Raw genomic sequence first — 56038 nt, 5'->3', positions numbered from 1 at the left:
ATGAGCGAGCCGTAGCGATCCAGCAGATGCTCGATTCGGTACGGGTGCACGCCGTAGGCCTCGGCCAGCTGCACGGTCTGGTTGATCAACGCGAAGTATCCGTCGGCGCCGAGCAACGGGACCTTCTCGGTGATCGATGGCGCAACTCGGGCCGGAATATCGTGCGCCGCTTCATCTACCGCGTCGTAGGCCATCACCCGATACGTGGTGTACTTGCCACCCGCGATGCCGACGAGACCGGGCGCGACCCGCGCGACGGCGTGCTCACGCGAGAGCTTCGAGGTCGAATCACTCTCTCCCGCAAGCAAAGGCCGCAAGCCCGCGTACACACCGTCGATGTCGGCGGGTGTCAGCGGGGTGACGAGCACCGCGTTCACCCGGTCGAGCAGATAGTCGATATCGGCCTTGGTCGCCGCGGGATGCGCGAGGTCGAGGTTCCAGTCGGTGTCGGTGGTTCCGACAATCCAGTGCGCGCCCCACGGGATCACGAACAGCACCGAGGTCGGGGTGCGCAGGATGATCGCGGCATCGCTGACGATGCGGTCGCGAGGCACCACAATGTGCACGCCCTTGGAGGCGCGCACGTGGAACCGGCCGCGGTTGCGCGAGAGCGCCTGCACCTCGTCGGTCCACACACCGGTCGCGTTGATGACCACATGGGAGCGGACTTCGCCGGTGCGGCGGTCCTCGCTGTCGCGGATCTTCACCCCGACCACCCGGTCGGCCTCGCGGAGGAAGCCGACGACCTGGGTGGAGGTCCGGATCACCGCGCCGTAGTGCGCCGCGGTGCGTGCGACGGTCATGGTGTGCCTTGCGTCGTCGACGACCGTGTCGTAGTAGCTGACACCGCCGACGAGCGAATCGCGCCGCAGTCCGGGAGCCAGCCGCAGCGCGCCGTGCCGAGATAAATGGCGTTGTCCTGGAACGGATTTGGCGCCACCCATGGTGTCGTAGAGCATCAGACCGGCCGCCACATACGGGCGCTCCCATGCGCGGTGGGTCAGCGGATAGAGGAAGCGCAGCGGTTTCACCAGGTGCGGCGCCAGCGTGGACAGCGCGAGCTCACGCTCCTTCAGCGCCTCGCGCACCAGCCCGAACTCCAGCTGCTCCAGATACCGCAGACCGCCGTGGAACATCTTCGATGACCTACTCGAGGTGCCGGAGGCGAGGTCACGCGCCTCGACAAGCGCGACATTCAGGCCGCGGGTCGCCGCGTCGAGCGCGATGCCCGCGCCGACAACGCCACCGCCGACAACGACAACGTCGAAGTGGTCCTTACCCAATCGCTCCCACGCCGCCGTACGCTGCTCGGGGCCGAGGAACTGCGATTCCGGTTTCTTGGTCATTGCTCGACTCCTCCAGCCGACGCCGGCGTCGGGTGTAGACGACGTTGTGGTCTTCGCGGGCACACGATCGAGCTGCTCTGGTACAGGCTATGCGAGTCGAGGTGCAACCCCCGGCCGTGGCACCGACCGTGTCGCTGGACGCTACCCGCCGGTAACCAAGATTTACAGTAGTCCGGCCATACCGGCCCCGCGATGTGACGGCGGCGCGCGCGATACGCAACGCGTCGCGTCGTTTCATACGCAGCACGCACAGCATTGAGTAGCCTGCACGAATGCGTCGCTATGTGGCCGCCATCGATCAAGGCACGACCTCGAGTCGCTGCATGGTTTTCGACAGACAGGGCCGCGTTGTCGGCGTTGCCCAACGCGAGCACGAGCAGATCTTCCCCCGACCCGGCTGGGTCGAGCACGACCCGGAAACCATCTGGCGCAATACCGCATTCGTGCTCGGTGAAGTATTGCGGACCACCGACCTCGGCGCGGACGACATAGCCGCGGTCGGGGTGACCAACCAGCGCGAGACGACGGTGGTGTGGGAGCGCGCGACGGGCAAACCGATTTACAACGCCATAGTCTGGCAGGACACCCGCACCGACCGGCTGGTGACCGAGTTGGGCGGCGAATACGGCGCGACCCGCTATCAGGATCGCACCGGGTTGCCGCTGTCCACCTACTTCGCCGGGCCGAAATTGCGCTGGATTCTCGATCATGTCGACGGTGCCGTGGAACGCGCCGAGGCGGGCGAGCTGTGTTTCGGCACAATGGACAGCTGGGTGCTGTGGAACCTCACCGGCGAGCACATCACCGACGTGACCAATGCTTCGCGCACCATGCTGATGGATCTGCGCACGTTGCGATGGGATCCGGAGATCTGCGCGGAATTCGGTGTGCCACAGGCGATGCTGCCGGAGATTCGCAGTTCGTCGGAGGTGTACGCGGAGATCACGGCGGGACCGTTGGCGGGTACTCCGGTCGCCGGCATCCTCGGCGACCAGCAGGCGGCGACTTTCGGCCAAGCCTGCCTGGCTCCCGGCGAGGCCAAGAACACCTATGGCACCGGCAATTTCATGCTTTTGAACACCGGTTCGACGCCGGTGCTCAGCAAGCACGGACTGCTCACCACCGTGTGCTATCGGCTCGGCACCGAGCCTGCCGTGTACGCGCTGGAGGGCTCGATCGCGGTCACCGGCTCACTGGTGCAATGGTTGCGCGACAACCTCGGGATCATCTCCACGGCAGCGGAAATCGAGCCGCTGGCGCGCAGCGTCGAGGACAATGGCGGCGCCTACATCGTGCCCGCGTTTTCCGGGCTGTTCGCGCCGCGTTGGCGTCCGGACGCACGCGGCGTGATCGCCGGGCTCACCCGCTTCGTCAATAAGGGCCACCTGGCGCGAGCGGTGCTGGAGTCCACCGCGTTTCAGACCCGCGAGGTGGTGGACGCCATGCGCGCGGATGCCGAATCCGAGCACCTCGACCTGGAGCTGACGACATTGAAGGTGGACGGCGGCATGGTCGGAAACGACCTGCTCATGCAATTCCAATCCGACATTCTCGACGTCCCCGTGGTGCGCCCGGTGGTCAACGAAACCACCGCTCTCGGTGCGGCATACGCCGCAGGTCTCGCGGTCGGCTTCTGGCCGAGTACCGATGACATCCGCGCCAATTGGGCCGCCGATAAGACCTGGCGACCGACCATGTCCGCCGAGGACCGCGACCATCAGCTGACAGAGTGGAACAAGGCTGTGGAACGAACCTACAACTGGGCCTCTTGACTATCCCGAACCCGCCAGTGGCACAACATATTTGCCATTGTGCGAGCGGCAACTGGTCGTGACATCACCGAAGCGCGGAAGCCGTGGGCCGCGATGCGGCCCACGGCTACGCCGCGATGGTCCGGACTAGAACTCGGATTGCGGCAGAGCGACGGCGGGCGGACACCACGTCGTCACTGGCTGACAGGGCGGAGGCGGCGGCGGGCAGTCGGTTGTCACCGGCTGACAAGGACCCGCCTCAGCAATACCCGGCGCAAGAAAGACCAAGCCCCCTGCGATAAGAGCACCCGTAATAAATTTTGCGATCATGAATTGATTCCCCTCCCATGAGATCAAATACGGACGCTACCGCAGCGGCCGCCCCACAGCAATAGGATCGATCAACGCGGTGGACCGAAAGATGGTGCGGCAGTCACTTATTCACACCGGCACGAGCCAAGCGTTCGATGGCCTCGGTCAGTGTCGCGGCATCCGAGGTGGTGAAGCACATGCGGATCGAGTTGCGATAGCCGCCCTCGACCGCGAAGGCCGAGCCGGGGACATAGGCGACGCCTTCGGCCAGTGCGCGCGGGAGCAGCGCCTGGGTATCGGTGCCGTCGGTGAAGTCGGCCCATACGAACATGCCGCCGGCCGCCTCGGTGCAGACGATCCGAGCACCGAAGCGGTCGCGCGCGGCGTGTACCAGGGCCTTGGCCCTGGCGCCATAGGCGGTGCGAACGCTATCGACGTGGGCGGTGAGCCAGGTCTCGTCGGCAAGTAGCTCGGCAGCGATCTGCTGGGTGAGTGCCGAACCGCAGAGGTCCGCTCCCTGTTTCAGCAGTTCCACCCCGCGGCAGACTCTGTCCGGTGCGACCATCCAGCCGACGCGCAGACTGGGTGAGAGGATCTTCGAGGCGCTGGAAAGCCGAATCACGTTGCGCGAGTAGGTGGCAACCGGCTCGGGCGCGGGACTGTCGAACCACAGTTCGCCGTACGGATCGTCCTCGATCACCCAGAAGCCGTGCGCATCGGCCAGTTCCGCCAATTCGCGACGACGCTGTGGGCTCATCGTCACTCCGCCGGGATTGTGGAAGTTGCTGACGGTGTGCACGAAGGCGGGACGTTCGCCGCGCGCGAGTAGCTCCGCGAGCACGTCGACCCGCATGCCGTCGGCGTCCAGCGGCACCGCGACGATCCGCGCCCCGGCCGCCCGGAACACTTGCAACGCACCGACATACGCCGGATCCTCGACGATCACCAGTGCGCCGGGATCCAGCAGCACCTCGGCGAGCAGCGACAGCGCCTGTTGCGAGCCGTGGGTGACGAACACTTCCTCGACCGGGACGACGCGGCCGAGCCGGGCCGACTCGCGCTCGGCGAGTACGGCGCGCAGCGGCGCCCAGCCCGGCGATTCGGTGTATTGCAGGCAGCTCGAATTGCTCAGCGCGGTCTCCGCGGCAGCGGCGATCCGTTCGCGCGGCATCAGCGCGGCATCGGGAAGCCCGCCCGCCAGGCTGATCACGTCGGCTCGGGTGGTGAGCTTCAGCAGATCGCGGATCGCGGAACTCTGCAGACCAGCGAGCTTGGCTGCGAGCGGTGGGTTGGTCGGTGGCATGCGCACCTCCGGGGACGCCATGGATACACGAGACCTCAACTGTCTCAGATCCAATACCAGAATATGAAACTAGTTCCCATATGATGGGAACTAGTCACCGCTGCCTGACCGCGAACAATAACTTCTTGCCGTCCCGGTCGACCGTCAGGACCGTTTGCGGATACACGATGGTCGTGCCGTCGGCACGGTGTTCGGTTAGGTCCACATCGTAGGCGTCCTGGGCGGTCGCGGTGATCCGCACGCAATGCGTCGTGCCCACCGGGATCTCGTCGTTGATGGCTTTCTGGAGGACCTCCGCGGGCGACAGGTACTCCGCATCCGCCGCGAGGTAGCTGCGGGCCCGCTCGCCACTGCGCTCGACGTAGTACGCGTATTGGAAGCCGAGAATCGCGCCCGGTCCGCTATTGGTGTCGCCGGCACCGTTGCCGACAGTCACCTTGCCGTCGTTGCTGGCCGGGCAGCTCAGCGCGGCCGTCGGCGTGGCCGGTGGTGGCGGTAGCGCCGCCGAACCGCCGCCGCTATCGCGATTCACCGCGATAATGGTCGCCACCAACGCGCCGACGACCGCGATCGCCGCGACCGAGCCGAGGACGATCCAGCGGCCTCGTGAACTCTTCTTTCGGTTCGGTGTGAACACCGGAGTCGGGATGGCGCTCGGAGCCAAGCGCTTGGCGATGGGATCGTCCGACCACGACAGGACCGACTCCGGGGTAGGCGGTGGCGTCGGCACACCGCCGGTTTCGGTCGGCTGATTCCACCAGGTGTCGCGCTCGCCGGGTGGCGCCACCTGGTGACGGACGGTGACGTCCTCATCGGTGGCGGCCGGGGGCCGCGGGGCCCCGGGCGCGGGGGTGAAGGGTGGCGGCGTATCGGGAAAGACCGTGGTGTCCGGCGCCCGATACTGCGGGGACGGTGGCGGCACCGTCGGCGGTTCGTCCGCAGGGCGCCAGATCAGCTCGGGGTGTTCGGCAACCGGCTCCGACCACTGCGGGGGCTGCCCGCTCGTCGGCGGACCGAAGTCGTCCATCGGCGGACCGAACTCGTCTACCGGCGGACCGAAATCACCCATCGGCGGACCGAATTCGCCCATCGGCGGACCGAAATCACCTACCGGCGGGCCGAAGTCCGATCTCGACTGGTCGGATTCTTTATCGTCCTCGGAACCCACGCCAAATCCTTTCCCCAGGACACACGTGTGGGGCGGTCGCGAACGACCGCCCCACCCGTCGAATCAGCTCGTGTCAGTACTGGAGCGAGCCACCCCACTGAGTGGTGACACCAGCCACGTTGACCGTCTGCGGAAGCACCTCGCCCGACTGCACGGGAAGTTTAACTTGCGCCGCGGCTTCGAGGGCAGCCGCGCCACCCGGTTGGGCCGCGATCCAGTGCTCGACAGCCGCCTTCGCCTTGTTCAGCTCGGTGGTATCGAGAACTACAGCGTTCTTGTTGTCGGCCAACCCCTCGCCACCGGTGTAGCTGGTGAGCTTGATGGTGTTGGAGTCGACGTACTCGACCGAAACACCGGCCTCGCCCGCACCGGTCGGGGTGCGGTAGCCGACGGTGCCGACATAGCCCGCCGCATTGTTGAAGTGGTGAGTGTTGGCAACGAAGCCGGGCGCCAGCGCACCGCCATCGATGTTCGCACCGATCTCCGCGTGCGGACCGGTCATCTCGACGACCGGAGCGGCGGGCGCTGTCTTCAGCTGCGGCGCCTGCCAGCGCGGCGGCTGCTGCACCAGGGTCTGCGATTCGGGCTGTGTCGCCTCGACATTCGAGTCGGTGCCAGGCGCTGTGCCCGGCGTACCCGGCTTGGTCGCACCCGGCTCGACAGGCTTCGGATTGCCGGGAGCTGGATCCGGCACCACGGCAGGCTGGGCGAGGCCCGGCTGACCAGGAACCGGCAGCGGCGCGATACGCGGAGTGGTGACACCCGGCTGAGTCGGCGCGGCGAGCTTCGGATCCTTCGGCGGATTCGGCATCACCTGGTTCGGGTCCGGAGTCGTGACACCCGGCTGGCTCGGTGTCGGCTTGGACTCCGGCTTGCCTGGTTCAGGCTTGTTCGGCTCCGGCTTGGTGGTTTCCGGCTGCCCCTGGTCTTCCGGCGCGTCGGTCACCCCCGGCTGCGCAGGCGCCGGTGCAGGTGCTGTTGGTGTGGTCGGCTCGTTGGGAACTGCCCCCGCCGGCGCCGCGAAGAGAGTGGCCACTGCGGCCGCGGTGGCAAGCGGCAACGATGTACTCGCCATCGCTCGCTGCGCCCGACTCGGCTTACGATGTTTCACTTTTCGCAAATCCCTTCCCGGGTCCGACCGAACCGGTCGCACTCAGTTATCTCTGGTGAGACGCACGGCCGCCGAACAGCTTCAGGGCCATTCGCCGTATCCCGTTTGGAAAGGATCGATCCCCCCAACACAGAACCACGCGACCGCCCTCCGATCGCATCTCTGCGGGAAGTGAACCACATGTGAGCCGCACTGGCAACGCAATGAAATATGCCCAACACCAGGAACACTCACGCAGGCGTCATCAGTGCTCCCGACCTCGACCGGCAGCGGCACCGATCTCCGTCGATCAGTCCAAGTCGTCGTGGCGCATCAGCAGGCGCGCGGCTTCGGTGACCGAGCCGGTCAGAGACGGATATACCGAGAAGGTTTGGGCAAGATCGTTGACGGTCAGATTGTTCTGTACCGCCAGGGCGATCGGCAGGATCAGCTCCGAGGCGATGGGGGCCACCACGACACCGCCGATCACCACGCCGGTCGCGGGCCTGCAAAAGATCTTCACGAAACCTCGGCGCAAGCCCGACATCTTGGCGCGCGGATTGGTGTTCAACGGCAGCATCACCGTGCGGGCCGGCGTCTCGCCGTTATCGATGGCGGTCTGGCTGACACCGACGGTCGCGATCTCCGGACGGGTGAACACCGCAGAAGCGACGGTCTTCAGCCGGATCGGGCTGACGCCCTCACCCAGCGCGTGATACATCGCGATACGGCCCTGCATCGCGGCCACCGAGGCGAGCGGCAGCAGCCCGGTGCAGTCGCCCGCGGCGTAGATGCCGGGAACCGAGGTGCGCGAGACCCGGTCCACCCGCAGATAGCCGCGGTCGAGCTCGATGCCGACCCGGTCCAGACCGAGATCATCGGTATTGGGAGTGGAACCGACGGTCATCAGTGCGTGGGTACCTGTGACGGTCCTGCCATCGGACAGTTTGACCACGATGCCGTCGGCGGTGCGCTCCACCGCGTCGGCGCGCGCGTGCTTGACCAGCTCGACACCGCGCTCGGCGAGCGCGTCCTCCAGCACGAGCGCGGCGTCCGCGTCCTCGCCGGGCAGCACCCGGTCGCGGCTGGACACCAGCCGCACGTGCACACCCATTTCGGTGTACGCCGATACGAATTCGGCGCCGGTGACACCGGAACCGACCACAACCAGGGTCTCCGGCAGCTCCTCCAGGTCGTAGAGCTGGCGCCAATTCAGGATGCGCTCGCCGTCCGGCTCGGCACCGGGCAACACGCGCGGGCTCGCGCCTGTGGCGATCAACACCACCTCGGCCTCGACAACCCGCTCCTCGCCGCTGTCCAGAATGGCGCGTACCTGATGCGCGGCAAGGCCGGACGCGGCGTCGATCAGCTGTCCGCGCCCCGCGAGCACCGTCACCCCGACGGTCTGCAGCTTCGACCTGATGTCGGAAGACTGCGCGAGCGCAAGCGCTTTCACACGCGCGTTCACCTCTGGCAGCTGGATGGTCGCCTGACTGGGATCGAGGGTGATGCCCAGGTCACGGGCGCGACGCAGGTCGGTGCGCACGCCGGTAGATGCGATGAATGTCTTCGAGGGCACACAGTCCCACAGCACGCACGCGCCGCCGATGCCGTCGGAATCAATCAAAGTCACCGCCGCGCCGTGCTGCGCCGCGACCAGCGCCGCTTCGTAGCCGGCCGGTCCGCCACCGATGATCGCGATGCGGGTCATGGATACCTCCGCTCGAGCAGTTCGACCGGGATCTCCGGTACCTCGGACAACGTTAGCTGGGGCGGTTTGCCGCTGCTTCGCGCGGTTGCGGCAGCAAGGGCGGCGCGCACAAGACGGACATCTGACGGGATGGAGTCGATGTTCGGCAGTTATTGGATACCCTTTGCTGGTGCCGATCTACGCCGCCTACGGGTCGAACATGGACTCGTCCCAGATGCTCGAGCGCTGTCCGCACTCCCCCATGTCCGGTACGGGCTGGTTGGAGGGCTGGCGTCTGACCTTCAGTGGCGACGACATCGGCTGGGAGGGACCGCTGGCCACCGTCGTCGAGGAGCCGGGATCCCGGGTCTTCGTCGTGCTCTACGACGTCTCGCCGGAGGACGAGCAGCGCCTGGACCGTTGGGAGGGCTCCGATTTCGGAATCCACCGCAAGGTCCGACTACGCGTATCACCGAACCCGGGCAGCGGCGCACCGCCGATCCTCGCCTGGCTCTATGTGCTGGACGCCTACGAGGGCGGCCTGCCATCGGCGCGCTACATCGGCGTGATCGCCGACGCGGCCGAGAAGGCGGGCGCGCCCGAGGACTATGTGCATTCCTTGCGCACCCGCAACAGTCGCAACGTGGGGCCGGGCAACTTCGGCTGACCCGACACCCGCCATAGCGAAGCGGCCGAACCCGACAGGCGTACCTCCGCCTTCGCTCCGGCCGTGCGCGGTTCGACGGCTTCGCTCCGGCCGTGCGCGGTTCGACAAGCTTCGCACCGGCCGTGCGCGGTTCGACGGCTTCGCACCGGCCGTGCGCGGTTCGACGGCTTCGCACCGGCCGTGCGCGGTTCGACGGCTTCGCACCGGCCGTGCGCGGTTCGACGGCTTCGCACCAGCCGGGCAGGGTTCGACTGCTTCGCACCGGCCGGGCGCGGTTCGGCCGGTGCGCTATGAGCGTGGTTTGTCGCTCAACCCGCTTGCAGGACGATGTTGCTCAGCACTCGGACACCGACCGCGAGCGCCCGCTCGTCGATGTCGAACGTCGGCTGGTGCAGGTCGAGCTGCTCACCGTGACCGGACCAGACGCCGAGGCGCGCCATCGCGCCCGGCACCTCCTCCAGATACCAGGAGAAGTCCTCGCCGCCGCCGGACTGCATGGTGTCGGCCAGCGCGTCGGGACCGATATCGCGGATCGCGTCCTCGAACATCCGCGTCGACTGCTCGTCGTTGACCACCGGCGGCACGCCACGCTTGTAGTTCAGCTGGTACCGCACACCGGTCGGGGCGAGCAGGCCGTCCACGATCTCGCGCACCATCGGCTCCAGCAGCGACCAGGTCGCGTGATCTCCGGTGCGTACGGTGCCGATGAGCATGCCGGTCTGTGGAATCGCGTTGGGCGCCTTGCCGGCGCTGACCGCGCCCCACACCATCACGGTGCTGGTGCGTGGATCGATACGACGGCTGAGCAGTCCCGGCAGACCGGTGATCACGGTGCCGATCGCGTAGACGAGGTCACTGGTCAGGTGCGGCCGTGAGGTGTGCCCGCCCGGCGAATCGAGCACAAGCTCGATGGTGTCGGCGGCCGAGGTGATCGCACCGACCCGGACGCCGACGCGCCCGACTTCCAGCCGAGGATCACAGTGCAGCGCGAAGATCCGCTCGACGCCCTCCATGGCTCCGGTGGCCACCACATCGATCGCACCGCCCGGCATGACTTCCTCGGCGGGCTGGAATACCAGCCGCACGCCCTGCGGCAGGTCGGCGTCGGCAAGCGCGAGCGCGGTGCCGAGCAGAATCGTGGTGTGCGCGTCGTGCCCACAGGCATGCGACACCCCCGGCACGGTGGAGGCGAAGCTGAGGCCGGTGAACTCTTGCAGCGGGAGGGCGTCCATATCGGCGCGCAGTCCGATCCGCGGTCCGTCCGGCCCGATGTCACAGATGAGCCCGGTGCCGCCGGGAAGCACCTTGAACGAAAGCCCGGCCTTCGTCAGCCACGCCGAGACGAACTCGGTGGTGGCGAACTCGGTGCGGGAAAGCTCCGGGTTCGCGTGGATATGCCTGCGCCAATGGACGAGATCGACCGTGTGCTCGGCCAGCCACGCCTCGACTACTTCCTGCCCGGTTCGCACGGCGGCCGACGATTCGGCGTTACCTGGGCTCTCCGTGGTTACGCAGGCCACCGCCTGCGGGCCCTTCGCTCGCCCCGCCAAACGGCCGGTAGTGCTCACCGAGTTTCCTCCTGTCGTTGAACGAGCCGTTGCAACAACCTGCCTCTGTCTTCTTCATCGCAAACGACGGCGATAGCGGTACGCGCGAGCGCGAGCGCGCCATCGGTTACCGCGCGATCGGCCGAAGCGTTGATACTCGCCGCGGCGAAGCCGGGCTGATGTGTCACCGCCCCACCGGCATCTATGCCGATGACCGGATGGATGCCCGGAATGACGTTGGTGACGTTGCCCATGTCCGTACTCCCGAGCGGTCGCAGCGCTTCGAGCTCCGGTGCGATCGGCACCCGGCCCAATTCGACGATCTGCTCGCGATAGGCAAACAATAATCCTGGATCGGGAGTTAGCTCGGTATATGTCGGCGCAACCGTCCGGATTTCGTGTGTGCAGCCGGTCCCCAGAGCACCCGCCTCGAAACAAGCCGACGCTCGTCGCATCAACGTGTCGAGGGATACGGAGTCGACTGCGCGTAGGTAATACAGCAGTTCCGCACGTCCGGGCACAATGTTGGGGGCTACGCCACCGTTGCTGACTATACCGTGCAGTTGCTGTCCAGGCAGGAGATGCTGCCTCAGCAATCCCAGCGCTACCTGCGCGATCGTCACCGCGTCGCCCGCGTTGCGGCCGAGCTCCGGCGCGGCGCTCGCGTGCGCCTCGCGCCCGTGGAAGGTCACCGACAGGTCCGCGAGGGCCAGTGATCGCGCGTCGACGATGTCGAACGGACCAGGATGCACCATCATCGCCATCGCGATGTCGTCGAAGGCGCCGCGCTCGAGCATCAGCACCTTGCCGCCGCCGCTCTCCTCGGCGGGCGTGCCGAGCACAACGACGGTGATACCGAGGGCGTCGGCAACCTCGGCGAGGCCGATGCCCGCGCCGACCGCCGCAGCGGCAATGATGTTGTGCCCGCAGGCATGTCCGATCTCCGGCAACGCGTCGTATTCCGCGCAGATGCCGACCTTCAGCTCCCCGCTGCCATAACTGGCGCGGAAGGCGGTCGGCAACTCCGCGACACCCATCTCGATCTCGAAGCCGCGCTCGGCGAGCGGCGCGATGGTCTTGGCGACGCTGCGGGTTTCCTCGAATGCCAGCTCCGGCTCGGCATGGATCGCGTGCGAGAGAGCGATCACTTCCGCGGCCGCGGAAGTGATCGCGGCGCCCGCCTTGCCGTAGTGATTGCTTGCCGGTCGCTCGAAACGATCAGCCGCACCCTGGCGCGCAGCGTGGTGGTCGCTGCGCGAATCAGGGAGTCCGCTGCGCGGTGGGGGCATGGAACACAGTGTCGCACTGTGCTGGCGATAGGGCGCAGCCTGCGTCGGTCCGACCGCCCACATCAGGGCGTGAGCAGTGGTTATCCGGCGGCGAACGCCAGGTTCTCCGGGGTGGTCGGGGTAGCGAGGCCCGCCAGCGCCTTGGCATGCAGCGCGCGCTTGATCACCGGCAGGTTCGGCTTGCGGTTGCCGGCGAGTATCGACGCCCGCGCGACGGCGGCACCCAGCAACGCCTCGGCATCGGCCTTGTCGTCGACGATGCCCGCGGCGATCGCCTGATCGGCGCCGTAGCGGTGGGCGGTGGTCATGGCCTCCAGAGCGACCTGGTTGGAGAGCCGCTCGGTCAGCAGTGCGTTCATACCAACGGTGAACGGCATGCCGAGGTGCACCTCGGGCAAGCAGTAGAAGCCGCGGTCTTCGCGCATCACACGGAAGTCGTGCGAGGTGGCGAGCATCGCGCCCGCCCCGAAGGCGTGGCCGTTGATCGCGGCGACCGTCGGCATCGGGAAGGCGAGCAGCCGGGTATAGAGCGAGTGCACTCGGTCCAGGTAGCCGTGCATCTTGTCCAGGTTGGCGAACAGCCAATCGGTGTCGAGACCGTTGCTGTAGAACTTCCCGGTCGCGGTGGTAACCAGGGCCGCGGGCCCCTCCGATGCCTCGACCTCATCGAGCAGGCCGTGGAATTCGTTGATCCAATCCGGATGGAAGCGGTTCTCACTGTCGGTCTGCCCCTCGTTCCCGAGGTAGACGACGAACACATCTCCTTCACGCGACAGATACGCCATGCGTGCAGCGTATCGGGTGCGGAGCACAACCCCTACTCGCGGGTAGCTTGCGCTCGGAGGGCGCGAAACAACGCACAGACACGCCGTCCCGACCATCGCCATCGCCATCGCCATCGCCATCGCCATCGCCATCGCCATCGCCATCGCCATCGACCGCACCGTTCGCGCCCCGACCCCTCCGAGACAACCGAACGCCCTCTCCCGAAATCGCAAGAATCTCCGACCACGCCCCCACCACGGAGCGAGTCTTACGAGCGACGTTCGCGGCCGGCTCGCGTCCGAGCGGCCGAAGCGCATGCGCCGCAGGCGCGAGTCTCGGCCGCTCGGACGCGAGCCTTCGGGGCCGCGAACACGCAGCGCCGCAGGCGCTGCAAAACAAACAGAGCTATCGTGACCTCATGCTTGCCGAACAGGCCGCCGAGGCGATCGCCGAACGTACGGGAGTCGAGCGTCACCGGGTTGCGGTGGTGCTCGGATCTGGGTGGCAGGAGGCCGCGGCGGAGATCGGGGCGCCGACCGCGTCGGTGCCGATGCCGGAGCTGCCCGGGTTCGGGACGCCCAGTGCGCAGGGACATGTCGGCATGGTGCATTCCGTTGCTGTCGATGACACCCCGGTGCTGCTGCTGATGGGCCGCCAGCATCTGTACGAGGGTTACCAACCGGCCGAGGTCGTGCATCCGGTGACCGCTGCCATCGCCGCCGGAGCCGAGACCGTGGTGCTGACGAATGCGGCGGGTGGCATCCGTGACGGGTTGTATGTCGGTGAGCCGGTGTTGATCGGCGATCATCTGAATCTCACCGGCCGTACGCCGCTGACCGGGGCCACCTTCGTCGACCTTGTCGATGCCTGGGATCCCGAGTTGCGCGCGCTGGCAAAGGAAATCGATCCGAGCCTGACCGAGGGCGTGTATGCCGGCCTGACCGGACCGCAGTATGAGACGCCCGCCGAGATCCGGATGCTGCGCACGATCGGCGCCGACCTTGTCGGCATGTCGACGGTGCTCGAGGCCATCGCCTGTCGGGCGCTCGGTGCGCGGGTGCTCGGCATCTCGCTGGTCACCAATCTGGCCGCCGGTGTCACCGGTGCGCACCTTTCACACGCCGAGGTGCTCGCCGAGGGACATGCCGCGGCACCGCGCCTCGGCAAACTGTTGCGCGGCGTGCTGGAACGGCTGTAGATGCTGCGCTTCGGCACTGCTGGGCTGCGCGGGCCCATTCAGGACGGCCCCGACGGCATGAACCTGACCACCGTGAGCAGGACGACGGCCGGTCTCACCGCATGGTTGCGTGACCGCTGTCTCGGCGGTGGCGCGGTGGTTGTCGGTCGCGACGCTCGTCACGGGTCCGCCGAATTCGCCATCGCCACCGCGGAAATCTTTGCCGCCGCGGGCTTTCCGGTGACGCTGCTGCCGCGTCCACTGCCGACGCCGATTGTCGCGTTCGCGGTTCGGGAACTGGGAGCCGTTGCCGGAGTACAGATCACCGCCTCGCATAACCCTGCGACGGACAACGGCTACAAGGTCTATCTCGACGGTGGCGCGCAACTGATCGCGCCTGCCGACACCGAGATCGAGCGCTGCATCGAGGCGGTACCCGAACCGATTGCCCGCGCTACGGTGACCGCAGCCGATGACGATCTGGTGCGACGCTACCTCGACCGTGTGACCCGGCTGCCGGAACTGATCGGCGGCCCCGGCGAACGCTCCGATATCCGTATCGTGCTCACCGCGCTGCACGGCGTCGGCGGCGACACCGCGGTGAAAGCACTCACGGACGCCGGATTCGCGCACTTGCATGTCGTCGGCGAACAATTCGCACCGGACGCCGACTTCCCCACTGTCGCCTTCCCGAATCCCGAAGAACCCGGCGCCACCGACCTTTTGCTCGCCACCGCCGAGCGGATCGGCGCGGATATCGCCATTGCTTTGGATCCGGATGCGGACCGATGCGCTGTCGGCATCCCGACCGCCGATGGCTGGCGCATGCTGCGCGGCGATGAAACCGGTGTGCTGCTCGGTGATTACGTGCTGCGCACTGCGGCACCGAACTCGTTGGTGGCCACCACAATCGTCTCCTCGCGGCTGCTGTCCAAGCTCGCCGCGTCCCGGGGCGCCCGCTACGCCGAAACGCTCACCGGCTTCAAATGGCTGGCCCGAGCAGGCGATGGCCTGGTCTACGCCTACGAGGAAGCGATCGGCCACTGCGTAGACCCGGCAACCGTCCGAGACAAGGACGGCATCTCCGCGGCCGTGCTCGCCGCCGATCTGGTTGCCCGACTGAAGGCCGTCGGCCGCACCCTCGCCGACGAACTCGACGACTACGCAATCGAATTCGGCCTGCATGCGGTCGACCAGGTCGCACTGCGCCTGCCGGACCCGGCCGCGGCGGCGGATGTGGTGGCCCGGTTGCGCACGACACCACCGGCCGAGATCGCGGGCGAGCCGGTGAAATGCACCGACATGCTCCTGGTGCGCGGACGAATGCGTACCGACGCACTAATTTTCGAGGGCGCCACGTCTCGCATCGTAATCCGCCCCTCCGGCACCGAACCAAAACTCAAGTGCTACGTGGAAGTCGTCGAGCCGGCACCGACCCCCGCGACCTTGGCCTCGGCAAAAATGACCGCAGCGCAACACCTCTCCGCCATCCGCACCTTCTGCGAGCAACTCACAAAGTAGCCTCGCAGAGCAATACGATTGCGATCAACGGTAGCCGAGTGGCGTCTCGAACCGCCCTTTCATCGCACATCAACAGTACCGAATCTTATTCGCTCACAACGTCATTCGCCGATCCAGCACCACCCACCACACGACCGGATCCACCGGCCGCTAGCCACCGGCCAAGGCCGATGAGGTGGTGACCGATAGTTGCGGATGAGGTTGGAGTTGTTTGATTCCGTTGTCGTAGAAGCGGTTTCCGGGATCGATCTGCTGGCGGAGTGGCCGAGGACGAGGTTCGCCGCTCAACCGCAATAGCCTTGTCCGGCATTCCCACCGTTGGAGTCGGCCGCTGCGGTGACGATGAGAAAATCTGACCGTGAACGAGCGACTCGCCGCCGAGATGTCCTTCAGCACTTTCGATTACGACGAGCAACTGCCGCGGCTGCCCATCCCGACATTGGAGGAAACGTGCGAGCGATTTCTGGGGCGATGTTCGCCGTTGCTGACCGACGATGACCTGACTGCCACGGCAGCGGCCGTGGAACAGTTCCTCGCGCCGGACAGTCCGGCACGGACGTGGCAGGACGAGATCGAGCGATTCGATCGGACACCCGGCGTCCACAGTTGGCTCGACGCGTTCTGGGCGTCTCGCCATCTCGGCTATCGGGACAGTATCGCGTTCAACGCGAATTCCTTCTTCTTGTTCACCGACTCGGAGCGTGGGCAACTCGAACGTGCCGCCGAACTGATCGTGCGCACCGCCGAGTACAAACTCGAACTCGACGCCGAGATGGTATCGCCCGTGATGCTGCGCGGCCGGCCAGTGTCCATGCATCAGAACAGGCGCTTGTTCTCCACGACCAGGATCCCCGGCATCGAATGCGACGCTGTGCGCTCCGCCTACAGCGCCGCGGAACCCGGCCCGTCAACGGCCAGGCACGTTGTCGTGCATTTCCGTCGTCATGCGTTCCGCATGGACATCCTCGCCGCTGACGGCACCCCGCATCCGATCGAGGACTTGATCGCCGGGCTGGACGCGATCAGGGGAGCCGATCCGGCCGCGGAGCCGTCGCTGGGAGCGCTGACAACACAACCGCGCGCGGCTTGGGCGAAGACCCGCCAGGCCCTCCTCGAAGATTCGGACAATGTCGCCGCGCTCGAGACGATCGAAACGGCGCTTTTTTGCGTCGCGCTCGAGGACTTCGCGCCCGAAGACGAACTCTCGGCCTGTAGCCAACTCCTGCATGGTGACGCCGGGAACCGCTGGTACGACAAAGCGTTGACATTCATCGTGTTCGCCGATGGTCGCGCAGGGGTCAACATCGAGGAGTCCGGCCTGGACGGAACCACCGTGGCCAGCTTCTGCGACGCAATACTGGCGAGTGCGACAACCATCTCAGCCGACAAGCCCGGCCGAGCTCCCGCGGTATCACCGATCGAATTCCGCCTCGACGGGGACCTGCGACAGGAAGTTCGGCAAGCCGCAGCCGACTTCGACAAGCAAACGGGCGAGACCAGCACGGCGATAGTGACATTCGACGACTTCGGCTCGGACACAGCCAAACGTCTCGGAATATCGCCGGATGCGTTGGTGCAAGTGGCTTACCAACTGGCTCATCAACGGTCCAGGGGATTGCTCGGCACCACCTACGAATCCGTTGCCGTGCGGCATTACCGGCACGGCCGCACAGAGGCCCTCCGGGCAGTCACCCCCGAAGTCGTTCACTTCGTGGCGTTGATGAACGACTCGACCGCCACGGCCACCGCTCGGGCCGAAGCGCTCCGTGCCGCGGCGGGGGCGCACGTCGCCAACACCAGAGACTGCCAGGCGGGGCGTGCTCCCGAACGGCACCTCGTGGAGCTACAGCGAATCCAGCGGCACCACGGCGATGAACCGCTCGCGATCTACGAATCGCCTGGCTGGAGGATTCTGCGTGATGACTATCTCAGCACCAGTTCCGTGTCATCGGTCAATGTTCGATTCTTCGGTTTCGGGCCGATATCGCCACAATGCATCGGGATCGGCTACCTAGTGCAGCCTGGCGGCCTCAACATATATCTCAGCACACTCGAGGGCATCGAACAGGACATGCGACAATTCGCGCACGCTATCTCTGTCGCTATTCCAGAGTTGCGCGATCTGCTCGAGAATACATCCATCGCCTAACATTGCTTGTCGACGACTTGTCGAATAGATGTCACCATGAGATGCGCGATGTGTTACGTGAGTGAGCGATCCACACAGCCTGACGCCGATAAATACGACAGTCATATGGCAGTCGAAGAAGTTGTGCGTACAGGCCACGAAGGCATGCTGGCAAACAAGTGAAAGCCTACCGAGAGCTTCTGGCGAATCGGACAGTATGCAATATGATCTTGCTCAGTCTACTGTTCCGGACTATTCTCAACTCCCAATCCCTGTTGTTGGTAATGCATGTGCGGAACACGTTGCATCTGTCCTACGGCGATGTGGGCTTATTAAGTGCTGTGGTCTATCTGTGTATGGCCGGGGGCGAGCTACAGCGCGGCCCGCGGCTCGATAGATTGGGCCTGCGGGCCACCATGACTCCAGCGATCCTGGTAACCGGGATCTGCTGGTTGATCGCACCATTCGCCTCGTTTCCGTTGTTGCTATTTCTCGCGGCGCTGGCGGGCTGGTTCGAAATGCCGGTCATCAACGTCACAAAACAGGCCATTTCGGTCGCCACTACCGAACATGAGCGGCGACCGGCGCTCGCCGCGTACGAGGTAACCGCGGATGTGTCGCTTTTGTTCGGGCCGCCGCTGGGTGTCGCAGCGATGAATATTTGGAACACGGCGGCGGTGCTGTTGGTTGTCCGATTGGTCGCCGTGGGTTGCGGAGTCGCATTATTGAGACAGAACCCACCGCTGCGCACCGATGCGAGCCAAGTGTCACGGCGTGCCCCCCGGCGATTCTGGAAACAGACCGGGTTCATGGCGGCATGTGTCGGATACGCCGCAGCCGTCGCCGTCCTTTCTGCGGAGGAATTGAGTGTCATCACGGTCATGCACAATTTCCACGCAACGCCGGCAATCGGACTGGTGCTAGCCATTGGCGCAGCCGGTGCGGTGGCCGGTGGGTACGGTTACGGCGCAATCTCCACAACCATCTCGCCGTATCCTCTGCTGGTAGGACTCGGATTCGGCGTGTTGCCTTGCGCCTTCGCACCCGGGCCGATTTCGCTGGCCATAGCCGTTTTCACAGCTGGTGCACTGGCCGGTGCTGTTTTCCCAGCCAGTTCCGATCGAATGAATGCCGTTGTATCCGAGGATGAACTCGGTGAGGCCCTTGGCTTTCATTTCAGTCTGATGTGGGTTGGCGTAGCTATGGGAAGTATCGTCGCGAGTAAGGCTATCGACGTCAGCGGTTCGTCAGGAGGATTCTTATTCTCGGCTGCGATCGGTATCGGTGCGGGAATCTGGCTGGGCAGGATCGCGGCGCGTGCCGCCCCCACACCCGGGGCGCCAGATCGAGTAAGCAGAGCACTCATTGTCACCGCGGTAGTTGCGAGTCGAGCAATCATTGCCGCTACCGCAAGAAGGATAACGGACAAGTTCGTGACTTTCGCGAAGACTGCACTTGCCCGCAAAATCGATATTCCACCCGACGCCCGGCCCGTCGAATATGACACCTCCGGGAAAAAATCGAACCCGCCGGTTTTCGGCCATCAAAGCCGAACGGAATCCTCGGCCGCATCATCAGTGGATTATGAAGCCGCCGACTTCGATCAGACCGTAGAGCGACGCGTCCTGACACCTTGGACCGAAACTTCGCCACCGCACAAGCGAAAAGGCCCATCGTGAAGCCGGGCGAACACTTCAACTCTGCGTTTTCACCAACTACTTCGGCTGTCCGACTATCGCCGAGCGAATGTCCGATACGTCAGTACCGCCACACGCACAACTATACAACTACGACCTCGAAGGTATATCAACCGTGACGCCTATTCGCACGCACAGTTCAATTCTTCCCAGTTCGCTCGGGCGCACAACCAGTACCACATATGAGAGACGCAGTCTAGATCGAGCCATAAATCTATCGGATGCCCATTGTCGTCAACCATTGACCTCCTCGCAAACAGAAATTGTCGATCGATTTCCAGAGCTGTTCCGCGAGGCGCGAGAGCAATCTCAGTCCGAGCTGGAGGAAGCGTTTCTCGACGCTTTTCTGCGTCTGGCCGGCGAGCCGATGCATCAGGATGCGTCCAGGTATATGCTGTCGTATTCCGCATCATCCGCAATCACAATGGTGGTGAGTCACTGCGCTCGCGCAGGCAAGCGAGTCGCCTTGATAGAGCCGGTTTTCGACAATATTTCATCGATCCTGCGCCGAGAGAATGTCGAGCTCGTGCCGCTGGCGGAGCAGGATTGCACCGTCGAACACCTGCCCGCGGCGATAGCTCGGCTCGAACCCGCGGTGATCTGGCTGGTCTCGCCGAATAATCCCACCGGATGGACGCTGTCCGAGTCGGAGTTCAGAACGCTGGTTCAGTGTTGCGCCGACCGTCGCTGCGCCTTGGTTCTGGACTCGTCTTTTCGCTTTTTTTCACCCCCGCCGATCGGCTGGTCGCAATACGAGGTTCTGGAGGAATCAGGAATCTCATATATTGTGCTCGAAGACACCGGCAAGACCTGGTCCACCAGTGAGATAAAAGTCGGATTGACGGTGTGCAGTCCGGATATGTACGCAGATATGTACCGACTGCACGACGATCTTTTGCAGAGCGTCTCTCCTTTCCATCTGCGGGTGCTGACGGAATTCATCGAGGACAGTTCGAAAAATGGAGTAGAACGTAGCATCATGCCTTCTGTACTACAGAACCGCTCCATGCTCCGGTCGATATTGTCGGACGCGGAATTTGAATTCGCTACCGAGTTACAATCGCCTGTTTCGGTGGACTGGCTGCTTCTCCGGGACGGACTCGATTGCGAGGACTTCGTGCACGAAGCGATCCAGGAGGGAGTTCACGTTCTACCCGGAACAAATTTCTTCTGGAATCAGCCGGAGCGTGGGCGAAACTTCGTTCGCGTTGCCTTGGCCCGCGATCCGCAGCTGATGCTGGAGGGTGCGCAATTGCTGCGAGACACCGCCATCCGGCTCGCCGCGAAGAATGTCTTACCATGAGCGCTCAGTCGAGCCGCTATCGTGCCTTGATCACCGGGGCTGATGTGATGCCGGCCGATATCGAATGGCTGCGGCAGCAGAATCTCGAGGTCGAAGTTTGTCGCTACGACCTATCCGAAATCGAGTTGGCGCGCGCTCTGATGGACAAGGACGCATACATTCTCGGCGGTGTAGAGCGTGCGACCGCTACCGCGTTGTCCACTGCCGATGACCTCGAGGCCATAGCGTTCATGGGTGTCGGGTATCACGCATACATCGATATTGCGGCAGCGACGGCGGCGGGTATCGCGGTGACCAACGCGCCCGGAGCCAACGCACGTGCGGTCGCGGAATTCACGATCGGTCTCATGCTCGATGCCTGGCGCAGGATCACGGACCTGTCGATGGAAACGAAGGCCGGTCGATGGCACGGGATCAAGGGACGCAACCTCTATGCGAGGACGCTCGGCATCGTCGGAATGGGAACCATCGGCACGATCGTCGCCCGGATAGCGGCCAACGGGTTCGGGATGCGAGTGGTCTACGTGAGCCGAACAGCCAAACCGGAACTGGAACGAGACATCGCCGCTCGCCGGGTCGAGCTGCCCGAGTTGCTCGCCGAGTCCGATGTCATCAGTCTCCATGCTTCCTACGGCCCGCAGACAGACCGGATCATCGGCGAAGCCCAACTCGCTGCCGTCAAGCCCGGCGCGATTCTGATCAACACTTCCGAAGCGGAGCTCGTGGATCCGACGCCGTTGCGAACCGCGCTGCTCGACGGTCGCCTCGCGGCCGCTGCCATGGACGGCTACTACATCGTGCCCGCGCCTGCCGCCCAGAACGATCCCCTTGGGTTGATGGCGTTGGGCAACAACAAGCTTCTCGTCACGCCGCACGCGGCCGGTGCTACCGAAGAGTCCTTCCGCGCGATACTCACGGCCAATGTCGAGTCCATCAAGAATCTCCTCGAGACAGGAGAAGATCCACGAGTTGTCAACCCTGGCTTCCGTGATCATGCCCGTTGGTCTGCTCGTGGGCGGTGATGAACGATGCTCAGCGGGGGCCGAATTGGCGATCACCCGCGTCGCCGAGGCCGGGGACGATGTAAGCGTCGGCGTTAAGGCCCGCGTCGACGGCGGCCGTTACCAGACGAACGGGGAAACCTGAATTAGCCAGTGCGGCAATGCCTTCCGGTGCGACGACCACGCAGACCGCGGTGATGTCGGTGGCGCCGCGAGCAACAAGTAGCTCCAGGGTGTGGCGCATCGAGCCGCCGGTGGCCAGCATCGGGTCGAGTACGAAGACCGGGAGATCGGAAAGATCCTCTGGCAGCGACTCCATATATGGGACCGGGCGGTGGGTCTGTTCGTCTCGGGCAATGCCGACGAAGCCGACTCTGGCGTCCGGAATCAACTCGGCGGCGGCGTCGATCATGCCGAGGCCGGCACGCAAGACCGGAACCAGCAGAGGCGGTTTCGCCAATCGCACACCCTCGACCTCGGCTACCGGGGTAGTGACCTCGAACCGGGTGACGGGGGCTTCCCGCAGCGCTTCATAGATCAGGATTCCGGTGAGATCGCGCAGTGCGGTACGGAAGGCCGGGTTGGCAGTCCTTGCATCACGCATCGTGGTCAGCAAGGCGGCGGCGAGTGGGTGGTCCACGGTGTGCGTATGCATGAGTGAACGATAAGGTCGACAACGAGTTCGACGCGCGACCTCCGGCCGGGGAATTTTTTTCGATGGGGTTGGAACCGATCCGCAAGGCAGCGCGTCGAACTAGGTGGATGACGTACTCTGCCTGGGAAGAAAAGAGACGGGGGAAGCACTATGCGAAAGATGTCGGCCGACACCGAGGGCATCGTTGCCTATGGTGCGACCGCCCACACCATGGCCGCGGAGATGGCGGCGGCCAGTGCGGGCGCGGCGGGGGCCAATCCCGCGCTACTCGGTCCGGTCATGGGGTTGATCGGTGGAGATTTCATGGCCGCCTATGCCGCGGCCCATGCCGGGCACGTCGCGGCGATCGGCCAGCTTTCCGCGGTACTGACCAGCGTGGGTGGTGCCGCCACCGGCGCGGCGGTCGTGCTGGAAGAGACCGACCAGACCAACGCCACCTCGATAAGCAACGCCGACGCCGGACTGGACGGGTGACTCGGTGATCGATATCAGCGCCCTCGCCAAGCCACTGCTCGACCTGCTCTCCAGCTTCGGCTCGGGAGTCATGTCGACCGACGGCCCCTCCGGCCAGTTGCAGTCCACCTCGAGCATCATCGACCAGATCCACGCGTTCGGCCGCAACAGCATCAACGGCATGAACGAGGCGTGGGACGGTAGGGCCGCCGATTCCGCCACCGCGAAGGCGTTGCGGGTGCAGACCTCCGCCGCGACCATCTCCGATCGTGGCAACGACATGGCTTCGGTTGTCGATCAGGCTGCCGCGGGGGTCGAGACCGGGCAGAAGGAACTCAGCGGGATCGTCGAGTCGTTCGTGAACACGGCGTCCGCGATGGGTCCGACCATCGCGACACCGGCAGGTTTCGCGGTACTCGTCGGCTCCGCGATCGACCATCTCGGCCAGGGCTTGAACGTGGTCGGGCGGGTGCGCAACGAGCTCGATACGCATACCGCGAGCATGACCGAACTGACTCCACCGCCGTCGACATCGCCCGCGTCGATGCCCACCGGACTGGCGAGCAGTGCGAGTTCGGGGGCCAGCCAGCTTGTGTCGACCCTGAGCGGTGTCGGCAGTTCCGCCGGCGGCATGCTCACCGCCATGGCGACTCCCGTGTCCAGCGCCACACCGTCCAAATCCGGTTCGTCGCCGAGCACACCGGGTTCGCATAAGCCCAACGGCAGTTCCTCGGAACAGACGCCCGACGGCAAGGGAGTCAAGGTGACGCTGCCGGACGGCAGCATCGTCGAGGCCCCTAACGAGAAGGCCGCGCAGGCGGTTCGCTCCGCGCTCGGCACCCTCGGCACGCCGTACGTATGGGGCGGCACCAGCCCGGGCTCCGGGCTCGACTGCAGCGGGCTCACCCAATACGCGTACGGCGAGGCAGGCGTCGATTTGCCCCGGCTCGCCCAAGAACAAGGCAACGGACATCTAGGGGTGTCCCCCGGCGATCTGATGCCCGGCGACCTGGCCGTCTGGGATGGCCATGTCGCCATGGTTATCGGCAACGGGCAGTTCGTCGAGGCCGGTGACCCGGTCCAGATCAGCTCGATTCGAACGGAGAACATAGGCATGGACTTCTACGGCTTCTACAGGCCGACCTCATGAGCGAGCCGAAGCCACCCACCATCCCCAATGTCACGGTGGCGGCAAGCACCAATCGGTCGGGCAGCATCTCGGTGCGCGCGACCGATCAGGGCATGCCGGTGGAAATCAAGTTCGAGCGCAGCGAATACCGTTACGGCGCACAGACTCTGGCCGACGAGATCCTGCGGCTGACGAAGCGCTCCACCGTCGCCGCCCGTGCCCGCAGGCGCGAAGTGCTCGCCGAGGCGGGCTTGCCCGCCGACATCCTCGACCGGCTCAACCTGCCTACCCGCCAGGCCGCCGTGGACGAACTGGACCGGATCGATGACGCGGACACCGGTCCCACTAGCTGGATGAGGCCGGTATGAGCGAGCGAAGCATCAGCACAATCGCCACAGCGATCATGACGGAGCCGAGCGCCGGCGAGGTGCGGTCATGAGTGCTGAGATGGATGCTCTCGTCGCCAACGCGACGCAGAAGCTGGAGGCGTTGGAGGCCGCGCTCTACGGCCTCAAGCAGGTACGCGGCCGGTTCCGGACCGAAGACGGCGCGGTCAGCGCCGAGGTCGACAGCGATGGCGCGCTTGTCGCGCTGACCCTGTCGGAGTCGGTCACCACGCTGCCGCCCGCCGAGGTCGGCCAGCTCATCATCTGGGCCTGCAAGCAGGCCGCGGAGGACGCGGGCGGCCAGCGCTCGAAGGTCGTTGCGACACTGAACGAGTCGTTCGTCCCGGGCGCAGAAGGGGCCGTGGGAACCGTTGGAGGCGGGCCGGATAGTGCCTGACGCGGAAGGTCGATAGGCTTCCGCTCATGGCTTCTGGAGACATCGTCCCGATCGAGCTCGGCCTGACCGACGGCGATCTGGTCACCCTGTGGGCACCGCGCTGGCGCGACGGTGACGACGAGTGGGAGGCATTCCTCGGACACGAGGACTCCCTCTACGGTTTCGAAACCGTCGCGGAGTTGGCCGCCTTTATCCGGACCAACTCCGATAACGACCTGATCGACCATCCTTCATGGAAGGTTGTCGCAGGTCTTTCGGCGGTGGAGCTGGAGCCGGAAGAGAACTTCACCTTCGATTTGGTCGCAGTGCCCGAGCTGGCCGCGGGCGATCCCGATGTCGACACCATCGCGGAGCTAGAGGACACCCTCGCCATGGTGCGCAACATCGGCGAGGTGTGCGAACTGGAGACGGTGACCAAGTTCTTCGGTTCGCACCCCGTCCTCGGCGCGCTGTCGGGCGGGGTCAATGCCTTCCTCGGGCGTGACGGCGATGAACTCTGGGATCAGATCGGCGCCGCGATCGCCAAGGGCTGGGACGACGTCCTCGACGCCATCGACTCCGTGGTGCAGACCCCGGAGGTCGACGCCGAGGCTATCGCCGTCGCGGAGGCGGAACTGCTCGCGGCCGAGGAGAACGTCGTCGACGCCGACGATGCCGCCGACAGCGAGGAAGAAGAGTTCGAAACCGTCGATCTCGACGCGGAGGACGAGGACGAAGAAGACGAGGAAGAAGAAGACGACTCGTTCTGGCACGAGGTCGGCATCGACCCGGTCAAGATCGTCACCGCCGACGGCAGCTACTTCACGCTGCGCTGCTACCTCGACGATGAACCGATCTTCCTCGGCAAGGACGGCTCGATCACCGTGTTCGGCTCCGAGCGCGCACTGGCACGCTACCTGGCCGACGATCACGAGCACGATCTGTCGCGGGTGAGCACCTACACCGACGTGCAGACCGCCGCCGTCGACGGTTCGCTCGAGGTCGAGGTCACCGACGAGAACGTCTACGTGCTGCCCGGCCTGGCCGACGATCTGGCCGAGGGCCCGGAGGCGGTCGACGTCGAGCAGCTCGATCTCGCGGTAGAACTGTTCTCCGACGCCGCCGACTACGCCGACGACGACGCGGTGGAGCAGGCGCTCGCCCAGTCCAACCCGCTCGGCTGGTATGTCTCCTACCTGCTGAACCCGGACCCGAACAGGATGGCCCCCAACCCGCCGTTCGCGGCGGAAGCACAGAGTTGGCGGGAGTTGGAGCGCAACTTCGAGAGTCGGCTCACACCACAGTGACCGCTCGAAGGCTGCGGGTTCCCGCTCGATTCATCGGCCGACCCGACTCCGGCGACGGCGGCTAGGTCGGTGGGCTGCTCGCCGAATCGCGGGCGGGAGATCGAGCGGGACGCGCGGCAGCGGGTGTCCCGCACCGACGCCGAGGCGGCCACCGGCCCAGCTGTTCGCGCGCTGCTTCGTCTGTGGCAGCGCGCGCACCGGCAGTCTGCGACGCCGGTGCGATCGGCGACGGATCGGTCGCCGTGCCGTGGATTCCCGGCGATTCGCCGCCGGTGGACACCACTGCTCGAGTGGGCCAACGAAACCCCTTGCCGCAGTGGCCTATCCGAGAAGGACCGCGTAGCCCGGCTTGATGATGTCGTCGATGATGCGCAGGCGCTCCGGGAACGGTATGAAGGCCGACTTCATGGCGTTGATGGTGAAACGCTCCAGATCGCTCCAGCCGTAGCCGAAGGTGTCGACCAGCTTCGCCATCTCCTTGCTCATGCTGGTGTCGCTCATCAGCCGGTTGTCGGTGTTGACGGTGACACGGAAACGCAGTCGGGCGAGCAGGTCGAAGGGATGCTTGTCCAGCGACGGAACGGCGCCGGTCTGCACGTTCGACGATGGACACAGTTCGAGCGGAATCCGCATGTCGCGCACATAGTTCGCGACCAGCCCGAGGCGGGCGTCCTCGGTAGCGCCCGGCACCTCGATGTCGTCGGTGATCCGGACCCCGTGGCCGAGCCGGTCGCAGCCGCAGAAGGCGAGCGCCTCGTGGATCGATGGCAGCCCGAAGGCCTCACCCGCGTGAATGGTGAAGTGCGCGCTGTTGGCTCGCATGTACTCGAAGGCGTCCAGATGGCGGCTGGGCGGAAACCCCGCCTCGGCGCCCGCGATATCGAAGCCACCGACACCGCGATCGCGGAAACGCACGGTGAGCTCGGCGATCTCGCGCGAGCGCGCGGCGTGCCGCATGGCGGTGAGCAGGCAGGTCACCACGATCGGGTGGCTCTGCGCTGCTGCTGCCGCCTCGCCTTCGCGAAAGCCTGCGAGGGTGTGCTCGACCACCTCGTCCAGAGTCAGGCCGCGTTCCAGGTGCTGTTCGGGCGCGAAGCGCACCTCGGCGTACACGACGCCGTCGGCGGCCAGATCCTCCGCGCATTCACGAGCGACTCGGCGCAGCCCCTCCGGGGTCTGCATCACCGCGACGGTGTGGGCGAAGGTTTCCAGATAGAGCTCCAACGAACCGCTGTCGGCCGCGTCGCGGAACCACGCGGCCAGCGCCGCCTCGTCGGAGGCGGGTAGGTCCTCGTAACCGCAATCGGCGGCGAGCTCCAGCACCGTCGCAGGCCGCAGGCCACCGTCGAGGTGGTCATGTAGCAGCGCTTTGGGAGCCTGGCGGATCGAGGCAAGGCTCAAAGGCATCGGTCCATTCATGACCACACGTTAGCCCCGTGTCACGGCCGCGGCAGCGCAGTTCGTGCGCGCTATCACTTGTGATTGCCCTCTCGGGCGTGCCGCCTACGAGAGGTCGACCTCATCCTCAGCTCCTCGAGTGGCCGTCCACCGCCGCATCCGGCTATTGACGAGACGCTCCGAAACAGCCTCCAGCGCGACGACGTTCGAGGGCCGAACGATCTCCGATGGACGGCGAAATCGCAACCTGCAACAGGTTCTGTTGGCAGGCAGCACATTTCGATCGACGCCAGCGCCTACATCTGCGCAGGCGGTTCGCAATCTCGACCTGTATCAGTGACCGATTCGTCCGAGGATCAATGGTTGGTTCGGCTTCGGCCCCGCCCCATCGATCGTGATGGCGCCCTCCAGCGCCGCAAGAGCGCCGGAGAACGCGCCCGGGGTGTCGGTATGCAGGGTGAGCACCGGTTTCCCCGCGGTGACGGAGTCACCCGGCTTGGCGTGGATCTCGATACCCGCACCGGCCTGCACCGGATCGCCCTGCTTCGCACGGCCCGCGCCGAGCCGCCATGCCGCGATACCGACGCCCATGGCGTCGAGACCGGTGAGCACACCATCGCGCTCGGCCCGGACGGTCTCGGTGTGCTTCGCGCGCGGCAGCGGCGCGTCCGGATCGCCGCCCTGCGCCGCGATCATGGCGCGCCAGTGGTCCATCGCGCGGCCGTCGGCAAGCGCATCGGCGGGATCGACGTCGAGTCCGGCCTGCGCGACCATTTCCCGGGCCAGTGCCAGGGTCAGCTCGACGATATCGGCCGGGCCACCACCGGCGAGCACCTCGACCGACTCGGCGACCTCGAGCGCGTTGCCCGCGGTACGTCCGAGCGGGGTGTCCATCGCGGTCAGCAGCGCGACCGTCCGCACGCCGGCATCGGTGCCGAGTTCGACCATGGCCGTGGCCAATTCCCGGGCACCCTCGATGGTCTTCATGAACGCACCGGAGCCGACCTTCACATCGAGCACCAGCGCGGCGGTCCCCTCGGCGATCTTCTTGCTCATGATGGAGCTGGCGATCAGTGGAATGGATTCGACGGTTCCGGTGACATCACGCAGCGCGTAGAGGCGCTTGTCCGCGGGGGCCAGATCGTCGCCCGCCGCGCACACCACGGCGCCGATGGCAGGATCGGCCAATATCTCGCGCATCCTGGCCACCGGCACGTCGGCCTGCCAGCCCGCGATGGACTCGAGCTTGTCCAGCGTGCCGCCGGTGTGCCCGAGCCCGCGCCCGGACAACTGCGGCACCGCCGCACCACAGGCCGCGACCAGCGGCGCCAACGGCAGCGTGATCTTGTCCCCCACCCCGCCGGTCGAGTGCTTGTCGACAGTCGGGCGCGGCAGATCGGTGAAATTCATCCGCTGCCCCGAGGAAATCATCGCCGCGGTCCAGCGCGCGGTCTCCCGCCGCGTCATCCCGCGCCACACGATGGCCATCGCCAACGCCGCCATCTGCTCGTCGGCGACCGTCGCCTTGGTGAATCCGTCGACTACCCAGTCGATCTGCGCGTCCGACAGCTCTCCGCCGTCCCGCTTGGTCGTGATGATCGAAACCGCGTCCACTGCCGTCACCCGGCCAGTCTGGCACGAGAGGACGCCGGGCCATGGGTTACGGCGCTCGGCTCCAGCAGCTTCGACGCGCACGGCCGACCGACACCACGGCCGAGCGTTTCACCCTTGCGGCAGTTACGTCTGTCCGGCGTCCAGGTCGTCCGGCCCGAAGGCGTCCGGCAGCAGTTTGCTCAGCGCGATGGCTCCGGCTTTGTGATCGATGAGGAGATCGGATCCACCGTGCTCATAGAGCAGCTGACGGCAACGCCCACATGGCATCAGGATTTCGCCCCGAGAATCGGTCACGGAGACCGCTGTCAAGCGTCCGCCACCGCCCGAGATCAAGTTACCGATGAGTACACATTCGGCACACAGGGCTAAGCCATATGAGACATTCTCCACATTGCATCCGCTTACAATTCGACCATCGGCGCTGAGCGCCGCCGCGCCGACCGGGAACCGCGAGTATGGCGCATAGGCATTTCGCATAACTCGAATTGCATTGTCGCGCAATATATTCCAGTCGATTTCCGGCATCGACGACCTCCTGTGAACCAGCCCGAATCAGGCCGCGCGAGGGCTGCCGCGCAACCCTTCACGCATCAAGAAAGGTAAACCTAACTCCCACGAATGTCGCGCAACGCACGGCACGCCGAATTAGTTCCGGCATTGAGAGGGGATTAGAGTCCACAACAGATCGGTTCAGGTTCCCGGCGGCGGGCCCCGCGCTAGCTCTATGGAACAGCAAAGCGCAGCCACCTGGGCATTCGCCCCTTTTGACATGCCGGCGTCGGATCTGTGACCGGGTCCATCAACGACGTTGGAGGCGACCGCTTTCTATGACCACGATAGAAGCTCCGGCACAGCCGAAGCGGAAGACGCTGTACCGAGGCGACCCCGGAATGTGGTCCTGGGCGCTGCACCGGATCACCGGTGTCACCATCTTCTTTTTCCTCTTCGCGCACGTCTTGGATACCGCACTGGTTCGGGTAAGCCCCGAGACCTATAACGAGGCAATCGAGACCTACAAGAACCCCATCGTCGCGCTGATGGAGATGGGCCTTGTTGTCTGTGTGCTGTTCCACGCACTCAACGGCGTCCGCGTGATCCTGGTCGACTTCTGGTCCAAGGGTCCGAAGTACCAGCGCCTGATGCTCTGGATCATCCTCGCGATCTGGTTCCTCGCAGCCGTACCCGCGATCGGGCGTCAGTTCTTCTACCTCTTCACGGAGCACTGATCACTATGACCGCACCTGTTATCGGTAAGTCTTATGACCGGCCCGCGAGCCTTGATCTGCCACGGTCGCCCCGGTCCCGTTCGAACGGCAACTTCGAGAAGTACGCGTGGCTGTTCATGCGCTTCTCCGGCCTGCTGCTGATCGTGCTCGTGCTCGGCCACATGACGATCATGCTGCTGCTCGACGGCGGCGTGAAGCGACTGAACTTCGCATTCGTCGCCGGCCGCTGGTCCAGCCCGTTCTGGCAGTTCTGGGACCTCACCATGCTGTGGCTTGCCCAACTGCACGGCGGCAACGGCCTGCGCACGGTGATCGCGGATTACTCCCGCAAGGACTCGACTCGGTTCTGGCTGAACAGCGCGCTGGCCATCTCGATGATCCTCGTGGTCGGTGTCGGCACCTACGTCATCTTCACCTTCGACCCCAACATCAGTTAGGAACAGGCCCTCTCGATGAGTGAATCGCGGATTCAGGAGCATCGCTACGACGTCGTGATCGTCGGTGCCGGTGGCGCCGGCATGCGCGCGGCGATCGAGGCCGGGCCCCGGGCGCGCACCGCTGTGTTGACCAAGCTCTACCCGACCCGTAGCCACACCGGCGCGGCACAGGGTGGTATGTGCGCCGCACTGGCCAATGTCGAAGAAGACAACTGGGAATGGCACACCTTCGACACCGTCAAAGGTGGTGACTACCTGGTCGACCAGGACGCCGCGGAGATCATGGCCAAGGAGGCCATCGACGCGGTGATGGACCTGGAAAAGATGGGTCTGCCGTTCAACCGCACGCCCGAGGGCAAGATCGACCAGCGCCGCTTCGGTGGGCACACCCGCGATCACGGTAAGGCCCCGGTTCGCCGCGCGTGCTACGCCGCCGACCGCACCGGTCACATGATCCTGCAGACCCTTTACCAGAACTGCGTCAAGCACGACGTGGAGTTCTACAACGAGTTCTACGTGCTCGACCTGGTGATGAGCGAGTCCGAACGCGGCCCGATCGCCACCGGCGTCGTCGCGTACGAGCTGGCCACCGGCGAGATCCACATCTTCCACGCGAAGTCGATCATCTTCGCCACCGGCGGCTCGGGCCGGATGTACAAGACCACCTCGAACGCGCACACGCTGACCGGCGACGGTATGGCGATCGTGTTCCGCAAGGGTCTGCCGCTGGAGGACATGGAGTTCCACCAGTTCCATCCGACAGGTCTCGCCGGTCTCGGCATCCTCATCTCCGAGGCCGTCCGCGGTGAGGGCGGCATCCTGCGCAACGCCAGCGGCGAGCGCTTCATGGAGCGCTACGCACCCACCATCAAGGACCTCGCGCCGCGTGACATCGTCGCCCGCTCGATGGTGCTCGAGGTGTTGGAGGGCCGCGGCGCCGGACCGAACAAGGATTACGTCTACATCGACGTGACCCACCTCGGCGCCGACGTGCTCGAGGAGAAGCTGCCCGACATCACCGAGTTCGCCCGCACCTACCTCGGTGTCGACCCGGTGACCGAGCTGGTGCCGGTCATGCCGACCTGTCACTACGTGATGGGCGGTATCCCGACCAAGATCCGCGGCGAGGTGCTGCGCAATAACACCGACGTGGTGCCCGGCCTGTACGCCGCGGGCGAGTGCGCGTGCGTCTCGGTGCACGGCTCCAACCGCCTCGGCACCAACTCGCTGCTCGACATCAACGTGTTCGGCCGCCGCTCCGGTATCGCCGCGGCGGAATACGCACAGCGCACCGAGTTCGTGGAGATGCCGGAGAACCCGGCGCAGATGGTGCAGGAATGGCTCGCGCTGATCCTGTCCGACCACGGCAACGAGCGCGTCGCCGACATCCGCACCGAGATGCAGTACACGATGGACATGAATGCCGCCGTGTTCCGCACCGAGGACACCCTCAAGCAGGCCCTCACCGATATCCACGCGCTCAAGGAGCGCTACCGGCGGATCACGGTGCAGGACAAGGGCAAGCGCTACAACAGCGACCTGCTCGAGGCCGTCGAGCTCGGCTTCCTGCTCGAGCTGGCCGAGGTCACCGTCGTCGGTGCGCTCAACCGCAAGGAATCGCGCGGCGGCCACGCCCGTGAGGACTACCCGGACCGCGACGACGTGAACTTCATGCGACACACGATGGCCTACAAGGAGGGCGCGGAGCTCATCTCCGACATCCGCCTCGACTTCAAGCCGGTGGTGCAGACCCGTTACGAGCCGATGGAGCGTAAGTACTGATGACTGCTGTCGCCGAAGCACCCTCATCACAGAAGCCCGCGCCGATCCCCGAGGGGTCGGTCATGGTCACTGTCAAGGTCGCCCGGTTCAACCCGGAGGACGACAAGGGCGCGCACTGGGAGTCCTTCCAGGTTCCGGTCCTGACCACCGACCGCTTCCTGAACGTGCTCATCTACATCAAGTCCTACCTGGACGGCACGCTCACCTTCCGGCGCTCCTGCGCGCACGGTGTGTGTGGCTCCGACGCCATGCGGATCAACGGTGTGAACCGGCTGGCCTGCAAGGTGCTGATGAAGGACATGCTGCCCAAGAAGGGCAAGTCCCTCACCATCAGCGTCGAGCCCATCCGCGGCCTGCCCGTGGAAAAGGACCTCGTGGTGAACATGGAGCCGTTCTTCGACGCGTTCCGCGCGGTGAAGCCCTACCTGATCACCACCGGTAACGAGCCGACCCTCGAACGCATCCAGAGCCAGGCCGACCGCGCCAGGTTCGATGACACCACCAAGTGCATCCTCTGCGCCTGCTGCACCACCTCCTGCCCTGTGTACTGGAGCGACGGCAGTTACTTCGGCCCGGCCGCGATCGTGAACGCGCACCGCTTCATCTTCGACAGCCGCGACGAGGCCGCCCGCGAACGCCTCGACATCCTCAACGACGTCGAAGGCGTCTGGCGCTGCCGCACCACCTTCAACTGCACCGACGCCTGCCCCCGAGGCATCGAAGTAACCAAGGCTATCCAGGAAGTCAAGCGCGCGTTGCTGTTCGCCCGCTAGTCCTTCCGGACCCGGTCCAGTCGACAAAGGCCGCCTCCATCGAAAGATGAAGGCGGCCTTGTTGTTTTCCGAGGTTGCTCAGGCCGCGTAACCGGTTGCCTTCACTACTTCGACTCGGATTGCGACCCGTGTCTGGCCCGGCTCCGGCTCGGAGTGGTCTTTACCCTCGTACTTCCACGACAGCTCGTGCCCGATGTGGAGGTCGGGGTCGGCGGTGATCGTGGCGTTGCCGCGCAATTCGACGTAGTACTCGCCGTCGGCGGAGTCGATGACAGTCACGCTTACTCGAGGGTCGCGCACGATGTTGCGGTACTTGAGTCTGCCTTCCAGGGTGGAGAAGACCAAGTCGTTGCCGTCCCGTCCGACCCACATCGCCGAGGACTGCGGGCTCCCGTCGGCATTCAGCGTGGCGAGCACAGCGTAGTTCTTGCCGTCGAGCAGAGCGATGGTGGCTTCGCTGAGCGTGATTCCCATGCTCGAGACAATACTCAGCCAGCTGAGGTGCGCAGGCCGTCGAAGGTTACGGCGAGCATCCGCTCGGCGGCCTCTGGGGTGGTTTCACAGGCGACGCCGATGCCGTGACCAAATCTGAGTAGGTCGCGGGGCTCTATGTCGGCGCGGATGTCACCCGCGTCCTGTGCGGCGACCAAGAGGGCAGAAGCGGCGTCGGTTATCAACCCCTTGCATAGGGTGAAGGTCGGCGAGTCTTTGTCCATGCCTGCCTTCAGCGTGATCGCGAGGCTACGATTTTCCATGACCCATCGCACTTGTACACGCAGCCACTGTTCTAAAGCCTCAGCAGGCGAATGGGTTTCGAGTAGCTCGTGGGCACTTTCGCTGAGACGTTCGATGCTGGAGCGGTAGACCGCTTCGATCAAGACCTCACGACTCGGGAAGTGGCGATAGAGGGTGCCGATGCCGACCCCGGTGCGGCGGGCGATCTCTTCCAGTGGCGCGTCGGGCCCGTGCTCGGCGAATGCCTCCTGGGCCGAGGCCACTATTCGCTCATAGTTGCGCCGCGCGTCAGCGCGCATCGGCCGACCGGTCGGCGGTGCCTCCATGGAACCTCCACTAGAAACGGATGAACCCTCCGTATAGGCTTGCGCAAATGGAGGAACCCTCCATATGATAGCTCTATCATAAACGGAGGCTTCCTCCGTTTGATTTCTCATTCGATGGAGCGTTCTTTGTCCACCACCATTTCCGCGGACACCCGTGCGTCCGCCACCTCCGCAGGCCCTCGACTCCGATCCGGCATCGTGCTCGCCACGCTGCTGACCTGCCAATTGATGATCGTCCTCGATATCACGGTGATGAACGTGGCGCTGCCGCGCATCCGCACCGATCTGAACTTCAGCGCGACCGGCCTGTCCTGGGTGATGAACGCCTACACGCTGGTCTTCGGCGGACTGCTGCTACTCGGCGGCCGTGCCGGCGACCTGTTCGGTCGCCGCAACATGTTCATCGCGGGAACGACACTGTTCACGCTGGCCTCACTCGCGGGCGGACTTGCCCCATCCGCGACCTGGCTGCTCATCGCCCGGGTCGTGCAGGGCATCGGCGCGGCGATGGCGGGGCCGAACACCCTCGCACTGCTGACCACCACATTCAGCGAACCGAAGGCCCGGATGCGCGTGCTGGCACTGTTCTCCGGGATGTCGAGCGCGGGCTTCGCGGTCGGTCTCATCGTCGGCGGTCTACTGACCGAGTGGCTGGGTTGGCGCTCGGCGCTGTTCATCAACGTGCCCTTCGGACTGGCGGTCGCTGTGCTCGCACTGCGCTTTCTACCGGAGGCGCAGCGTCAGCCCGCCCGCCTCGACCTGCCGGGCGCGGTGACCGCGACCACCGGTGTCGCAGCACTGGTCTACGGCTTCATCAGCGCCGCGTCCAACGGCTGGGGCAACGCGACGACCGACACTTTCCTGGCCGTCGGTGCGGTATTGATCGCCACCTTCCTCGTCATCGAGTCGCGGACCGCGCAGCCCCTGCTGCCGCTGCGGCTGTTCGCCGATCGCAATCGTGCCGCGGCCTACGCCAACATGTTCCTCGGCCCGATGGCGGGCATGTCGATGTTCTTCTTTCTCACCCAGTACCTTCAGGAAGTACGTGGATTGAGCGCGCTGGCAACCGGTTTCGCCTTCATGCCGACCGCGTTGCTGATGTTCACCATGATCCGCCTGATCCCCCGCCTGCTACCGCGCTTCGGTCCGAAACCGGTGACGATGACCGGCACCGCATCGATGGCGGCTGGACTGGTTCTGCTTACCCAGCTGACGGTCGACAGCGGCTACTTCCCACTACTGTTCGTAGCGATGCTGCTGATGGGATGCGGTATCGGCCTTGCGTTTTCGCCGCTGAACGTGATCATCATGTCGAGTGTGTCGCCACGGGAGGCCGGTGCGGCGGGCGGCGCACTACAGACCCTCCAGCAGACCGGCGCCGCACTCGGCCTCGCCATCCTGGTCACCATCTTCGGGACCGCGTCCCACAGTGCGGGCGGCTCGGCGCAACACGCCCTGGTCAGCGGTATCACTACCGCCTTCGGCGCGGCAGTGGGAATTGCCGTGCTGACCTTCCTCGTCGCTCTGACCTTCCGCAACCCGCGCCCGGCCGACTGATCTCTGGGCCGCTATCCAAGCCGGCGCAGGCATATCGGGGAAGCCCTGATTCGAGACTCGACAACCGCCGTGCCCGGCATACGTACCCCTTCTCGGAAAGTACCTATAAGCGACTGATTCGACGCCCCCCGGCTGGGTCATAACGTGGTTCTCGTACAGCACGGACAGAGAAACCGCAGACCACAAGCCCTTTCGGAGGCCATCATGAACACCATCGTCGCCCAGTACCTGGAAGCCTGGAACACCACCGACGCGACCATCCGCAAAGCCGCCATCGCCCGCGTCTTCACCGAAACCGCCACCTACACCGACCCGTTGGTCGCGGTCAGCGGCCACGGCGAGCTCGACGCCGCCATCGCCGGTGTACAAGCCCAGTTCCCCGGCTGGGTCTTCACCCTCGCCGGCCCCATCGACACCCACCACGACCAGGTCCGCTTCACCTGGAACCTCGGCCCCGCCGACGGCCCCACCGTCGTCGTCGGCTTCGACGTCGCCGTCCTCGACAACGGCCGCATCAGCCAGGTCCTCGGCTTCCTCGACAAGGTCCCCGCCGAAATCTGACCCCAGCTCGGCGCGGCTTCAACGCCGCGCCCCACGGGCCTGCCCGACCTGAACCTCCTCCGCCACAGTCCAACCCACCTCATCGCGAGCGACGCCCGCGAGTGGCGCCTGACTGCGGCATACGTCGAGAAGCCACTCCCGACGCGCCCCGCGCACCCGAAACCCTTACGCCAGAAAGAAGCACCATCATGACGACGACCGCGCCCTCCTACCTCGACACCATGCTCGCTCCCGGACCGAAACTGCTGCGCACTTCGCTGCGACTGGATGCAGTGGTGACCGGCGCCAACGGCCTCGCCTATCTCGCCTTGTCCGGACCGCTGGAATCGTTGCTGGGCTTGGATACTCGCATCGGTATCCCGATCGGGATCTTCCTGACCCTCTATGGCATCGCCGTCGCCGCCATCGGCGCACCGGCCACCATCAACACCACTCTGGTCCGCATCGTCATCGCCGGTAACGCCGCCTGGACCGTGATCAGCCTCGCCGCACTCATCGAAGGCGCACTCGAGCTGAACGTGGTGGGTGGAATCTGGACGGTCATGCAGGCCGTCACCGTCGGCGGCTTCGCCGCCTTGCAGTACCTGGGCCTGCGCCGCAACCAGTGAACCCGAACCACCCTGACAACCTCATCGACCGAACGCGGTATCGGCTAGCAGCCGGTACCGCGTTCGCCGTTCATTCTCCGAGGTCGTCAGCGGGGCGCAGCCGAAACGACCCGCGAATCGCGACAACGAGCCGAACAGCTCGACGGGCCGGTCGAAATGAACGCGAATAATGCACTTGCACAGGACTACCCGCCACCGTATCCGATAGGCCCGGCCCTCGGGTCGAACGTCACGTCGTCCACCAGGCCATTCAACACCGCGGGAGATCTGACCTGGAGTTTCAGATTCGCTCTGCGCGCGATAATCGCTGCGCCGCGATCGCCAGATCCTTGTCACCGCGACCCGATAATCCGACTATGACCACCGAATCGCCCGGCAGGTCGCCGTTTTCGGCCATTTCCATCAGATACCCGATGGCGTGGGCGGATTCGAGGGCGGGAATGATGCCTTCGCTGATGCTGAGCGTTTGCATGGCGCGCAGTGCCACCGCATCACTCGCGGCTTGGTAGGTTACCCGGCCGGTGTCCTTGAGATAGCTGAGCTCCGGACCGACGCCGGGGTAGTCCAGCCCTGCCGCGATGCTGTGCGTTCGGCGAATCTGCCCGTCTTCGTCCTGCAGGAGATAGCTGTAGGTGCCGTCCATCTCGCCAGGACTGCCCGCGGCGAGGGTGGCCGCGTGCTCGCCGGTGTCGAGGCCTCGGCCCGCGGCCTCGACACCGATCAACCCGACCTCGGGGTCATCGGCGAACGAGTGGAACAGACCGATGGCGTTGCTGCCGCCGCCGACGCATGCCATCACGTAGTCGGGTAGTCGCCCTTCCGATTTCAGGATCTGGGCTCTTGCCTCGATGCCGATCACCGTCTGGAAGTCACGCACCATCTTCGGGTACGGTGCCGGACCCGCTGCCGTGCCGAACACGTAGTAGGTGGTGTCGACGTTGGACACCCAGTCGCGAACCGACTCGCTGATCGCGTCCTTGAGCCTGCGGTTGCCGGTGTGCACCGCCCGCACCTCGGCCCCGACCATATTCATCCGCACCACATTGGATGCCTGTCTTCTCATATCGTCGGCGCCCATGTAGATGACGCAGGCCAAGCCGAGCATCGAGCACACCGTCGCGACCGCGACACCATGTTGGCCCGCGCCGGTCTCGGCGATGATCCGGCTCTTGCCCATTCGCTTGGCGAGCAGCACCTGCCCCAACGCGTTGTTGATCTTGTGGGCGCCGGTATGCGCCATATCCTCGCGTTTCAGGTAGACCCGGACCCCGGGCACCGCAAGCAATTCGGCGAACCGCGGCACCTGGTGAAACAGCGTCGGGCGGCCGACCCGTTCGCGCAGCAATTCCTCGACCTCGCCGATGAAGCCGGGATCGATGCGGGCGAGGCTGTATGCCTCGTCCAACTCCATCAGCGCGGCCATCAGACCTTCCGGAACGTATCTGCCGCCGAATTCGCCGAATCGACCATGATCGTCCGGAAACTCCCCGTGCCGATAAGCGCTTCGTGCCACGCCATGGTCGATAGTCATCAGCACCAACGCTTTCGCTGTCGAGGATCCGGCACCGAGTCTGTTCTGCTGAGACGAGCGATCGGCAACGGCCTGGTAAACAATCGGTTTAGCGTTGATATCCCAACCGAGCAACCGACCGGTTTACTACTGATGGGAAGCACTCAGCTGCGGGAGAGCGCGGGAACGCTCGCCCACCGCTCGCCGGCGACCACCACATGATCGAGGAATCGCAGGCCGACGGTCACCGCCGCTTCGCTGAGCAACGTCGTGGCACGCCGGTCATCTATGCTCGGTGTCGGGTCACCCGAGGGGTGATTGTGGACGAGAGCGAAGGCGCGGCCGTCGTGGCGCAGCACGGTATTGAGAATTTCACGGACCGGCACCGCGACCTGATCGATGGCACCCTCCGCGACAAATACCTTCTGCCGCAAACGATTCTGGACATCGCAGACGAGAACGAGTAGTCGCTCCACCCGAGCGCCCGCGAACAGCGGCACGGCGACGCGCACGACATCCGCGGCACCGTCCAAACGGAACGCCGTCTCCGGGCTGTTGCGTGCCCGCGAGCCGAGATGAAAAGCGGCAACGATGGCAGCCGCTTTGGCGACACCGACCCCGCTGCGACGGAAAAGTTCCTCGGGGCGCGCACCGGCCAAACCTGCCAGCCCACCGTGTTCGACGAGTAGATCGGTCGCCATTTCCAGCGCGCTCTCCCCGCGCCGCCCTTGACGAAGCAGCAACGCCAGTAGTTCGCCGTCGCTCAGAGCGTGCGGGCCGAGCGCGAGCAGCCGCTCACGCGGTCGTTGCCCAAATGGCAGGTTGGCAATGGGTACCGACATCAGATCCCCCTCGAATGCCGTGCGGTCCCCGAAGCATGCCAGTGCCTACTGACATACTCCCCCGCCCTAGCCGTCGGCCACGGTAATAACCTCCGGACCCGGCAGGGCGGTCAACACGCCCGCAGCCAGCCGCTCCAGGTGATGAAGCTGCCGCTCGTGCACCACAATTCGGCGCAGTGCCTCATTGATGGTGGCATTGCTGGATGAGGTGCCCATGATCGAGGCGGCCGCGGCCAACAACTTCTGGTCGAGATCGATCCGCACGGTTCTCATGCGTCCTCCTTCGTACATTCGCCATCTTGCGTCATCAGCGTTGATCATGTCCTGCAAATCGCCCAGAGTCATTCGCAGCGGTAGCCCACCGGCGAGTGCGCGCGCACTATCGCCGCTCCCGCGCACAACTGATCAGATCGGCCTGCGATTGCCGTCTGAATCGCCGGAAGGAGGCCTCGAAGCCCGCTCAACTAGGCAATGTGCGCAGCTGGCTCGACTTTTGTTGTCGGCGGGCCTCGGCAGTGCTTGCCTGGAGGTATGTTCACCGAGGCTCAGCTGTACTCACCCGTGACCCGCAGTGGAACGGGCGACGTCACGGTGCACCTCAGCGACGAGCATCCTGGCGTGCACGACCCCGACTACCGGGCCCGCCGCAATGCGATCGCCGCACAGGCACTGGACTACACACCGGGCAAGCCGGTACCGAGGGTCGACTACACCGCCGAAGAACAGCAAGTGTGGCGAATCGTCTCGGCCGAACTGGCCCGCAAACACCGCAAGTACGCGTGCGCGGAGGTCCTGGCGGCCTCGGAGCGGCTGGCACTGCCGCAGGACCGCATCCCGCAACTCGACGAGGTATCCGCGGCACTGACTCCGCTGACCGGATTCAGCTACGTCCCGGCCGCGGGCCTGGTGCCGCTTCGCGAGTTCTTCGGCTCCTTCGCCGACCGAATCTTCCACTCCACCCAATACATTCGACACCACTCCGCTCCGCTGTACACCCCGGAGCCGGACACCGTTCACGAGGTGATCGGGCACGCCAACCAGATCGCGAGCCCTCGCTTCGCCGCGATCTACGAGACGGTCGGCGCCGCCGTCGCCCGGCTCGGCACCGAAGCCGCCTTGAAGTTCCTCGCCGACGTCTTCTGGTTCTCGATGGAATTCGGAGTTGTCCGCGAACGCGGCGAAATACGTTGCTATGGAGCCGGATTGCTGTCCTCTTACGGTGAGATCGAAGAGTTCCGCCATGCCGATCTGCGGCCGCTGGATGTGGTCGCGATGGGTACCGCGACCTACGACATCACCCACTATCAGCCGGTCTTGTACTGTGCCGAGTCGGTTTCCGAGATCGAAGATGTCATCGGCACCTTCTTCGCCACCATGGACGACGACACCCCCTTGCGCGCAGCCGCCCGTTCCCGCTGAATCAGCCTCGCGGGACCGCCCCGAATCCACGCCCTCGGTGGAAAGCGTTCACCCGCAACGCTTTCCAGCGATGAGACTGTGACTTTACACAACTCGCCGAGTCGTACCTGGCCACCGCCGCGCAGCAGAGTTCAGCACCATCTCAGGCCCATGGACATGCCGAGACAACAGATCGAACGGCTGTTACCTTCGACCCGTCAAATCTCTCGCGATAGGGGCAGTAGGCCGAAATGTCCATTGATACAACAGATTCCACACCAACAGCGGAGGCACCGCTGTGGCTGCAAGGCCGAGACGCCGTAGTCGCGGCAACGCCCGCCGAAGACTGGCGAGGCGCGGCACCCGACTATCACCTGACCAACCAGATCGTGCCGCTCGAGCGCACAACCAGCCACGAGGCAGGCTCGCTCGAAGCCATCGTCGAGGATCTGGTGCGGGTGTTCGAGATGGAGGTCTCGCACAAGAAGGACCCGGCCAAATGGGTTTCGGTGGTGGCCGAGCACTACCGCGGCCGGGTCAACGGCGGCCAGTGGCAGAACGCGCAGGAGTTCGCGAGGATCGGCAGCTACAACATCCTGATCGGCGACAACCCGTACTACGATGCCGGTTCGGAGACCTTCGAGTCGTCGCATGAAACCTTCCTCACCGCGTTCCCGAACGGCTTCTTCTGGGAGGTACTCGAGGTGCTCGCCGGCCCGCCCGCCGTCACCCTCCGCTGGCGCCACTGGGGCAAGTACGACGGCGCGTACAAAGGCCACCAGCCGACCGGTGCGCAGATCGAGATGTTCGGCGTGACCATCGCAAGGGTCTCCGACGATCTGCGCATTCTCGAACTGGAGCACTTCTACGACAACAACGAGCTGCTCGCCCCGCTTGCCCACGGCTGCCCGGTGACGAAGTCCTCGTAGTTACCCGCCGGGCACGTCAGGGCCGCTCGGTCGGCTGATCCTTACCGAGCGGCACGCCTGCCTCGATGAAATCCAATGCGCGGGTTATATTCTCGGCGTTGAGCGGGGCGATGGTCATGAATGCCAACGCGCCACCCGCGACCGCGCCCGCGGCCACCCGCACCTCGAAGTCCATCGGATCCCGGCCCATCCGTTCGGCCAGCAGGCTCGCCATCAAGTCGATACTGCGTTCGAACTCGGACCCGATGGCCGAACGCAATTCGGGCACGTGAAACAGCAGCGCCTGCCGTTCCTGCTCGAACGCCATCTCGGCCGCGGGCAGGTTCGCGTAGACACCGGCGACCGCGTTGCGGAAGGCGGTCAGCGGCGCGACCTCAGGTGGCTCTGCCCGCAGCGCCTCGATCAGAACCGGGTCGAGGTCATCAGCGCGCACCAACTGTTCCTTGGTCGGGAAATAGCGGAAGAAGGTGCTGGGCGAGACCTCCGCCGCCGCCGCTATCTGCTCGATGGTGGTCTCGCCATAGCCCTGCTCACGGAACAGCCGAAACGCTTCCATGCGAATCGTCCGGCGGGTCCGTTCCTTCTTCCGCTCGCGCAGGCCCCCCACGGCGGGCCCGTCGCCGGGTGTTTCAACCGACATGTGTCGATTCTGTCGCATCGACGGCGACGGGCGCGCCAGGCACTACCTCGGCGGCCCGCACCGCGGCCGCCGATCGGCGCGGCAGTACCCGCAGCGCCAACGGGACGGCGAGTACGCAGATGGCCGCACATGCCCACAGCATCGCGCCCATTCCATGGACGAAAGCCGATTGCACGTGCTCGAGCATGCTCGCGTCGCCGGTCGACTTCGCTACGGCGACTCCGGAATTCACACTGTCGCCGATCGGGTGGACATTCAGATCGCCGAGTTCGCCGCGATACACCGTGGCGAGCACGGTACCGAGCAGCGCGACCGCTATCGTGCCCGCCGCTTGCCGCAGCGCCTGCAACAGTGCCGAACCCATCCCCGCGCGTGCCACCTCCAGATCGTCCATCGCCACCGCCATGCTGACCGGCATCCCGAGGCCCATGCCCGCGCCGACGAGGGCGATCCAGGTCGCGGTGAACCAGTACGCGGCGCCGACCGAGGTCAGCGCGCCGAGGCCGAGGCCGAGCGCGAGTACCACCATGGCCGCGGTCACCATCGTTCGCACACCCAGCTTCGGCAACAGTTTGTCGCTGAGCCGCGAACCGACAAGCAGTCCACCGATCATGGGCAGCAACCGCAGGCCGCTGCCGAGCGCGTCGGTGCCGAGTACTGCCTGGTAGTACTGCGGAACGGTGAAGAACAGGCCGAACATTCCGAAGGTGATGAGGACCGCGAACACCGTCCCCCACCGGAAGCCGTGGCTACCGAACAGTCCGAGGTCGATCAGCGCGAAGGCCGCCCGCCGTTGCCATCCGATGAAGACAACGAAGGCGATGACACCGGCGGCGAGCACGCCCCAGCCGAACCCATTGCCCCAGCCTTCGTCGCCGAGACGGATGAAGCCGTAGGTCACCCCGAGCATTCCGGCTACCGACAACACGGTGCCGGGCAGATCCAGCGGACGACGGTCGGGATTGCGTGATTCCGGCACCAGGGCCGCGACCGCGACCGCGCCGAATACCACCATCGGCACATTGATCAAGAAGACCGAGCCCCACCAGAAGTTGTCGATCAGCCAGCCGCCGAGGATCGGGCCGAGCGGCAATCCGATCGCGGTCGAGGTGATCCAGATATTCATCGCCCTTGCCCGCTGCGCGGGATTCGGGAACAGCACGGGCAGCACCGACATCGACAGCGGGATCATGCCCGCCGCGGCGACGCCGAGCACCACCCGTGCCGCGATGAGCTGACCGGAGGTGGTGGCGAACGCGCAGGCCAGCGAGGCCGCTCCGAACACAACCAGGGCGCCGAGCAGGATCTTCTTGCGCCCATACCGATCCCCGAGCGCTCCCGCGGGCAACATCACCGCGGCGAGCGCAAGTGTGTAGGCAGTGCTGAACCATTGCAGCGCACCATTATTGGCGTTCAGGTCGACGGCAAGGGTGGGTAGCGCGACGGTCAGCACAGTCATGTCGAGGCCGATCGTCAACATCGCGAGCGCGAGTGCGCCCAGTGCCAGCCAGCGGCGGGACGAATCCGTATTCATCAACACTCCGATTAATGGTAGTTACATCTTTTTGATAGTAACTCCCATTTACTAGTGTCTGTCAATACTCGACCGCGCCCTGATCGTCCCGGCCATCCGACACGCCGCGCGCCGTGCTTGTTCGCCTAGCCTCAGCGGCCGCCGCGCGGCTTGCCGTGGTCCGGCTCAGGCCACAGACGGACCGACTCCGGTATGCCCATTAGGCTCTCAGCCGATGAGAATCCGGGACGCTTACCACCGCGCCGCACTGTGCCTCGGTGCCGCACTGACCGTTGCGGCCGTGATCGGGGGAACCGCAGCTCCGTCACTCGCGGCTCCGTCGAGCACCACGACGCCGTTCGCCACGCCCAACACCGACGGCTGCCCGCAGAAAACCAGACCGCCCGCCCCGATCGACGAATCCGAGGTTCCCTCGCCCGGCGAACCGACGCCGACCGCGCTGCCGATTCCGTCACCGCCATTGGGCGGGTCGCGAATGGGCGAGTGCGGCGTCGTGATCCCCAAGGGTGCACCGCCTGCGCCGCAAGACATTTCGGCGACGGCCTGGATGGTGTCGGATCTGGACACCGGAGAGGTGCTCGCGGCCAAGGATCCACACGGGCGCTACCGCCCGGCCAGCACCATCAAGGTGCTGCTCGCCACGGTCGCGCTGCGCAAGCTGGATCTGAACAAGGTGGTCACCGGCACCCAGGAAGACGCCAATGTCGACGGCACCAAGGTCGGCATCGGGCCGGGTGGCCACTACACCAACAAGCAGCTGATGCAGGCGCTGATCATGGCCTCGGGTAACGACGCAGCGCACGCCATAGCCGCTCAGCTCGGCGGCGACGCGGGTGCCGTGACCAAGATGAACGAACTCGCGAAGTCGTTGCACGCCATGGACACTCGTGCCGCGAGTCCGTCGGGCCTCGACGGCCCCGGCATGAGCACCTCGGCCTATGACCTGTCACTACTGTTCCGTGAGGCCATGTCGATCCCGCTGTTCGCCGAACTGATCCACACCGAACAGGTCGATTTCCCCGGCTATCCCAAGGACCCGAAGAACCCCGACGACACCGATCACCCCGGCTACCCCATCGGCAACGACAACCACCTGCTCTACGAATACGATGGCGCGATCGGCGGCAAGACCGGCTTCACCGACGACGCGAGGCAAACCTTCGTGGCCGCGGCCGAACGCAATGGCCGCCGCCTCGCGGTGACCCTCCTCAAAGCCGATGTCAAGCCGCTGCGCCCGTACCTCCAGGCCGCCGCCCTGCTCGACTACGCCTTCGCCCTCCCGAAGAGCGCGACCGTCGGCGATCTCCCCGACACCAACTCCAAGCCGTCGAAAACCGGTGCGGTACTGGCATCCCCACCATCGAAGGACACCAACCAGCAGGCAGCTCCAACCGAGGACGACAACCACGCGGGCACCCGGACGCTGCTCGTGGTCGGCGGGATCGTCCTCGTCCTCGCCCTACTCCTGGGCGCTCGCCGACTGAACAAACAACGACACTGACCGCCGCTGCCACTGGTGCCACCCCTCCGGGCACCAGTAGCAGCGGATCGGACCGGTGATCTTCTTGTTCATTGGTTTCGACGCACGAACAATGATCTTGGTTCCATCGATTTTCGAGACAGTTCCGCGACGCGAGTCAGCGACCGCCGCACGGCCTGCAGCTGGCGAGGATGAGGGGAACGGCAAGAGCGAGGGTGACTGTTGCCCGCCTCCGAGTAAGGCGACATTTCCAGCGAATCACGACTGACACTCTGGCCGGATGAGACGACGATGTCGCCGTTGCGCACCACGTGGGGCGGCCGTGGGCGACGGGCCGTTAGACGGTGCCGGTTTTGATCCATTCGTCGATCTTCTGGAAGGACGATGACGCCGACGGGTGCAGCGGCAAGTTATGAGCGGTCCCCGGCACGACGAGGGTGTCGAAATCCGCAGAGCCGCTGTAGAAGGGAGCCTCGTTCGCCCGTATCGATTCCGCTGTCTTACAACTCACCAACAAGTTGCAGAAGATGTCGTCGGTCGCGCCCATGACAACCAAGACAGGTGCGGTGATCGAGCGACTCGAGTTGAGTGGCGCAGGGGCCAACAGCAAGGTGCTCGACTCGCTCACTTCGCCGACGGTGGTCAGATCCTTGTTGCTCTCGTCGTAGGCGATCACAGTGGGGTCGACGGTATTCGGATCGTAGAAGGCCGGGCCCCGCCGACCGGGCATCGTAGTGAGGTATCCGGGGTCAAGCCCTTTCCCTGCGAACTCGGGATCGAGTGCCGCCGGATACAGACTGGTGAAGAACCCGGTGGAATTCAGGCCCACGCCGGGCAGATGAATGATTCCGGTCGCGACAAGCCGGTCCAGATCGTGCCAACGCGACGCCTCGTTCGTGAGCGTGACCGAGCCGAGCGAATGCCCAACCCCGTTCACCTGTGCATAGCCCTGACCGCGCAGCCAACCGATCAACTGATGCAGCACGTACGCCCCGCTGGACACCGTGAGCGCCGAACTCGCCGGGCGACTGCTGGATCCGGTGCCGAGCCGGTCGAAGCTGAACGTTGCCCGGCCGGCCGCCAAGGTGTGGTCGACATACGAATATGTCTGCTGGCCCTGCGGCCAGTCCCAGTACGTCCGGTTGTAGGTGGCACCGGCCACGAGAACATCGATTCGATGTTCGCCGGGAGCCCACGTGCTCGGTGTGCAGAGCGTTGTAGCGACGGTATTGTCCGTCGGCCCGCCCTCGGACAGCGCGACGGAAACCGATATCTCCCGGCATGTGCCGGGCTTGTCGCCCGTCGCCGACGCCGGTGCTGCCGATACGAGAAAAGTGGATGCGAACGCGGCAACAGCCACAGCAGTCACGCGGCGGATAGTCATAACACCTCGTTGAGGTCGATATTTCGCGGAACGACCCGAACTTGGCTGACAGCCTTTGACGCATCATCCATGTCCAGCGTTGAGCATCGTATGTTGCAGGGTCGATTCCAGCAAGACGAACCGAACGCCCATGCAGCGCAGAAGTCCTCGGGCGGCTGCTGTTCGTCGGGGCGACGCTGCTCGGACTCCTGCGCAGTTCCGAAAGAGCGAGGGCGGCAAGGGCGCAGGCACCGATCGGGCCGCCGCTCATCCGTGGCATCGGCGTCTGCCGACCGATAGAATTCGATCACATGAGTCGCAGTGGGGGGACTCCGGATAACGGTCAGAATCTTTCCGTCGTACCCGACGAGGTCAGCGCCGTTGGACGCTACGTCTACAGTCTGGCGCAGACGTTTCGATCCGCACTGGATTCAGCAGGAACCGAGGTCGACGAGTTGACCTCCAGCGGCTGGAGCGGTACTGCCGCAACGGCTTTCGCCGAAGGATGGCGAGAATCCCGTGACAGCGGCGGCAAGATCGTCGACGCGCTGGCGGTCATGGCGGAGAAGCTCGGAGTCACAGCCGAGAACTATCTGGCCCAGGACACCGCAGCCGCATCGCGAACATCGAGCCTGAACCTATGACCGACGAATTCCACGTCGACCTCGATCATCTCGATCAGCTCGTCGCCAAGCTGTCCGGGCTGGTCGGGTTCCTGGGCGATCACCTCGCGGAACTCGACCACAAAGTCGCGGACCTGCATACCGGTCGTTGGGATGGCATCGCCGCTGCCGCATACGCCGACTCCCACCGCGAGTGGGCGACCCGTGCACAGGAGTACGCCGAGGGAGTGGCGGAAATGAGCGATGCCGCCGAACGCGCCCACGGCCACTACACCGAAGCAGCGACGTTGAACGTGAACATGCTGCGAGGGAGGTAATGGCCCCGATAAAGGTAGACCCGAACGCCTACTACAACGCCGCGAAAGGGCTGTTCGACCTCACGACCGATATCAGCTTTGCCGTAACACAGGTCATAACACCGGGACTGAAGGACACGTTCGATATGGGCGGCCACTACGCCGCAGTGACCACGTGCAATACCGCCTACAAGCAACACACCGCCGACCTGATCGCCACTATCACCGCGTACGCGGCAGTGTCGCAACAACTCGGAGACGTGCTCGATCTCGCGGGACACAACTGGCAAACCCGCGAACTATAACGCCAACCTGGACCCCAACAAGGGCCCCGCACCAACCAAACCAGCCGCTGCGGCGTCAGAGCCGTTCAGCCCCAACGCAATCCCACCGATACCCGACCCAGCCACGTCCAGTTCCAGCGAATCACGACTGACACTGTGGCCGGACAAGACATTGGTGCTGTCGACGTTGACCGCTCTACACGTGGAAGTCCCCGACGGCGACACCGAGACTTTGAACCGCGCAGCCTCGGGCTGGCGCGCCTTCGCCCGATACCCCGCCATTACCGAAGCCAACACCGAACTGAATACGATCGCGGTGCTATTCGACACCGTCCAGACACCGGACGTGCCCGAGATCCGCGATCTACTCGGAGCATTGAAAACCGGCGCCAGCGCAATAGCGGCCGCTGCGGCGGGCTTGGTCACCGCCACCACCAACCATCACGACACCCTCGCTGATCTGCGCACTCAAATCATCAACGCGACACCACGAGCGTTTCCGGACCTGAGCGCGAAAGCCACCGTTCGATCCACAGGAGTCGACGTGATGCCTCAAGGTCAAGCATCCGACGGCGAAATACTCACGGCCGCAGCTATATACAAGGATTCCATCAGCACTCACCCGCTGTTCGACCTACTGGCCAAGGCCACCTTCGAGGGCATGGACGGCCTAGGTATCAAGACGAGACTCACCGAAATAGCAGGGCTACGAGACGATGCCATCGTCCGGCTGGACTCCTATTCGACCGAACCGGTCAAGTGCACCCTGAACCCGAACTGGGAAAGCGAAATGAACAAGCTCGATCCACGCGTGCGGTCATGGGTCGGGTCGGCCGTCAAGTACGGAAACACCGCAGGCATCGATCCCCGGCTTGTCATGGCTATCGTATACAACGAAGGTGGTTATCGATCCGACTCGTTCATCGAGAACGAAATGAGTTATGCGTATGACGTCTTCGTTCGAGAGGGTGGAAATTTAATTCGACCCAATTCTCTGGGGCTGACAAATATGAAAGAAGCAACCTTCAATAAGGTGAAGAAGAAGTTCCCCTCCGAGTTTGCTGGCAAAGAATGGTCCAATCTAAAAGAGGATCCCGATCTTGCGATCATGGCAGCAACCTACAATCTGAAGCGCATTGAAAGTCAATATGTTGCCGATGCCCCAGAAGAACTGAAGGAAAAGTACACGCGTGACCAGTTCCTTGCTGCTGGTTACAACTCCGAGGACAATATAGAAGCCCATTTTCGCGCAGGAGACCTCGGTCCAGTGGTACAAGGATATGTCGGGATGACAAACACTGCGCTGGACAAGGCGCAACGACTGATGGGCGGCATGTACACATGCAAGTGAGCTGGCTGCGGAGGCCCTCGAAGCAGACCGTCAAACTCGTCGCCTGCTTCGTTGTGATTGGGGCGATCGCTTGGAGCGCTTTCGCCTGGCTAACTCGACCGAACGACGCCGAACGCTATCTGAATCAGATTCAGATGCCTGGTTTCACCAAAGTGACACAAAAGGCAGATACCGATGTCGTCCCATGGGTCGAGGCCATATATGCGGGTCCGGTGAGCGATATCCGACAAATTGTCACCGGACCAGATCTGACACTCGGACCGCCGCCCGTTGCCAAACACCCAACCATTCCTCCGCGTCCACCCATAGGAATCCTCCCTATCGAAGATTGGATTGCATACGGGGATTCGCCGAATAACTGCCACGTCGCGATATATAAGGTACGTGACAACCAGGGCACTTCGTGGGAATTGACCGATGCGCAGATTTCTGGCATGAAGGATGGTTCCATCGATGTTTTCAGGATCCATGTCAGCTGTGGCGACGGATAGACATACGACTCAGTGGCGGCCGACGAAGCAGTTATTGAGCCGATGGTGTTGTGCCACAGTCGATGCCACAGGTCCGGACACGGGCCGCTCCATGGCCATCGACCTCCGCAGGGCACGGACAGTACTGTCACCTATCGAAGTCGCCTCGCGTTGCCGCTCTAGTGAAGGCCGACCACTCGGCAGCGGTGAACCTCAGCGCCGGGCCGGAGGGATTCTTCGAATCGCGGACGCCGACAAGGCTGTTCGGGAGGAAGGCGACTTCGACGCAGTTTTCGGCGGCACCGCTGCGGCTGCTCTTGAACCAGTCGGCACCGGCCAGATCGATGTTCACGCGTACTCCTTCGCCATCCTTCTGAGCAGAGCCCGGCTGTCCTCGGCATCCATCGCACTTCGCCGGAGGCTCTCGTGCCCCTGATGGTATCGGTGAACCGTGGCTGATTTCGCAAGATACAAACCCCCCGTGAATTTCTCCGTGTAGACCACTGGTGGCTCGATCACCTGCCCCTGTTTGCCCGTACCGAACTCCAGGATCACGAATGGGCCAACCGAGTCGCCAAGGGGGAATCCTGCACTGAACGGGAGGATCTGCAACCTCACGTTGGGTCGGACCCCCGCTTCGGCCAAGTACCTCAGTTGAGTCGCCATAACCCTCGGCCCGCCAACCATGCCCCGGAGTACCGACTCCCGCAGAATGACATCGAGTGTCGCCGGATGATGCTTGCGGGTGATTCTCGTTTGCCGACGCATCCGCAACTGCACCCTGCGTGCATGCTCCTCTACTCCCTCATCGGGATAGCCGCATCGGATGAGCGCACTCGCGTACGCAGGTGTCTGCAACAACCCCGGTACTAGTTCGGGCTCGTAGGTCGTGAGCCGCTGCGCCGAAGCCTCCAACCCGACGAAGAAGTCGAAGTTTTCCGGAATCAGGTCGCCGTACTCATGCCACCAACTTTGCTCGTTGCCCTGTGCGGCAAGACCTTTCATCGCAGCAGTGTGATGGGTGTCGAACCCGTAGATCTTGCACAACGCCTCGAGGTCCACTTCGCGCAGGTGAGCCACGATTCCCTTCTCAATACGCTGTAGCGCGCTGGCGCTGCGCTCGATCAACTCGGCCGCCTGATGGAGCGTGAGCCCACACTCCTCACGCCCATTACGCAGATACTTCCCCAGCTGCCGCCGTGCCAGCGTCGATCCGTCCTCCGACATGCCCGCCTCCCATCAGGATTCATCGTTCGCACCAGCAGAGCACGCCGCAATCCCACGACGTGGCGACACCGCAAATTCTCATGCGATCAGCACATAACACCAGGAAGAGTTGCATTCCGCAGCGGTTTCGCAGCGCAGTCGGGTACCGGCACAGCTCCGTTCGACGCGCCGGTCTGATTCGTTGCGAACCCGGTCCCCACGCACAGGCCGAATGGGCTTCGGCGTACCGAGCCACGACCCGTGACAAAACCGCAGGACCGATCTCAGTCGAACGGACCCCGCGTCCCGATGGAACCGATCGTCTATGTCATGCGTCCAGTAAAGTGACCGGGCAGATGCCAAGGGAGGGCCAGTCGATGGAAGTGGGGCAGTCAGCGGCGAACGCGCTGTACCAGCAGGCTGTAGGGGGAACGTTCCGGATGGAGGCCGACGCCGCCCGACGGTGCGCCGAGGTCTACACCAGATTCGTCGAAACGACATTGAGCCCGCAGGTTGGCCGTTCAGAGCGTTTGCAGCAGCTTGAAGGATTTGGCGGATTCGAGTCGGCTCAACAGTTGCAGTCTGGGTTCTCAGGTAAGGCAGTGAAGATGACCGAGGCCCTCAACGGGATGAAAGAGGCCGCATTGAAGATGGCCGCGGCTTACCTACGTGCGGGCCAGTTAGTCGAGGAAGCCGACGTCATGTTTGCACGTTCGATCAACGCCATTGCCTCGGAGGTACAACAGTGAAGATGGGAATCCGCAACACGCTGCTCGCACTGTTGGCGCTGGCGACCGCTGCGTTGACGACGAACTGTTCAACTGACAATGGCCCGGCAGAACCCTTGGCCACTTCGGGCCAGGCCACCACGTCGATCGGGTCCCAACCATCCCGGCCTACTCTAACCGCCTCGAAGCTCCAGCCGCCGCCGCAGGACAACAAGTACACGGCCAGCACAGGACGGCCCAAGATCGTCTTCGACCCGTGCACATGGATCAGCGACGCCACCATTCAAAAGTCCGGATTCGATCCCGTCTCGCGCAAGCGGGGTGACGATCTGATTGCCGAGTACAGCTTCCTGACCTGTGACTTCTCATCTCGAGAACGCAATCTGATGTTGAACTCCGGAAATGCTACGTGGGCGGAAGACCTCGCGAAGGTCGGCACCTTCAGCGAGCCGACCACCGTCAACGGGCGCGAAGCCCTGTTGGTCCGGGATCCGGACCTGCACCGGGCTTGCCAGGTCGACGTGCGGACCAAAGTCGGGTTCGTACAGATCTCCACTTTTTTAACCGATTTGGCCCCACGTAGTACCGCTCCCTGCGATGGCATGCTCGAAATCGTCACCGCCATCGAGCCGGAAATCGGCAAGGACAACTAAACCAATGACCGGCTCGTACATCAATATCAACGACAATCCGGCGGCACTTAGCACTTTCGGCCAAGGTGCCAAACCCGATGTCGCGCAACCGAGTTCGCGATCGCGCGCCCAGCAGCAGGGTGCGGAGGGGGCTCAGCAGTCGGTTTCCGACAACGGTGCCGATCCGGCGTATATCGCCAGGATGGAACAGTTCGAGGGCCACACTCACGAGGAGATCTACAACAACGTCACGCAGATGAGTCCGGGTGTCATGCATCAGCAGGCCGACACGTGGATCAGCATCGCCGACTCGCTCAGCGGCGGATTGTTCGGCATGCATATCGCGATCCAGAAGGCCCTGGCAGATGGTGTCGAGGGCAAGATGGCCGATGCGGCGGTCGCCGCCGCGCAGAAGTTCTACCAGCAGGCCAGCGATGTTCAGCAGGTGATCAGCACGTGCGGGCATCGGGTCAAGGGCGTCGCGCATGCCGCCGAGGTCATCAAGCTGTCGGTGCCCCCGCCGAGCGCGGCGCAGGGGCAGGCGGGCTCGGCCGGCACGCTGGACCCGGCGCAGGTGATCATCTCCGCGGTGAGTGCGGGGCTGGTGGGCGGTGGAGACAGCGACGAGGTCGCCTATCAGCGCGGTGTGGAGGCGCTTTATCGCACGGCGATCGACACCATGAACAACAGCTACAAACCGTCCTATGGTCCTGCCGGGAGCGGAGTCCCGACCTTCGTGCCCGTCGCGTTGCCGGGTGACGGCGGCGGCGATCCCGGCAACGGCAACGGCGGCAGCGGTAATGGCGGCAGTAACGGCAACGGTGGCAGTAATCCGGGTGATCAACCGACATCGGACCCCCTGACCTCGGTCGAACCTGCCGCGTCCGATCAGAATTCGGGCACTGGGCAGCAATCGGCGCAGGCCCCTACCACCCCTAGTGCCAGTACCGCGCCCGCTGCGGCAACCGTTCCCGATGTGGGAGCGCCTGGTTCGGGACAGCCGGGCGGCCCCGGCACATCCCCACCAGGAGGCAGCGGCCCATCCAGACCCGGCATGCCCGCGCCCGGCGGGATCGGCACCCCGAGCCCGGGACGCAGCGTCAGCGGCCTGCCTACCAATGGAAGTCCCGCCGCGGCAACGGCTTCCGCGGCCAACCGTGCGGCAGCGGCCGGTCGGCCCGGCATGTCCGGAATGCCGTCGGCCGGTGCCGCGAAGAAGCAGGACGACTCGGAGTCGGCTCGAAAAACCCCTGAATACCTGATCGAGAATCGCGAAGAAGAACTGCTCGGCCTCCGCCCACCGTCGGTGCCGCCGACGATCGGCGACGACGCGGCGGCAGCCCAACCGAGTCCACCACAGCGAGTTCCGCCGCAACGCCCGAGCAGCGAGGACCGCTACTTATGATGTGGGACTTCACGCCCGATGAGTTCATGCATATCTGGCGGGAGACGGGCGCGGATCGATATCCGTTCCCGCTGCGCCTGATCGCTTCGGCGCGATGGGAAGACGAATACGAACAGCTCACCCGGCAATTCGATCAGCGTCTCCCGCTACACGGCGACCCGGACCTGTCGGCAGTATTGCGGGTGGCGGCCGATCCCGAAACATCGTTGTCGCTCACCGGAACCCGGCGCAATCCGATACGGGCGTACGGCGCGATCGACGGCGACATCGGCGTAACACTGGTCCAACGCCCGAGCCCCACACCCGATTTCGGCGGCAACGTCGTCATCGAGGTCGGCACCGCGGCGATCGTGCCCAAGGTATTCACCGCGGTACTCGGCAACGTGTCACCCGGTCGCCATCGCGCCATCGCCGAAGACATCGACCGTTTACGCATCGGCCTCGAATCCTGGACCGGCACAAAGGAAACCGCAGCCGACCGCATCTGCCGCCTACTACGCGCCCCCCGATCCGGATCCGGAACCCTGGAAGCCCTCCGCGACTTGCGCAGTCCGCGCCCCTCCACACCGGAATACCTGAACTGGTTCGACATCGACGGCGACGGCCGCTACCTCTACCACAGCCAATACAACGAATTCCACATCGCGCCCTGCGACCGAGCCACGATAAGTCGCGAAATAACCCGCATGACACACACCGTTCGCTAGCGCCGACACCTACGTGCAAAACAGCTGTCCGCTACCTCCACAACATGCCAACCGGCCGAACCATGAGGTGCAGGTACGGAGCGTAGCTTCGTTGGGGATGCCGTCGACCTGTTCCCGGTCTCGGGAACGATCTCGTAGGAGTACATCGGCCTAGAAACCGAGTTTGGCGTTGATCTCTGCTCGGTGCGCCGCCGCCCCAATGGTGGTGACATTCCTGCCCTGCTGGAGGTCTTCGACCAGGGCGAGCATCCGGGTGTGAGCCTCGACGCCGTGGCGTTGGGTGATCTCGGCGACCTTGCGGAAGGTGTCCAAGACCGCCAGCACGCCCGTCAGATCAAGGGACTGGGCCGCGGCCGCCATTTCCTCGGCGTAGTGGCGCTCGAACTCCGCGCGTTCGGGACCGACCAGAGCATCGCGAATTGCGCGTGGTGTGGATGGTGCCAATAGCGCGGGAAGCACCGGCGATCTGGACGACTCAGATGAGGCCATGCCAACACCATAGCCCCGCCGTATAGCCACATCGGGGGCGTTGCACGCGGCACCCCTGTCTCCATGCGTTCTGACCGAATGTGGCTGGGGCATATACGGTTTCGCGGCTAATCCCGCATTCCTTGGCCAGCGCGGCTTTGGACTCACCGGCGGCTGCACGCGAGTACCTTTGATCGAACGCGGAAAGTAGGAGCTGACTAATGGAAGAGCGCATTGGCGGCAAAATATTCGACCCCCACGGCTACGACGACGACCCGATCGACCCCGAGCTCCTTGCCAAGGCCAACGCCGCGTTCGCCGAGCTCAACAGCCGCGAACCGGAGTACAACCCGGCAGATTTGCCTGAGCGCTTCCGCGATGACTTGGTCGGCACCGAATTCGAGCATGTCTACCGCGAGGCCGAAGAACGGAGACGTCGCGACCGGGAGGCACCCTCCTCCCCTAATGGAGGGGTCAAGGAGTGACCGTCCGCTACGACCGAAGGCGTGCCGAGCGGTCAGCGGCGGCGACCGGGGACCTTGCGCAGTTCCGAAAGGGCGAGGGCCGCAAGGGCTCCCGCTCCGAAGGAGGTGGCTACCGCGCTCATCGATGGGCCCGAGCCTGGCATCCGTGGTGCGATCACCGCGGCTGGGGGCGGGGCGATCTCGGCTTCCCGCAGATTGTCCGACGAGGTCGCCGCCCAGGCCGTGGCGAACAGGATGATCCGATAGGTGACGTAGCTGAAGACCATCAGTCCGATGATCGAACCGAAGGCGGCGCCCGCGGGGCTGTTCAGCACGGTTCGCAGGTAGATGGACGCGACGTACTTGAAGACCTCGAAGACCACGGCGGCGATGGCCGCCGCTCGCGCCGCACTGCGCAGCGTGACCGGTTCCCGTGGCAGCCGCGCGATGATCCAGGCGAAAACCGCCCAGGACGCCAGGAATCCGAGCAGGACAGACGCCAGAATCAGCAGTAGGTGTGCGCCGGGCAGGTTGGACAGACCGAGGCCGATCAGCACCCGAGCGCCGAGGGTGCTCGCGCCGAGCGTGGAAAGGCCGATCGACACCACGAAGGCGAGGCCGAGCCCGATG

General features: G+C 64.6%; 57 protein-coding genes (2 of these 57 running past the window's edge). 33 read left to right on the top strand and 24 right to left on the bottom strand.

Annotated features, from left to right (window positions below; translation table 11 throughout):
* Nucleotides 1-1346, bottom strand: the 5' portion of a protein-coding gene (locus ACLMAJ_RS07130; RefSeq protein WP_412012711.1) for a glycerol-3-phosphate dehydrogenase/oxidase. It extends 388 nt beyond the left edge of the window; the window shows 1346 of its 1734 coding nt (coding positions 1-1346); its start codon is at nt 1344-1346; its stop codon lies off the left edge, out of view.
* A gap of 272 nt (nt 1347-1618) precedes the next feature.
* Here ACLMAJ_RS07130 and glpK point away from each other — a divergent pair, with 272 nt between their 5' ends.
* Nucleotides 1619-3118: a glycerol kinase GlpK gene (glpK, locus tag ACLMAJ_RS07125; protein WP_412012710.1), complete on the top strand. Its 1500-nt coding sequence runs from the start codon at nt 1619-1621 to the stop codon at nt 3116-3118.
* Nucleotides 3119-3530: 412 nt separating this feature from the next.
* Here glpK and ACLMAJ_RS07120 read toward each other — a convergent pair whose 3' ends face one another.
* The 4 genes from ACLMAJ_RS07120 to ACLMAJ_RS07105 all read right to left on the bottom strand — a co-directional run bounded on the left by ACLMAJ_RS07120 (nt 3531) and on the right by ACLMAJ_RS07105 (nt 8681).
* Complete coding sequence (locus tag ACLMAJ_RS07120) at nt 3531-4712, bottom strand: aminotransferase-like domain-containing protein (RefSeq protein ID WP_412012843.1); 1182 nt, start codon at nt 4710-4712, stop codon at nt 3531-3533.
* A gap of 94 nt (nt 4713-4806) precedes the next feature.
* Nucleotides 4807-5880 carry a DUF8176 domain-containing protein gene (locus ACLMAJ_RS07115; RefSeq protein ID WP_412012709.1) on the bottom strand — a complete coding sequence of 358 codons (1074 nt, stop codon included), beginning with the start codon at nt 5878-5880 and terminating at the stop codon, nt 4807-4809.
* 73 nt (nt 5881-5953) lie between these two features.
* A complete protein-coding gene (locus ACLMAJ_RS07110; protein WP_412012708.1) occupies nt 5954-6955 on the bottom strand; it encodes a hypothetical protein in 1002 nt (333 codons plus the stop codon).
* 325 nt (nt 6956-7280) lie between these two features.
* Nucleotides 7281-8681 carry an NAD(P)H-quinone dehydrogenase gene (locus ACLMAJ_RS07105; RefSeq protein WP_412012707.1) on the bottom strand — a complete coding sequence of 467 codons (1401 nt, stop codon included), beginning with the start codon at nt 8679-8681 and terminating at the stop codon, nt 7281-7283.
* A 169-nt stretch (nt 8682-8850) separates the two neighbouring features.
* Here ACLMAJ_RS07105 and ACLMAJ_RS07100 point away from each other — a divergent pair, with 169 nt between their 5' ends.
* Nucleotides 8851-9327: a gamma-glutamylcyclotransferase family protein gene (locus tag ACLMAJ_RS07100; RefSeq protein WP_412012706.1), complete on the top strand. Its 477-nt coding sequence runs from the start codon at nt 8851-8853 to the stop codon at nt 9325-9327.
* Nucleotides 9328-9635: 308 nt separating this feature from the next.
* On the opposite strand, the gene ACLMAJ_RS07095 is transcribed toward ACLMAJ_RS07100, so the two are convergent.
* The 3 genes from ACLMAJ_RS07095 to ACLMAJ_RS07085 all read right to left on the bottom strand — a co-directional run bounded on the left by ACLMAJ_RS07095 (nt 9636) and on the right by ACLMAJ_RS07085 (nt 12948).
* Nucleotides 9636-10796 carry a M20 family metallopeptidase gene (locus tag ACLMAJ_RS07095; RefSeq protein WP_412012842.1) on the bottom strand — a complete coding sequence of 387 codons (1161 nt, stop codon included), beginning with the start codon at nt 10794-10796 and terminating at the stop codon, nt 9636-9638.
* Between the two features lie 95 nt (nt 10797-10891).
* Nucleotides 10892-12163, bottom strand: coding sequence for a M20 family metallopeptidase (locus ACLMAJ_RS07090; RefSeq protein ID WP_412012705.1), 1272 nt, complete (start codon nt 12161-12163; stop codon nt 10892-10894).
* An 80-nt stretch (nt 12164-12243) separates the two neighbouring features.
* Nucleotides 12244-12948, bottom strand: a complete 705-nt coding sequence (locus ACLMAJ_RS07085) for an enoyl-CoA hydratase-related protein (protein WP_412012704.1) — start codon at nt 12946-12948, stop codon at nt 12244-12246.
* 398 nt (nt 12949-13346) lie between these two features.
* On the opposite strand from ACLMAJ_RS07085, the gene ACLMAJ_RS07080 reads away from it, so the two are divergent.
* The 6 genes from ACLMAJ_RS07080 to ACLMAJ_RS07055 all read left to right on the top strand — a co-directional run bounded on the left by ACLMAJ_RS07080 (nt 13347) and on the right by ACLMAJ_RS07055 (nt 21776).
* A complete protein-coding gene (locus tag ACLMAJ_RS07080) occupies nt 13347-14126 on the top strand; it encodes a purine-nucleoside phosphorylase (protein ID WP_412012703.1) in 780 nt (259 codons plus the stop codon).
* Entirely contained in the window at nt 14127-15626 is a 1500-nt protein-coding gene (locus ACLMAJ_RS07075; RefSeq protein WP_412012702.1) for a phospho-sugar mutase, read from the top strand.
* A 358-nt stretch (nt 15627-15984) separates the two neighbouring features.
* The gene (locus tag ACLMAJ_RS07070; protein ID WP_412012701.1) at nt 15985-17775 is read left to right on the top strand and encodes a choline/carnitine O-acyltransferase; all 1791 of its coding nucleotides are present in this window, start codon (nt 15985-15987) and stop codon (nt 17773-17775) included.
* 203 nt (nt 17776-17978) lie between these two features.
* On the top strand, nt 17979-19433 hold the full coding sequence (locus tag ACLMAJ_RS07065; RefSeq protein WP_412012700.1) for an MFS transporter: 1455 nt from the start codon (nt 17979-17981) through the stop codon (nt 19431-19433).
* Between the two features lie 259 nt (nt 19434-19692).
* On the top strand, nt 19693-20754 hold the full coding sequence (locus tag ACLMAJ_RS07060; RefSeq protein WP_412012699.1) for a pyridoxal phosphate-dependent aminotransferase: 1062 nt from the start codon (nt 19693-19695) through the stop codon (nt 20752-20754).
* Entirely contained in the window at nt 20751-21776 is a 1026-nt protein-coding gene (locus ACLMAJ_RS07055; RefSeq protein WP_412012698.1) for a 2-hydroxyacid dehydrogenase, read from the top strand. The genes ACLMAJ_RS07060 and ACLMAJ_RS07055 overlap by 4 nt, the downstream gene beginning before the upstream one ends.
* Nucleotides 21777-21786: 10 nt before the next feature.
* Here the strand turns inward: ACLMAJ_RS07055 and upp are convergent, their stop codons facing one another.
* A complete protein-coding gene (gene upp, locus ACLMAJ_RS07050) occupies nt 21787-22410 on the bottom strand; it encodes a uracil phosphoribosyltransferase (RefSeq protein WP_412012697.1) in 624 nt (207 codons plus the stop codon).
* 159 nt (nt 22411-22569) lie between these two features.
* Here upp and ACLMAJ_RS07045 point away from each other — a divergent pair, with 159 nt between their 5' ends.
* The 5 genes from ACLMAJ_RS07045 (at nt 22570) to ACLMAJ_RS07025 (ending at nt 26061) form a co-directional block, all read left to right on the top strand.
* Nucleotides 22570-22884: a type VII secretion target gene (locus ACLMAJ_RS07045; RefSeq protein ID WP_412012696.1), complete on the top strand. Its 315-nt coding sequence runs from the start codon at nt 22570-22572 to the stop codon at nt 22882-22884.
* A 4-nt stretch (nt 22885-22888) separates the two neighbouring features.
* Entirely contained in the window at nt 22889-24013 is a 1125-nt protein-coding gene (locus tag ACLMAJ_RS07040) for a bifunctional WXG100 family type VII secretion target/C40 family peptidase (RefSeq protein WP_412012695.1), read from the top strand.
* Nucleotides 24010-24360 (top strand): hypothetical protein, encoded by a 351-nt coding sequence (locus ACLMAJ_RS07035; protein WP_412012694.1) that lies wholly within the window; start codon nt 24010-24012, stop codon nt 24358-24360. Before ACLMAJ_RS07040 ends, ACLMAJ_RS07035 begins: the two co-directional genes overlap by 4 nt.
* Nucleotides 24361-24427: 67 nt before the next feature.
* Complete coding sequence (locus tag ACLMAJ_RS07030; protein WP_412012693.1) at nt 24428-24775, top strand: YbaB/EbfC family nucleoid-associated protein; 348 nt, start codon at nt 24428-24430, stop codon at nt 24773-24775.
* A gap of 26 nt (nt 24776-24801) precedes the next feature.
* Nucleotides 24802-26061: a primosomal protein gene (locus ACLMAJ_RS07025; RefSeq protein WP_412012692.1), complete on the top strand. Its 1260-nt coding sequence runs from the start codon at nt 24802-24804 to the stop codon at nt 26059-26061.
* A gap of 321 nt (nt 26062-26382) precedes the next feature.
* Here ACLMAJ_RS07025 and ACLMAJ_RS07020 read toward each other — a convergent pair whose 3' ends face one another.
* The 3 genes from ACLMAJ_RS07020 to ACLMAJ_RS07010 form a co-directional block, all read right to left on the bottom strand.
* Nucleotides 26383-27480, bottom strand: a complete 1098-nt coding sequence (locus ACLMAJ_RS07020) for an adenosine deaminase (protein WP_412012691.1) — start codon at nt 27478-27480, stop codon at nt 26383-26385.
* Between the two features lie 312 nt (nt 27481-27792).
* Entirely contained in the window at nt 27793-29082 is a 1290-nt protein-coding gene (locus ACLMAJ_RS07015; RefSeq protein WP_412012690.1) for a thymidine phosphorylase, read from the bottom strand.
* A gap of 114 nt (nt 29083-29196) precedes the next feature.
* Complete coding sequence (locus ACLMAJ_RS07010; protein WP_412012689.1) at nt 29197-29598, bottom strand: cytidine deaminase; 402 nt, start codon at nt 29596-29598, stop codon at nt 29197-29199.
* Between the two features lie 302 nt (nt 29599-29900).
* Here ACLMAJ_RS07010 and sdhC point away from each other — a divergent pair, with 302 nt between their 5' ends.
* Genes sdhC through ACLMAJ_RS06990 form a run of 4 tightly spaced genes read left to right on the top strand, consistent with a single transcriptional unit; the run spans nt 29901 to nt 33291 of the window.
* Complete coding sequence (sdhC, locus tag ACLMAJ_RS07005; RefSeq protein WP_412012688.1) at nt 29901-30299, top strand: succinate dehydrogenase, cytochrome b556 subunit; 399 nt, start codon at nt 29901-29903, stop codon at nt 30297-30299.
* Between the two features lie 5 nt (nt 30300-30304).
* The gene (locus ACLMAJ_RS07000) at nt 30305-30736 is read left to right on the top strand and encodes a succinate dehydrogenase hydrophobic membrane anchor subunit (RefSeq protein ID WP_412012687.1); all 432 of its coding nucleotides are present in this window, start codon (nt 30305-30307) and stop codon (nt 30734-30736) included.
* Between the two features lie 15 nt (nt 30737-30751).
* Entirely contained in the window at nt 30752-32518 is a 1767-nt protein-coding gene (gene sdhA / locus ACLMAJ_RS06995) for a succinate dehydrogenase flavoprotein subunit (RefSeq protein ID WP_412012686.1), read from the top strand.
* Nucleotides 32518-33291 carry a succinate dehydrogenase iron-sulfur subunit gene (locus ACLMAJ_RS06990; RefSeq protein WP_412012685.1) on the top strand — a complete coding sequence of 258 codons (774 nt, stop codon included), beginning with the start codon at nt 32518-32520 and terminating at the stop codon, nt 33289-33291. The genes sdhA and ACLMAJ_RS06990 overlap by 1 nt, the downstream gene beginning before the upstream one ends.
* 78 nt (nt 33292-33369) lie before the next feature.
* Here the strand turns inward: ACLMAJ_RS06990 and ACLMAJ_RS06985 are convergent, their stop codons facing one another.
* Nucleotides 33370-33765 carry a PPOX class F420-dependent oxidoreductase gene (locus ACLMAJ_RS06985; RefSeq protein ID WP_412012684.1) on the bottom strand — a complete coding sequence of 132 codons (396 nt, stop codon included), beginning with the start codon at nt 33763-33765 and terminating at the stop codon, nt 33370-33372.
* A 14-nt stretch (nt 33766-33779) separates the two neighbouring features.
* On the bottom strand, nt 33780-34289 hold the full coding sequence (locus ACLMAJ_RS06980; protein ID WP_412012683.1) for a TetR/AcrR family transcriptional regulator: 510 nt from the start codon (nt 34287-34289) through the stop codon (nt 33780-33782).
* Nucleotides 34290-34478: 189 nt separating this feature from the next.
* Here ACLMAJ_RS06980 and ACLMAJ_RS06975 point away from each other — a divergent pair, with 189 nt between their 5' ends.
* The 3 genes from ACLMAJ_RS06975 (at nt 34479) to ACLMAJ_RS06965 (ending at nt 37078) form a co-directional block, all read left to right on the top strand.
* On the top strand, nt 34479-35909 hold the full coding sequence (locus tag ACLMAJ_RS06975; protein ID WP_412012682.1) for an MFS transporter: 1431 nt from the start codon (nt 34479-34481) through the stop codon (nt 35907-35909).
* A gap of 204 nt (nt 35910-36113) precedes the next feature.
* Entirely contained in the window at nt 36114-36470 is a 357-nt protein-coding gene (locus ACLMAJ_RS06970) for a nuclear transport factor 2 family protein (protein ID WP_412012681.1), read from the top strand.
* A gap of 188 nt (nt 36471-36658) precedes the next feature.
* Nucleotides 36659-37078: a hypothetical protein gene (locus ACLMAJ_RS06965; RefSeq protein ID WP_412012680.1), complete on the top strand. Its 420-nt coding sequence runs from the start codon at nt 36659-36661 to the stop codon at nt 37076-37078.
* A 280-nt stretch (nt 37079-37358) separates the two neighbouring features.
* Here the strand turns inward: ACLMAJ_RS06965 and trpB are convergent, their stop codons facing one another.
* The 3 genes from trpB to ACLMAJ_RS06950 form a co-directional block, all read right to left on the bottom strand.
* On the bottom strand, nt 37359-38609 hold the full coding sequence (gene trpB, locus ACLMAJ_RS06960; RefSeq protein ID WP_412012679.1) for a tryptophan synthase subunit beta: 1251 nt from the start codon (nt 38607-38609) through the stop codon (nt 37359-37361).
* A gap of 143 nt (nt 38610-38752) precedes the next feature.
* Complete coding sequence (locus tag ACLMAJ_RS06955; protein ID WP_412012678.1) at nt 38753-39430, bottom strand: JAB domain-containing protein; 678 nt, start codon at nt 39428-39430, stop codon at nt 38753-38755.
* A 66-nt stretch (nt 39431-39496) separates the two neighbouring features.
* Nucleotides 39497-39703, bottom strand: coding sequence for a type II toxin-antitoxin system VapB family antitoxin (locus tag ACLMAJ_RS06950; RefSeq protein WP_412012677.1), 207 nt, complete (start codon nt 39701-39703; stop codon nt 39497-39499).
* Nucleotides 39704-39961: 258 nt separating this feature from the next.
* Here ACLMAJ_RS06950 and ACLMAJ_RS06945 point away from each other — a divergent pair, with 258 nt between their 5' ends.
* Together ACLMAJ_RS06945 and ACLMAJ_RS06940 are read left to right on the top strand one after the other, a co-directional pair.
* Nucleotides 39962-40849: a phenylalanine 4-monooxygenase gene (locus ACLMAJ_RS06945; protein ID WP_412012676.1), complete on the top strand. Its 888-nt coding sequence runs from the start codon at nt 39962-39964 to the stop codon at nt 40847-40849.
* A 230-nt stretch (nt 40850-41079) separates the two neighbouring features.
* Nucleotides 41080-41757 carry an ester cyclase gene (locus tag ACLMAJ_RS06940; protein ID WP_412012675.1) on the top strand — a complete coding sequence of 226 codons (678 nt, stop codon included), beginning with the start codon at nt 41080-41082 and terminating at the stop codon, nt 41755-41757.
* Nucleotides 41758-41773: 16 nt separating this feature from the next.
* On the opposite strand, the gene ACLMAJ_RS06935 is transcribed toward ACLMAJ_RS06940, so the two are convergent.
* Nucleotides 41774-42397, bottom strand: coding sequence for a TetR family transcriptional regulator (locus ACLMAJ_RS06935; RefSeq protein ID WP_412012674.1), 624 nt, complete (start codon nt 42395-42397; stop codon nt 41774-41776).
* Nucleotides 42387-43931: an MFS transporter gene (locus ACLMAJ_RS06930; RefSeq protein WP_412012673.1), complete on the bottom strand. Its 1545-nt coding sequence runs from the start codon at nt 43929-43931 to the stop codon at nt 42387-42389. Before ACLMAJ_RS06930 ends, ACLMAJ_RS06935 begins: the two co-directional genes overlap by 11 nt.
* Before the next feature lie 214 nt (nt 43932-44145).
* Here ACLMAJ_RS06930 and ACLMAJ_RS06925 point away from each other — a divergent pair, with 214 nt between their 5' ends.
* A complete protein-coding gene (locus ACLMAJ_RS06925; protein WP_412012672.1) occupies nt 44146-45432 on the top strand; it encodes a D-alanyl-D-alanine carboxypeptidase family protein in 1287 nt (428 codons plus the stop codon).
* Nucleotides 45433-45748: 316 nt separating this feature from the next.
* Here the strand turns inward: ACLMAJ_RS06925 and ACLMAJ_RS06920 are convergent, their stop codons facing one another.
* The gene (locus tag ACLMAJ_RS06920) at nt 45749-46780 is read right to left on the bottom strand and encodes an alpha/beta hydrolase (RefSeq protein ID WP_412012671.1); all 1032 of its coding nucleotides are present in this window, start codon (nt 46778-46780) and stop codon (nt 45749-45751) included.
* A gap of 305 nt (nt 46781-47085) precedes the next feature.
* Between ACLMAJ_RS06920 and ACLMAJ_RS06915 the strand changes: the two genes are divergently transcribed.
* The 5 genes from ACLMAJ_RS06915 to ACLMAJ_RS06895 all read left to right on the top strand — a co-directional run bounded on the left by ACLMAJ_RS06915 (nt 47086) and on the right by ACLMAJ_RS06895 (nt 49819).
* Nucleotides 47086-47418: a WXG100 family type VII secretion target gene (locus ACLMAJ_RS06915; protein WP_412012670.1), complete on the top strand. Its 333-nt coding sequence runs from the start codon at nt 47086-47088 to the stop codon at nt 47416-47418.
* Nucleotides 47415-47714, top strand: coding sequence for a WXG100 family type VII secretion target (locus tag ACLMAJ_RS06910; protein ID WP_412012669.1), 300 nt, complete (start codon nt 47415-47417; stop codon nt 47712-47714). Before ACLMAJ_RS06915 ends, ACLMAJ_RS06910 begins: the two co-directional genes overlap by 4 nt.
* On the top strand, nt 47714-47998 hold the full coding sequence (locus ACLMAJ_RS06905) for a hypothetical protein (protein WP_412012668.1): 285 nt from the start codon (nt 47714-47716) through the stop codon (nt 47996-47998). Before ACLMAJ_RS06910 ends, ACLMAJ_RS06905 begins: the two co-directional genes overlap by 1 nt.
* Nucleotides 47999-48179: 181 nt before the next feature.
* Nucleotides 48180-49328 (top strand): hypothetical protein, encoded by a 1149-nt coding sequence (locus tag ACLMAJ_RS06900; RefSeq protein WP_412012667.1) that lies wholly within the window; start codon nt 48180-48182, stop codon nt 49326-49328.
* A complete protein-coding gene (locus ACLMAJ_RS06895; RefSeq protein ID WP_412012666.1) occupies nt 49325-49819 on the top strand; it encodes a hypothetical protein in 495 nt (164 codons plus the stop codon). The genes ACLMAJ_RS06900 and ACLMAJ_RS06895 overlap by 4 nt, the downstream gene beginning before the upstream one ends.
* Before the next feature lie 127 nt (nt 49820-49946).
* Here ACLMAJ_RS06895 and ACLMAJ_RS06890 read toward each other — a convergent pair whose 3' ends face one another.
* Both ACLMAJ_RS06890 and ACLMAJ_RS06885 read right to left on the bottom strand, forming a co-directional pair.
* A complete protein-coding gene (locus ACLMAJ_RS06890) occupies nt 49947-50150 on the bottom strand; it encodes a DUF397 domain-containing protein (protein ID WP_412012665.1) in 204 nt (67 codons plus the stop codon).
* A complete protein-coding gene (locus tag ACLMAJ_RS06885) occupies nt 50147-51025 on the bottom strand; it encodes a helix-turn-helix domain-containing protein (RefSeq protein ID WP_412012664.1) in 879 nt (292 codons plus the stop codon). The genes ACLMAJ_RS06890 and ACLMAJ_RS06885 overlap by 4 nt, the downstream gene beginning before the upstream one ends.
* Nucleotides 51026-51381: 356 nt before the next feature.
* Between ACLMAJ_RS06885 and ACLMAJ_RS06880 the strand changes: the two genes are divergently transcribed.
* Genes ACLMAJ_RS06880 through ACLMAJ_RS06865 form a run of 4 tightly spaced genes read left to right on the top strand, consistent with a single transcriptional unit; the run spans nt 51382 to nt 54476 of the window.
* Nucleotides 51382-51753: a hypothetical protein gene (locus ACLMAJ_RS06880; RefSeq protein ID WP_412012663.1), complete on the top strand. Its 372-nt coding sequence runs from the start codon at nt 51382-51384 to the stop codon at nt 51751-51753.
* Between the two features lie 32 nt (nt 51754-51785).
* Nucleotides 51786-52385: a DUF3558 domain-containing protein gene (locus tag ACLMAJ_RS06875; RefSeq protein ID WP_412012662.1), complete on the top strand. Its 600-nt coding sequence runs from the start codon at nt 51786-51788 to the stop codon at nt 52383-52385.
* A gap of 4 nt (nt 52386-52389) precedes the next feature.
* Nucleotides 52390-53769, top strand: a complete 1380-nt coding sequence (locus tag ACLMAJ_RS06870) for a hypothetical protein (RefSeq protein WP_412012661.1) — start codon at nt 52390-52392, stop codon at nt 53767-53769.
* Nucleotides 53766-54476: an ESX secretion-associated protein EspG gene (locus ACLMAJ_RS06865; RefSeq protein ID WP_412012660.1), complete on the top strand. Its 711-nt coding sequence runs from the start codon at nt 53766-53768 to the stop codon at nt 54474-54476. The genes ACLMAJ_RS06870 and ACLMAJ_RS06865 overlap by 4 nt, the downstream gene beginning before the upstream one ends.
* A 150-nt stretch (nt 54477-54626) precedes the next feature.
* On the opposite strand, the gene ACLMAJ_RS06860 is transcribed toward ACLMAJ_RS06865, so the two are convergent.
* The gene (locus tag ACLMAJ_RS06860) at nt 54627-54965 is read right to left on the bottom strand and encodes a DUF6247 family protein (RefSeq protein WP_412012659.1); all 339 of its coding nucleotides are present in this window, start codon (nt 54963-54965) and stop codon (nt 54627-54629) included.
* Nucleotides 54966-55165: 200 nt separating this feature from the next.
* Between ACLMAJ_RS06860 and ACLMAJ_RS06855 the strand changes: the two genes are divergently transcribed.
* Nucleotides 55166-55429: a hypothetical protein gene (locus tag ACLMAJ_RS06855; protein ID WP_412012658.1), complete on the top strand. Its 264-nt coding sequence runs from the start codon at nt 55166-55168 to the stop codon at nt 55427-55429.
* 32 nt (nt 55430-55461) lie between these two features.
* On the opposite strand, the gene yhjD is transcribed toward ACLMAJ_RS06855, so the two are convergent.
* Nucleotides 55462-56038: the 3' portion of an inner membrane protein YhjD gene (gene yhjD, locus ACLMAJ_RS06850; protein WP_412012657.1), read on the bottom strand. Its footprint extends 458 nt past the window's final position; only the last 577 of its 1035 coding nucleotides appear in the window; its start codon lies beyond the right edge, outside the window; its stop codon occupies nt 55462-55464.

This window comes from Nocardia arseniciresistens (assembly GCF_046764875.1).
In the GTDB taxonomy this organism is placed as follows: Bacteria; Actinomycetota; Actinomycetes; order Mycobacteriales; family Mycobacteriaceae; genus Nocardia; species Nocardia arseniciresistens.
This window is presented reverse-complemented; position numbering and strand designations above follow the sequence as displayed.

Excerpts from the sequence above, each read along its gene's own strand:
- ACLMAJ_RS07065 (WP_412012700.1), top strand. The coding sequence starts at position 17,979 with ATGATCTTGCTCAGTCTACTGTTCCGGACTATTCTCAACTCCCAATCC.
- ACLMAJ_RS06855 (WP_412012658.1), top strand. The coding sequence starts at position 55,166 with ATGGAAGAGCGCATTGGCGGCAAAATATTCGACCCCCACGGCTACGAC.
- ACLMAJ_RS07075 (WP_412012702.1), top strand. The coding sequence starts at position 14,127 with ATGCTGCGCTTCGGCACTGCTGGGCTGCGCGGGCCCATTCAGGACGGC.
- ACLMAJ_RS07010 (WP_412012689.1), bottom strand. The coding sequence starts at position 29,598 with ATGCCGGAAATCGACTGGAATATATTGCGCGACAATGCAATTCGAGTT.
- ACLMAJ_RS07000 (WP_412012687.1), top strand. The coding sequence starts at position 30,305 with ATGACCGCACCTGTTATCGGTAAGTCTTATGACCGGCCCGCGAGCCTT.
- glpK (WP_412012710.1), top strand. The coding sequence starts at position 1,619 with ATGCGTCGCTATGTGGCCGCCATCGATCAAGGCACGACCTCGAGTCGC.
- ACLMAJ_RS07030 (WP_412012693.1), top strand. The coding sequence starts at position 24,428 with ATGAGTGCTGAGATGGATGCTCTCGTCGCCAACGCGACGCAGAAGCTG.
- ACLMAJ_RS06910 (WP_412012669.1), top strand. The coding sequence starts at position 47,415 with ATGACCGACGAATTCCACGTCGACCTCGATCATCTCGATCAGCTCGTC.
- upp (WP_412012697.1), bottom strand. The coding sequence starts at position 22,410 with ATGCATACGCACACCGTGGACCACCCACTCGCCGCCGCCTTGCTGACC.
- ACLMAJ_RS06990 (WP_412012685.1), top strand. The coding sequence starts at position 32,518 with ATGACTGCTGTCGCCGAAGCACCCTCATCACAGAAGCCCGCGCCGATC.
- ACLMAJ_RS06865 (WP_412012660.1), top strand. The coding sequence starts at position 53,766 with ATGATGTGGGACTTCACGCCCGATGAGTTCATGCATATCTGGCGGGAG.
- ACLMAJ_RS07035 (WP_412012694.1), top strand. The coding sequence starts at position 24,010 with ATGAGCGAGCCGAAGCCACCCACCATCCCCAATGTCACGGTGGCGGCA.
- ACLMAJ_RS06880 (WP_412012663.1), top strand. The coding sequence starts at position 51,382 with ATGGAAGTGGGGCAGTCAGCGGCGAACGCGCTGTACCAGCAGGCTGTA.
- ACLMAJ_RS06905 (WP_412012668.1), top strand. The coding sequence starts at position 47,714 with ATGGCCCCGATAAAGGTAGACCCGAACGCCTACTACAACGCCGCGAAA.
- ACLMAJ_RS07110 (WP_412012708.1), bottom strand. The coding sequence starts at position 6,955 with ATGGCGAGTACATCGTTGCCGCTTGCCACCGCGGCCGCAGTGGCCACT.
- ACLMAJ_RS06930 (WP_412012673.1), bottom strand. The coding sequence starts at position 43,931 with ATGAATACGGATTCGTCCCGCCGCTGGCTGGCACTGGGCGCACTCGCG.
- ACLMAJ_RS07090 (WP_412012705.1), bottom strand. The coding sequence starts at position 12,163 with ATGCCCCCACCGCGCAGCGGACTCCCTGATTCGCGCAGCGACCACCAC.
- ACLMAJ_RS06870 (WP_412012661.1), top strand. The coding sequence starts at position 52,390 with ATGACCGGCTCGTACATCAATATCAACGACAATCCGGCGGCACTTAGC.
- ACLMAJ_RS06885 (WP_412012664.1), bottom strand. The coding sequence starts at position 51,025 with ATGTCGGAGGACGGATCGACGCTGGCACGGCGGCAGCTGGGGAAGTAT.
- trpB (WP_412012679.1), bottom strand. The coding sequence starts at position 38,609 with ATGACTATCGACCATGGCGTGGCACGAAGCGCTTATCGGCACGGGGAG.
- ACLMAJ_RS07120 (WP_412012843.1), bottom strand. The coding sequence starts at position 4,712 with ATGCCACCGACCAACCCACCGCTCGCAGCCAAGCTCGCTGGTCTGCAG.
- ACLMAJ_RS07045 (WP_412012696.1), top strand. The coding sequence starts at position 22,570 with ATGTCGGCCGACACCGAGGGCATCGTTGCCTATGGTGCGACCGCCCAC.
- ACLMAJ_RS06950 (WP_412012677.1), bottom strand. The coding sequence starts at position 39,703 with ATGAGAACCGTGCGGATCGATCTCGACCAGAAGTTGTTGGCCGCGGCC.
- sdhC (WP_412012688.1), top strand. The coding sequence starts at position 29,901 with ATGACCACGATAGAAGCTCCGGCACAGCCGAAGCGGAAGACGCTGTAC.
- ACLMAJ_RS06955 (WP_412012678.1), bottom strand. The coding sequence starts at position 39,430 with ATGTCGGTACCCATTGCCAACCTGCCATTTGGGCAACGACCGCGTGAG.
- ACLMAJ_RS07025 (WP_412012692.1), top strand. The coding sequence starts at position 24,802 with ATGGCTTCTGGAGACATCGTCCCGATCGAGCTCGGCCTGACCGACGGC.
- ACLMAJ_RS06925 (WP_412012672.1), top strand. The coding sequence starts at position 44,146 with ATGAGAATCCGGGACGCTTACCACCGCGCCGCACTGTGCCTCGGTGCC.
- ACLMAJ_RS06915 (WP_412012670.1), top strand. The coding sequence starts at position 47,086 with ATGAGTCGCAGTGGGGGGACTCCGGATAACGGTCAGAATCTTTCCGTC.
- ACLMAJ_RS07020 (WP_412012691.1), bottom strand. The coding sequence starts at position 27,480 with ATGAATGGACCGATGCCTTTGAGCCTTGCCTCGATCCGCCAGGCTCCC.
- sdhA (WP_412012686.1), top strand. The coding sequence starts at position 30,752 with ATGAGTGAATCGCGGATTCAGGAGCATCGCTACGACGTCGTGATCGTC.
- ACLMAJ_RS07085 (WP_412012704.1), bottom strand. The coding sequence starts at position 12,948 with ATGGCGTATCTGTCGCGTGAAGGAGATGTGTTCGTCGTCTACCTCGGG.
- ACLMAJ_RS07055 (WP_412012698.1), top strand. The coding sequence starts at position 20,751 with ATGAGCGCTCAGTCGAGCCGCTATCGTGCCTTGATCACCGGGGCTGAT.
- ACLMAJ_RS06940 (WP_412012675.1), top strand. The coding sequence starts at position 41,080 with ATGTCCATTGATACAACAGATTCCACACCAACAGCGGAGGCACCGCTG.
- ACLMAJ_RS06985 (WP_412012684.1), bottom strand. The coding sequence starts at position 33,765 with ATGGGAATCACGCTCAGCGAAGCCACCATCGCTCTGCTCGACGGCAAG.
- ACLMAJ_RS07105 (WP_412012707.1), bottom strand. The coding sequence starts at position 8,681 with ATGACCCGCATCGCGATCATCGGTGGCGGACCGGCCGGCTACGAAGCG.
- ACLMAJ_RS06935 (WP_412012674.1), bottom strand. The coding sequence starts at position 42,397 with ATGTCGGTTGAAACACCCGGCGACGGGCCCGCCGTGGGGGGCCTGCGC.
- ACLMAJ_RS06965 (WP_412012680.1), top strand. The coding sequence starts at position 36,659 with ATGACGACGACCGCGCCCTCCTACCTCGACACCATGCTCGCTCCCGGA.
- ACLMAJ_RS06970 (WP_412012681.1), top strand. The coding sequence starts at position 36,114 with ATGAACACCATCGTCGCCCAGTACCTGGAAGCCTGGAACACCACCGAC.
- ACLMAJ_RS07080 (WP_412012703.1), top strand. The coding sequence starts at position 13,347 with ATGCTTGCCGAACAGGCCGCCGAGGCGATCGCCGAACGTACGGGAGTC.
- ACLMAJ_RS06945 (WP_412012676.1), top strand. The coding sequence starts at position 39,962 with ATGTTCACCGAGGCTCAGCTGTACTCACCCGTGACCCGCAGTGGAACG.
- ACLMAJ_RS06860 (WP_412012659.1), bottom strand. The coding sequence starts at position 54,965 with ATGGCCTCATCTGAGTCGTCCAGATCGCCGGTGCTTCCCGCGCTATTG.